Source organism: Solibacillus palustris (assembly GCF_022549215.1).
Taxonomy (GTDB): domain Bacteria; phylum Bacillota; class Bacilli; order Bacillales_A; family Planococcaceae; genus Solibacillus; species Solibacillus daqui.
This window is the reverse complement of record NZ_JAKZFC010000008.1, coordinates 115,343-166,875: the sequence shown is the minus strand read 5'-3', so window position 1 is coordinate 166,875 and position 51,533 is coordinate 115,343. Positions and strand designations below refer to the sequence as shown.

Here is a 51,533-nt window from a genome sequence, read left to right as displayed (position 1 = left end):
ATTTCGTTTGTCGCGTCATCTCTTGGCGACTCACTTATAGTAACATCGCATTGTTATAATCGTCAACACTTTTTCATAAGTTTTTTATAGAAATACGTTTCTAACACATAGAAAGAGGGTATTCCAACATGTTTAAAGTATTGGTATCACTAGCTTTATGTATGATTATTGTTTTCTTTTATTTCGATGAAAAAAATAGTATTTTACCTGTTTTTCAGTTAACAGAAGCACCAACAGTTATTACTAAAGGTCAATATGGAGCTAGCTTAATTGTTGAAGTAAGTTATTCTCACGAAGGATTTGAGGAATGGGTTGCTTCGTTATCAAAACCATATCCACTCTTTTTAGTAGATACAGATTGGATACTACGTAGTCCGGAAGCGGTAAAACTACTAATAGAACGAAATATCCCTTTAGGTTTGCTAGGTTCTACACAAAGTCAATATGAAGAAAATGATTCACTATTAGATAGTCAACTTACAATTTTCCAAAAAAACTTTCAGCAATTGCCTCTTTGGTTTGCTACACGAGATTATACGATAGGTGAACCAATGCAACAAAATTTACATGAACGCGGTATCAATTTAGTTGCCCCTACTTATTCCTTTGTTACTCCAAACACTACTATAGTAGATGGCGATTTTATTAGCATCCCTTTACACCGTGAACAAGAGGTTTCTTTCCAGGAAATACAACAATATCTAAAAACCCACCCATTTGTATCAATAGAACAAAATTTATTTGGTTATGATATTGCAACTAAACGCTTACCATAAAAAAGGAATGTCCTAGAATTACTTCTCGGACATTCCTTTTCTTATACTTTGGCCACGTTTGTTGTTTCTTTTCTTACTTTGCGGCGTTCTTCTAGTTTTTTTCGATCTGCTTCTGACTGCGAATTGTATTTTGGCAACATCAAAATTTGGAATGCATTAACCGCTACTAATGGGAATAATAATAGCGCTACATATACATCAATATTATCTTGGCGTCCCACTAATGCAATAATCCACTCTAATGATGTAACAACAATCATAAAGAACATTGTTGAAATGAATACATGTGGTTTTTGAGTCATCTTTACTTTTTTGATGGCTGTCAGTATTGCTGCTCCCACCAAAACAACAAGAAGAGTACCATAGATAATCCAGTCAACAGCTGTTTCTGCACCAGGAGCGAAACGGAATACAATAATATCTACTAATACTACGAGAATTAACACTACTTGTACCCAATTCCACAAAGTTAATGATCTAAAAATATTTACCCCAACTTGGTGTAATGTCAAATATGCGAAGAAACCAGCCTGTGCCATCACACTCATCGTAAATCCTAAAATAATATTCCAAATGACTGCCGCCAAAAATTCGGTAATCTCACCGTTCGTTAAATATGGTTGGTAAAAGTCCCAACGAATTATTAACGAGGCAACTGCATTAACTAAACCACCAATTAACAACGCCCAAAAAGCGAATTTAACCCAGTTTCGTATCGTCACGAACATACCTCCATTTTTTTAATACACTTGTATATTTTAACAACACCATAATAAAAAAGCGACCTTGCTTAAAGCTTATTACATAATTTTTATAAAATTGTGAACAATAAATGAAAGCACTTCAGGTCATTTTGCTTTGTTATTACAATGTGGAAAGGATGGATTTTGATGCGACATTTTTTCATTTTGCTGATACTTGCACTTTCACTCGCCGGCTGTAGTGATGCTAAATCAACAACACTTTCCTATGAAGAAGTGAAGAAAATTATGGTCGATGCCATACAAACGGAGGAAGGTAAAAAGGCCATTCGTCAGTTGTTCGAAGATAAAAGCTTTCGTGAGCTCCTCATTTTAAATACTGAAGAAATCAAAAAAGCCACTGAGGAAACATTACTCTCAAAAGAAGCAGCCGATTTTTGGAAGACAACCTTTGATGATCCAAAATTTCAAGAAACTTTTGCTAAAAGTATGCAAAAGCAACAAGAGGATTTAATGAAAAAATTATTAAATGATGCCTCCTACCAAGAAGACTTAACCTCCTTTTTTGGTCAACCCGATATGCAAAAACAGCTCGAGACAATTTTAAAGGGTGCTGTTATGCGGAAAGAACTTGAAAAAGTAGTTATGGAAACGATTGAAAACCCACTCTTACAATCGAAATGGCAGGAGCTTGTAAAGAAAAGCAGCGGCGCGCAAGAAGACAACTCAAAGAAAAAAGAAGGGGAGTCTAGTGCAAAAAAAGAAGAGGCGTCTTCGCAATGAAGAGCCTCTTTATAAAAGCTTTATTTCGCTAATGAATCTACAATGCCTTGAGCAATTTGTAAATAAATTTTTCCTATTGGGTGTTCCGCTGCATATATTGAAGGTGCAAAATCTTCCTCTGTCCAATCAGGCTGACCAAGTGGAATTTGTCCAAGTAATTTAGTACGTAATTCGTCAGCAAGCTTCGGACCGCCGCCTTGACCGAATACGAACTCTTTTTCACCAGCTTTATTTTCATACCAAGCCATGTTTTCGATAACACCTAAAATATCATGGTTTGTTTGTAATGCCATTGCCCCTGCACGTGCTGCTACGAATGCAGCTGTTGGGTGCGGCGTTGTTACGACAATCTCTTTTGAAGCCGGTAGCATTTGGTGAATATCAAGCGCTACGTCACCTGTACCTGGTGGTAAGTCTAATAGTAAGTAGTCTAAATCGCCCCAATCAACATCGCGGAAGAATTGATCTAACACTTTACCTAGCATTGGTCCGCGCCATACAATTGGTGCGTTGTTTTCTACGAAGAAGCCCATAGAAATGACTTTTACGCCTAAACGCTCTACTGGGTAAATACGGTCGTCTTTTACAACTGGCATTTCTGTAATACCCATCATATCAGGTACAGAGAAACCGTAAATATCCGCATCGATTAAGCCCACTTTTTTGCCTAAACGTGATAAAGCAACTGCCATGTTAACCGATACTGTTGATTTTCCTACGCCACCTTTACCCGAAGCAATCGAAATAAATTGCACGTTTGATAATGGTGATAAAATATCTTGTGCTTCCGCTTCTGTTGCTTGTCCGCGGAATTCTTGTAATACTTCTTGAGGTAACTCTTCAAAACGAATCCCCACAGAAGCCGCGCCATTCTCTTTTAGCACCTCAACAATTTTCATTTGAAGTTGCATTTGCTCAGGCGTATTTGTTTTTGCAATCGCAATACGAACGCTTACGTGCTCTTTTTCTGCTTTAATTGAAACGTTTGTTACACCTTTTGTTTCTGCTAATAATTTATGTAAAAACGGATCTTGTAATTCGCCTAATAGGTCTCGGACTTGTTGCTCGTTTAACACATCAAACACTCCCCTAGAATGAAATTTCTATAGTTAGTATATCATAATCGCTTCGTATTGTTATTACATGTTGCCTAGTCGAATGATGCATGCACGTAATTTTCGATGCCGCGTGCAATTGCAAATGCCATTTTGTCTTGGTAATTTTCACTAGCAAGTAAGTTACGTTCCTCTTCATTACTTAAAAAGCCTGTCTCCACTAATACAGCGGGTACTTCAGCCTTCTTCAGTAAATACACTTCCTTAATCGACAATGCCTCGCGTGTCGTGTTTTCCAATGTTTCACGAATTGTTTGCTGAATCGCCTTTGCTAAATCCTCGCTACTCGCATGACCAGATTTATGATAAAACACCTGTGCACCGCGCCACTTACTATTTGGGATAGCGTTGGCATGAATCGTAATAAATAAATCCGGCTCATGCTGCTTTACTAACGCCTCTCGTAAGAAAATATCTTGTTTTTTACGTTCACGATTCGTTGGGAAATCTTCATTTGGTGCATGTTCATTTAATACGTCTCCATCTGTCGTGCGCGTTAAAATCACTTCGGCACCCAAACGTGTCAGCTGCCGAGCTACCTTATTTGTTATTGCTAACGTAATTTCCTTTTCCACTACATCACCATTCGACGCACCACCATCTAAGCCACCGTGCCCTGCATCGAGCATAATTTTCATACCACCTAATGGCTCAGGCAAAAAAAATCGTTTATCCGATGCGCTCGTTTCATAAACAACGACCATCATCGAACAAAACATTACAAATATCAGTGCAAGCCAACGCCTCAAAAAAACACCGCCCTTTTTGCCTACTATACGCTAGAGGGTGGTCGTTTATTCAAATTGATTTAGTTTGCCATTAGTTGCTGCTGCAGTGATGCATAAAATCCACGTGCCTGCATTAATGAGTCATGATTGCCTTGTTCAAAAATTTCCCCATCTTGAATCACTAAAATTTGATCGGCATTTTCAATTGTCTTCAAGCGGTGTGCAATGACGAAACTTGTGCGTCCTTGCATTAAATTATTCAAGCCTTTTTGAATATGCACCTCTGTCATCGTATCTACACTCGAAGTCGCTTCATCTAAAATTAAAATATCTGGGTCTTCTAAAATCGCTCGTGCAATTGCGATTAACTGACGCTGCCCTTGACTTAAATTCAACCCACCACTCGTCAGAACGGTATCATACTGCTCTGGTAAATATTTTATGAAATTGTGTGCATAGGCAATTTTCGCCGCCTCTTTTACCTCAGCATCCGTTGCACTAAGCTTCCCAAATCGAATATTTTCACGCACAGTCCCTGAAAATAAATACGTATCTTGCAGTACAACGCCCACATGGTCGCGCACATTGTTCATTTTATAATTTGCAATCGGCTCGCCATCTAATAATATTCGTCCACCTGTTGCATCGTAAAAGCGTGTTAGTAGCTGAATAATAGTTGTTTTCCCAGAACCTGTTGGGCCGACAATGGCAATTGTTTCCCCTGCTTTTGCTGTAAAATCAATACCTTTTAGTACTAGCTTGTCCAGCTCATAGCCAAACTGGACTTGCTCGAACGTGACATCACCTTTTAATGTCACCTTTTCTTTCGCATTCGGGATATCTGCCACTTCCCGAGCCTCGTCTAAAACTTCAAACACACGCTCCGAACCAGCAATTGCTGACTGAAAAGTATTCAGTAAGTTCGATAATTGGTTAATCGGACGGAAAAATTGACGTGTATACGTTACAAATGATGCAATAATACCAATCGACAGACCGCTCGTTACCGCCATTACTGCCCCCGTACCAATGACTAGGCTTAAGCCTAAATTATTCATAAAGTTATTGATTGGCCCCATAAAACCCGAAATAATATCAGCACGCATCGCAGAGCCGCGCAACTTTTCATTTGCTACTTTGAATTCAGCTAATGTTGCTTTTTCTTTACCGAACAACGTAATAATATCAGCATTTGAAATCGTTTCCTCAATATAGCCGTTCAAATTCCCTAAATCACGCTGACGCTCCTTATAATTCACACTACTACGCTTAATAATTTGCTTCGTCGCCCATACGATTAACGGAATGATCGTTAACGTTACAAGTGCCAGTCGCCAATCTAAATAAAACAGCGCAAATGCCGTCCCGACGATCGTTAAAAAGCTAGATACAATTTGAATCACACTTTGAGACAATGCTGCGTTTAGGTTTTCAATATCATTTGTCATACGGCTCATTAAATCGCCTTGCTGCTTTTGATCGAAAAACGCCAATGGCAATGCCTGATACTGTTCAAATAACTGCTGACGCAAACGACGAATTGTTTTTTGAGACACACGTATCATCACAAATTGCTGCGCCCATGTTAAAAACGACGATGCTGTATAAACACCAGCCAAAATAAGCGCCATTCGAATTGCACCTAATACGTTGAATTTCACGATGTAGTCGTCAATCGTTTTCCCAATCATATAAGGACCAATTAAGCTCAGTAGCGTACTAATAATTACGAATACAACAACGGTCATCAATTCAACGCGTTGAATACGCAAGTAACCCCAAATACGCAGTAATGTTTGCTTTTGATTTTTCGGCTTTACAATCGGCCCTGTTAAACGCCCCTGCCTAGCCATTGGTGACGGAGGTCCACCTTGTTGTCTATTCACCTACAGTCACCCCTTTTTCCGCCTGCGTTCTCGCCATTTCTTGATACAATGGGCTCGTTTTAAGTAGCTCCTCATGCGTACCCTGTGCAACGATTTGCCCGTCATCCATAACGAAGATCTGATCTGCATGACGAATCGATGAAATTTTTGACGACACAATAAATTTCGTGGCTGCCGCAAATTTGGAAGTAATGGCATTTTGAATCGTTTTCTCAGAAATGCTATCAACCGCGCTTGTGACATCGTCTAAAATTAATAGTTGCGGTTGGCGAATGAATGCACGTGCCATAGCAAGACGCTGCTTTTGACCTCCAGATAAATTCGTTGCCCCTTGCGTTAACACATGCTCGTTACGGGCTGGTAATGTATCAACGAATTCTTGCGCATTGGCCGCTGCTAGCGCTTCTAAAATATCTTGCTCGGTTGCTTCTGCTTTACCGTAAAGTAAATTTTCAGCAATTGTTTTTGAAAACAGTGTTGCCTTTTGCGGTGCATAACCAACAGCCGCGCGTAAATACTGTAAATCGTAGTCTTTAATATTCCTACCATCAATTTTGACGACGCCCCGATCGACATCAAATAGTCTTGGTAGCATTTTCACTAATGTTGACTTCCCACTACCCGTCATGCCGATAATGCCAACAGTCTCGCCCGCATTCACATGGAAGCTTATATTTTTTAATACCGCTTCGGTTTCTTTTACATATGAAAAATGCACGTTTTCAAAAGTCACACTACCATTGATAAGATGCTTGTCCACATTTTTTGGACTCGTTAACTCTGTTTGCTCCTCCAGTACTTTGACAATACGCTCCGCGCTTGGAATCGCGCGTGCTAATTGAATAAGGACGTTTGATGAGCTAGTTAAGCCATGCATAACCATCATTAAATAGTTGATAAACGCTAATATCACACCGACTTGCAGTGTATTATTATCAACCTTAATTGCACCCATCCATAGTGCAGCAACAATTCCTAAGTTGACGATAAACATTGTAAGCGGCCCTAATACCCCAATAATTTGGTCGGCCATCATGCTACGCTTCATCAACTGTGTATTCACATTTGCAAACTGCTCGATTTGGTGGTCTTTGCGATTATATGCCTTAATAACACGAATACCGGCTAAATTTTCTTGTACCTTCGTATTTACAAGATCGACTACCTTTTGTACTTTATAAAACAACTTTCCAGAAAGCGCTGTAAAGTAATACATGAAAAACGCTAAAATCGGCACCACTACAAGTAAAATCGGAAATAGCTCACGCGCCGTAATAAAAACAATAACAATCGCCCCGATAAACATCATCGGACCGCGCACGAAAATTTTCAGCAGCATCGTTAACGCACGCTGAAGCATTTCAATATCGCTCGTTAAATTCGTAACCAGTTTACCAAGAGTAAATTTGTCCTTACTTTTGTTTGAGAAATAGGTAATCGTTTCATATAAGTCATGACGCAAATCCGTCGAAAAATTGACTGCTGTTCGAGAGGCATAGATTGAGCATCCCACACCTCCAATCAGACCAATCAATGACGTAGCTAGCATCAGACCGAACATTTTTACGATATATGACGTATCACCTTTTGCGATGCCATCGTCAATAATATGCTTTAAAATGGTTGGTTGTAATAAATCCATCCCAACCTCGATAAGCATCATGACCGGTGCAATAATGGCAAAAAGAATATATGGCTTTACATACTTCGATAATTTCCTAACTGCCTGCATAAATTCCGTTCACTTCCTTAATATCAATTACGCCGGCGTAATTGCGTCCAGGTTTTTTTCAAGCTCGCTTGAAAAACTCCCCTAAAAAATCTGTGACATCCGCCGGGGCTTGGGCCAACACGATGTTGGTCACTTAGGCGTTGCCGCACGATGCGGCGTTCTTAGCCTAAGTTCACCTGTTCAGTCGGGGTTTGCTTATGGAACAAAAGATTTTGCTGAATCAAGTTAAAAACCTCAGTCTTCCTGTTGAGCATTTTCTAAAAATTCATTGAGTTGGAATAGCGCAACAAAATCATTCATAATCGCTTCTGTAGCCTTTAACTCCCCTGCAATAACAGGATGAATCGACTGCAATTCTGGTACTGCTAACTGTTTCTTTAATGTATCGCGCTTTGTTTCTAACTGACGATAAAATTCTAACGCACGCCCACGCCGAAATGTTTGTGCCCCTTTATAGCGTGGCGAGCATTCCCCTTCACCACGTCGTCCTCTTCCTTCTGGTTGCATAAATATTCACCTCACACTTCCAATCATTATTGAATACAATTGTATACGAACGTATTCAACTTTGCTAGTAATATTATTACCTATTAGCTAATATTAGAGAAATTTGACCTCCCCCATTTCCACTTATAATAATTTGGTATATAGTAGAGGGGATTCAGGGATTGAACGAATTATTTGATAATAAGGTTATTCAAATAGAAGGAGTGAATAGGATGAATCCGAAATTAAAAGTCATTGTTGATTCAATTGATTTTTATCAAGCTACATATCCCGAAGATGCCTGTATATTGATTTTTGATACGGAAAAAGTCATTGGCTACAAACAAGGGAAAAAGGTCGATTTAAAAATTACGCTTAGCGAAACCGTAGAACAGCACCGTAATACAACAAGTGTACGTGCGATGAGAAGTGGCAAAATTTTGCGCGAAGAACGCAGTGCTGAAGGTTTTGGCTTCCCTTACATCGCTTCATCAGTACCCGTCGTTGATAACGGAAAAGTTGTTGGAGTTGTAACAGGGGTTATTTCAAACTTCCGTGTCAGCAATATGCGCATCGTTGCAGAAGAACTTTCCGCCGCTGTACAAGAAATGTCGGCCACTACCGAACAGCTTGCACATGCTAGTTCTGATGTTTCAAATCGTATCGAAGAGCTGTCACAATACGCAGAGCTGATGAATGGGAATATCCAACAAATTAACTCCATTGTAAATGCTGTGAAGGATATCGCAATGCATTCGAAAATTTTAGGCTTAAACGCTTCCATCGAGGCCGCTCGCTCTGGCGAACATGGTAGGGGCTTTGCCGTTGTCGCCAATGAAATCCAAAAAATGGCACAAAATAGTACCGATAGCGCCAACAATATTGCTAAGCAGCTTGTGGATATTACAGATTCAATTGAACATATTAATGCCTATACAAAACAAATTTCATCGTTCACTGAAGAATACACAGCGAGTATGCACGAAATGAGTGAAGGCTACACAAGCATCAATAAAATTGGACAAAAGCTACTCAATCTTGGAGAAGTTAACCATTAATTTTTTGCCCTTTTATGAAAGCACTTTCTCAAACGAGAGTGCTTTTTTTGCGCCTTTATCTCAAAAAGGCTACGATACATATAATGACTTTTATTAAGGAGTTTCCAATGAAAAAAGTTACGAGTGATATCCTACAATTTAAAGGTTCACATTATAATTTTGGTGTTTATCAAGGTGAGCTATTAAAACAGTCGCCTCTTTTAAAAAATCGGGAATCGATGTACAAACGCTTCACACAAAAGTTCACCGTAGATGCACCACATATCAAACACTTATTGAATACATTTGCACCGCACATCACGGATGAAATTGAGGGGCTTGCCTATGCGCTAGCCTTCACCGAAAAACAAGCACTATTGCACTTCGCCGGCTACTATGCCAACATCAAGAGTGGCTGCTCGATTACTACTAACCCTCGCTACATGATTCGTAATTACGATAATGCACCAAGCTCTTACGATGGACGCTTTGTGTTCTTTGCCCCAACGGATTCAGGTTTTGCATCCATGGGACCAACAATGCAAGTCACCGGGCGAATGGACGGTTTAAACGAAAAAGGGTTAGCAATTGGCTATAATTTCGTCAATACCAAAAACAACGGTGACGGCTTTGTTTGTAATATGATCGGTCGCATACTACTTGAGCGTTGTGAATCAGTAGACAGTGCTATTGGGCTACTACACGACATTCCACACAAACATTCATTTAACTATGTATTACTCGATGCAACTGGGAACTCAAAAATCGTCGAGGCATCCCCCCGTCATATTGCCGTCCGTGAAAATATTGCCTGTACAAATCATTTTAATATTCTGCTAGAAGAAAACCGTTACCGAATGGAAGACTCACTTGCGCGTGAACAATTCATTTCAGATGCACAACAGAACGAGCTAACAACACAAGAAGCCTTTAAATTAATGAACGGGATTGAACGAGGTGTGTTTGCAACAAAATATGGGGCTTGGGACGGTACACTCCATACTGCTGGTTATCTACCAAGTGAGCGTAAGGCTATTTTTGCGCTTGGTGGTAATGCATTGCCGGTACTCTTTGATTTGGATGCATGGCTTCAGGGAAAGCAGTTAATGATTACGAAGTTAAAAGGTGTGCTTGATGCCAATGAAGGCTTTGCAAATACGTAGAAGAATTCAGCAAAACACAACTCGCGCGAAAATAACGCGAGTTGTGTTTTTCCATATGTAGATTATACTAAAAAATTTATACTTTCCTAACCCTTCTCCAACTTTTTAGAATCCAAAAGAAAAAAACCCTCTCCCGAATAAACGAGAAAGGGTTTTGAAAAACGCTGATATAATCGTATGATTAACGTTTTGAGAACTGAGGTGCACGACGAGCGCCGCGTAAACCTGGTTTTTTACGTTCTTTCATGCGAGAGTCACGAGTTAATAGACCTGCAGCTTTTAAAGCTGAACGGAAGTCTGGGTCAACTTGTAATAATGCACGAGCGATACCGTGACGGATTGCTCCAGCTTGACCTGTGAATCCACCACCGTTTACGTTAACGTGAACGTCATAAGAACCTTTAGTTTCAGTTGCTTCTAATGGTTGGTTGATGATTAAGTGTAAAGTTTCGTATGGTAGGTAATCTGCAACATCACGGTTGTTGATTACTACTTTACCTTCGCCTGGTACTAAACGTACGCGAGCAGTTGAGCTTTTACGGCGACCTGTGCCGATGTATTGTACTTGTGCCAAAGTTATTTCCTCCTATTGTAATTTATTTATTAACCACGTAGCTCGTAAGCTTCTGGTTTTTGTGCAGCATGTGGATGCTCAGAACCAGTGTAAACGTTTAATTTACCAAACATTTGACGACCTAAAGAGTTCTTTGGAAGCATACCTTTGATTGCTAATTCTAGCATTTGAGTTGGGTACTTTTCTTTCATTTCTCCAGCTGTACGTTGTTTTAAACCACCAGAGAATTGAGTGTGACGGTAGTAAATTTTCTTTTGTAATTTGTTACCTGTTAACTCAATTTTGTCCGCGTTGATGATGATTACGTGATCACCTGTGTCAACGTTTGGTGTAAAAGTTGGTTTATGTTTACCGCGTAAGATAGAAGCTACTTCAGAAGCTAAACGACCTAATGTTTGGCCTTCTGCGTCAACTACTAACCATTTACGTTCTACTTCTTGACCTTTAGCCATGAAAGTTGTGCGCATGTTTGTATCCTCCTAATCGATATAAAATTACCGTTATTTTTCATTATATACACTTATAAGTTTTCGGGGCTTATTTTGTGGTGGTAATGAAAATACCATACATCATCATATAATAACCACATTCATAAGTCAAGATATTTAATTGAACACCTGGAGATGTTGTTAACACCTTTTGTAGTGCCTTTTTCGATCATTTTTATATATAAAAACACTATTTCTCGAAAAAAATTTTTCATTTATTCATAAAAAACTTGTTCTAAATATAAGCCATGTGCAGGCGCTGTTTTACCAGCAATTGCACGGTCCATTGAAACAATTGCCTGTGCAACAGAATCTACATCACGACGCCCCGTACCTACTTCCCACAACGTGCCGGCAATAATGCGTACCATATTGTACAAGAAGCCTGTACCTGAGATTGTCATATGAAGTTCTTGGCCGTGCCAAGCAAGCTCTAACCCGTGCACCGTACGCACCTTATCAACGACACTCGTATTCGCCGCGCAAAAGCAGCTAAAATCATGTGTACCGATAATGGCACCAGCCGCACGTTGCATCGCTTCTACATTAGGCTCAATACCATTTGCCTCAATTGTGTAATGACGACGAAACGGGCTTTGTACAGCGCTACAGTCCCAAATATAACGATAGCGCTTGCCTGACACATCGTAGCGCGCGTGAAAATCATCCGCAACTTGTTCCACCGTTAATACACGAATATCACGCGGTAGCTGCACATTTAATGCCTTCTGATACTTTTCAACAGGAATCTGAAGTGGCGTATCAAAATGAATAACCTGGCCAGTCGCATGTACACGTGCATCGGTACGACCACTTGCTGTAATTTTCACGATATCGCCCTTATGCATCTTCGCTAATACTTTTTCGATTTCAAGCTGAACGGTACGCTCGCCCGGCTGCACTTGATAGCCAGCAAACAGCGTACCATCATAGCTAATCGTTGCTCTTAGTCTCATCATGATTCTCCTAGCTACGTAGCATAAATAGCACAACGGCAACTGCCACAAGTAGCGCTAAACTGATTGTGTCTTTCGCCATCCATTTTAGCTGACGATATTTCGTACGCCCCTCACCACCACGATAGCCACGTACTTCCATCGCTGTTGCTAAATCTTCTGCACGCTTAAACGCACTGACAAATAGTGGTACTAAAAGTGGCACAACCGCCTTTAAACGATCTTTTATTGGCCCAGCACTTAAATCCGAGCCACGTGCCATCTGTGCCTTCATAATTTTATCTGTTTCATCCATCAATGTAGGAATAAAGCGCAATGAAATCGACATCATTAACGCTAGCTCATGCACCGGCAGTTTGAAACGTTTAAACGGATTCAATAATGTCTCTAGCCCGTCTGTTATCGAAATAGGTGAAGTCGTTAACGTTAATATCGACGTCATAAATACGAGCATTAAGAAGCGCATCGAAATGAACACCCCTTGACGCAAGCCCTCTTCATAAATTTTCATAAAGCCTAAATCTAAAATAACCGCTCCCTCTTTTGTCATTAGTAAATGCAAAATCAGGGTGAACATCATTAAAAAGATGACTGGCTTGAGCCCGTTAATTAAAAAGTACAAACGGATTTTAGATAGCATTATAACAAAAAGCGTTAAGGCCAATAAAATCGCATATGTCATGACATTGTTTGCTAAAAACACGACAATAATAAACGCAAAGACAAATAACAATTTTGAACGTGGATCCAGCTTATGTACAAATGACTCCCCTGGAATGTAACGACCAAAAATCATTTTTTCCATCATGCCTCATCACGCCCCTTTCGAACAGTATGGCCAATTTCAAGTGCCAACTCTTCTTCCGTTAAGCATGTTTTAACAAGTTGCTTCCCTATCATTTTCTCTACTTGGCGCTGGAATTTTACTACACGTGGTGGCTCTAAATGATATTTTGCAAGTAACTGTTCATCTCCAAAAATATCCCGTGGCTCACCAATTAATACACAGCTACCTTCATGCATGATGGCCACTTGATCAGCATAACGTGCCGCGTCTTCCATACTGTGCGTTACGAGAATTGTCGTTAAACTCTTTTTTTGATGTAATTCATAAAATAAGCCCATAATCTCTTTTTGACCACGAGGATCAAGCCCAGCAGTTGGTTCGTCTAAAACGATGACTTCTGGCTCCATTGCAAGTACTCCTGCAATCGCCACACGACGCATTTGCCCTCCTGATAAATCAAACGGCGACTTTTCTAAAATGCTTTCTGGTAAGCCTACAAGCGTAATTAGACTTCGTGCCCGTTTTTCGGCCTCTTGTTGTGAAACACCGAAATTCATAGGTCCAAACATAATATCCTTTAAAACCGTTTCTTCAAATAATTGATGCTCAGGGAACTGAAAAACAATACCTACCTTTTGACGAATTGATTTTAAGTCTTTCGCTTTTTTTTCGGCCTCAATTATGCGGTCGCCAATTCTCACTGTACCTTCTGATGGCTTTAATAACCCATTAAAATGCTGCAATATCGTCGACTTACCAGAACCCGTGTGTCCAATAATGGCTTGATATGTACCACTTTTAATCGATAAGTTCACATCATGCAATGCATACTTTTCAAACGGTGTGCCCTTCGAGTAGGCATAGCTTACTTGTTGAAGTTGGATGTCCATAAATCATTCACCAGCTCTTCTTCTGTCATATGTTTCCCCACAAGCTGTATACCATGTGCTTGTAAGAGGTTTGTCATTTTCATCGCAAACGGTAGATCGAGCCCAAACTTCACAAGCGCTTCTCCTAATGCAAAAATTTCTGACGGTGTGCCTTGCGCATACTTTTTGCCTTCATTCATAAAAATAATGCGATCTGCTAACATTGCCTCTTCTAAATCATGCGTAATCGCTAATACAGTTAAGCCAATTTCTTCACGAAGCGCTTGAACGATCGTTAGTACTTCTTCACGCCCTTGTGGGTCCAACATCGAAGTCGCCTCATCTAAAATTAATATTTGAGGCTTCATCGCTAATGCCCCTGCAATCGCGACACGCTGCTTTTGACCACCTGATAAATGATGCGGCTCGTGGTTGATATAGCCTTCCATTTTTACTTGCTGTAGGGCTTCCTTTACACGCTGTACCATTTCTTCATGGGGTACGCCATTATTTTCTAATGAAAACGCGACATCATCTTGCACCGTAGCACCGACGAATTGGTTATCTGGATTTTGAAACACCATACCCATTTGTGCACGGATGTCCCAAATATTTTCTTCCGTTAACACATCACGCTTAATACGTATCTCGCCTTGCTGAGGGAATAACAAACCACTCATTAGCTTAGCTATCGTCGATTTACCTGAACCATTGTGTCCGACAATCGCAATCCATTCCCCTTTATTGATTGAAAACGTCACATCTTCCACAGCGTTACGTACTTTCACGTCATCCGGTGTATAAGAAAATGTCACATTGTTAAATGATAAAATCTCATCCGTCATCGTCTTGTGAAGCTCCTTCCCGTTTATCATCTATTCAATTTGAGGCTTCTATTGCCCAGGAAATAACAAATACTATCGACATATATAAAAATAAAGCACGTTTTCAAACAAGTTTTGCCGCAAATGGCCACCTATTTAAACGTACTTTATGTTTGCATATGTATTGGAATTGAGGGGCTCAATCCTTCATTCCAAAAATAAAAAAGCGCGCACCTCATTCAGAGAAATGCGCTTGTCGTTACATTTACAAAACACCTGGGTGCTCAAGCCCTGATATTTGTTGAATGAGGTGCGGAGAGCTAAACGAGACACCTAAGTTACCTTATCGCTCATCATAACGCTCAGCTTAATTATTGTCGTATAAATCAATTACTTCTTTTCAGTAAACTGTAAGAAGTTAAAAAAGAGGGGTGCGGGTTCAACCGGTGAACCGGACACCCCTCTCACCCGTATGTTAAGAATTAAACTAATTCGATAACTACTACTGGTGCGCCGTCTCCACGACGAGGACCTACTTTAAGGATACGCGTGTAACCACCTTGACGCTCCGCATAACGAGGTGCGATATCATCAAATAGTTTTTGAAGTGCGAAAACAGTTTTCTCTTCTTCGCCTTCACCAACTGTTACTAGCTCACGACGGATGAATGCTGCCGCTTGACGACGAGCGTGTAAATCACCGCGTTTACCTAAAGTAATCATTTTCTCAACAGCTTTACGAGTTTCTTTAGCACGCGCTTCTGTTGTTTCGATGCGCTCGTTGATAATTAAATCAGTAGCTAAGTCACGTAATAATGCTTTACGTTGAGAACTTGTACGACCAAGTTTTCTGTAACCCATGGACGTTTACCTCCTTTTAAAATATATCTGATCTAGCTAAATTTTATAGTTCTTCGCTTAGTCTTCTTTACGTAATCCTAAACCAAGCTCTTCTAACTTATGCTTAACTTCTTCTAAAGACTTGCGACCAAGGTTACGAACCTTCATCATGTCATCTTCTGACTTATTAGCTAATTCTAATACCGTATTGATACCAGCACGCTTTAAGCAGTTATAAGAACGAACAGAAAGATCAAGCTCTTCGATAGTCATCTCTAATACTTTTTCTTTTTGATCTTCTTCTTTTTCGACCATGATTTCAGCAGTTTGTGCCTCATTAGTCATGCCTACAAAGATATTTAAGTGTTCAGTTAAAATTTTCGCTCCAAGCGAAATCGCCTCTTTAGGACCGATGCTTCCATCTGTCCATACATCAAGTGATAACTTGTCGTAGTCAGAATTTTGTCCAACACGAGTGTTCTCTACTTGGAAGTTGACGCGTGAAACTGGAGTGTAAATAGAGTCGATCGGGATCACGCCGATAGGAAGATCCTCACGTTTGTTTTGATCAGCAGGAGTATAACCACGGCCACGTTGAGCGTACATACGCATACGTAAATGTCCGTTTTTAGCGATCGTTGCGATATATAGGTCTGGGTTTAAAATTTCTACATCGCTGTCATGTGTAATGTCAGCAGCAGTAACCGTACCGTCACCCTTTACATCAATCTCAATAACTTTTTCTTCGTCAGAGTAGATTTTTAAAGCTAGCTTTTTCACGTTTAAGATGATTGAAGCAACATCTTCTACAACGCCTTCTACAGTTGAGAATTCGTGTAATACGCCATCAATTTGAATTGATGTTACAGCAGCTCCAGGTAAAGAAGACAGAAGGATACGACGTAAAGAATTCCCCAAAGTATTACCATATCCGCGTTCAAGCGGTTCTACAACAAATTTGCCGTATTTGGCATCTTCGCTAATCTCCACTGTTTCAATCTTTGGTTTTTCAATTTCGATCATTCCAATTTACCCTCCTTCAAAACATCTAATGTATAGGTTATACCATCATAGTTGTTAATCTAAGTTAGATTTTATAATGCACAAGACTTATTGTACAAGTAACATGATGTAACTAGAAGTAATTATACCCCTAATTTTCACCTATTACACACGACGACGTTTTGGCGGACGGCAACCGTTATGTGGAACTGGAGTAACGTCTTTAATAGCAGTTACTTCTAATCCAGCCGCTTGAAGTGCACGAATTGCAGCTTCACGACCTGAACCAGGACCTTTAACTGTAACTTCTAGAGACTTTAAACCGTGCTCCATAGAAGTTTTTGCAGCTGTTTCAGCAGCCATTTGAGCTGCGAATGGAGTAGATTTACGTGAACCACGGAAACCTAAAGCACCAGCTGAAGACCATGATAACGCGTTACCTTGCGCATCAGTGATCGTTACGATTGTATTGTTAAATGTAGAACGGATGTGTGCAATACCGTTTTCGATATTCTTTTTCACACGACGTTTACGAGTTTGTTGTTTACGAGCCATGTTAAGAAGGAACCTCCTTTACTTAATTATTTTTTCTTGTTCGCTACAGTCTTACGAGGACCTTTACGCGTACGAGCGTTGTTTTTCGTGTTTTGACCACGAACTGGTAAACCACGACGGTGACGGATACCACGGAATGAAGCGATTTCCATTAAACGTTTGATGTTTAAAGAAACTTCACGACGTAAGTCACCTTCAGTTTTGTATGAAGCTAATTGTTCACGGATTAGGTTTAATTGATCTTCTGTTAAGTCTTTTACGCGAGTACTTTCGTCAATACCTGCAGCAGCTAATACTTTTGAAGAAGTCGTTTTACCTACACCGTAGATGTAAGTTAATGAGATTACAACGCGTTTGTCGCGAGGAATGTCAACACCAGCAATACGTGCCATTCGTTAGTGCACCTCCTTGATTAATTATCCTTGTTTTTGTTTGTGTTTAGGATTTTCACAGATTACCATTACTTTACCGCGTCGGCGAATTACTTTACATTTTTCGCAGATCGGTTTCACAGATGGTCTCACTTTCATCTAACCTAACCTCCTTAATAGTCCGGAGTGCAAAAGATTATTTAAAACGGTATGTGATACGACCGCGAGTTAAATCATAAGGAGATAACTCAATAGTAACCTTATCTCCAGGTAGGATACGGATAAAGTGCATACGAATCTTTCCAGAAACGTGTGCAAGCACAGTGTGCCCATTTTCTAATTCTACCTTAAACATCGCGTTTGGCAAAGTCTCAACAACTGTCCCTTCGACTTCAATTACATCGTCTTTCGCCATCTTCCAAGTCTCCCTTCTATATGTTAGTGTCAAAAAACTCATGCGAGCTCTTCCAACTGTTTTTCTTCTAAATAAAGTAAGAAACAACTCGTTTCAACATATGTTTTGGATTGCATGAGAGATGTACAATAAGACGCTCGTCTGGTTTCGCTTCACACAATCCATGGAAAAACAGATTCTTTTAAGAACCGCATCCCTTTATGTTAACACGATAGCCGGAATGTCTTGATGAGAGATTCATACCCGTTACACAGATGCTTCCACGAAACCCATTATACGTTACCAAGATGTCATCACACTATAAAAATGCTCAACCTTAGTAGTATATACCGGGCATAATATGCTTTTGCAACTCTCAAAAAATTATGTTTCGTTGTTGCCTCCGCATGACTACCGCGGAAGCTGTCTAGCGCCCGGACGGATATCAGCTGCGGCTGCCCTGCAATAGAGCATCAAGATCAGCAAATACTTTTGAAATTTCTTGCTGTCCATTAATATTTGTAAGTACATCCTTTGCTTTATAGAAATCAAGTAAAGGTTGCGCTTGGTTCATATTTACTTCCAGACGGTTAGCTACAGTTTCAGGATTGTCATCCGCACGAGTGTATAGCTCGCCACCATCTTTGTCACATTTCCCTTCCTCTTGTGGAGGATTGAAAACTAAGTGATAAGATGTACCGCAAGTTTTACAAATGCGACGACCACTTAGACGTGCGATTAACTCATCTTTTTCAACTTGAACATTAATCGTATGCTCAACTGGACGACCTAATTCTTCAAGGATGCTATCTAAAGCTTCAGCTTGAGGAACTGTACGAGGAAATCCATCTAATAAGAATCCTTTTTCGCAATCAGCTTGTGAAAGACGCTCGCGAACGATGCCAATCGTTACTTCATCAGGAACTAAAGCCCCTTGATCCATAAACGATTTAGCTTGTAAACCAAGTTCTGTGCCTTCTTTAATGGCAGCACGGAACATATCGCCAGTAGAAATATGAGGGATTGCGTACTTCTCAACAATTTTGTCAGCCTGAGTACCTTTACCGGCACCTGGTAGACCCATTAAAACGATATTCATACGAATGCTCCCCTTCAAAACTATGCTGGCAAGGAAACGAAGTTGTTTCCTAAACCTGCATTATTTCATAAAGCCTTTATAATGACGTTTCACTAGTTGAGACTCTAATTGTTTCATCGTTTCTAACGCTACACCAACTACGATAATCATACTTGTTCCCCCGATTTGAGCCGAAGCTGGCAGGTTCATAAAGTTAATGAATAAAATTGGCATAACCGAAATAACTACTAAGAAAATAGAACCAACGAATGTTAATCGATAAAGTACTTTTGTTAAATAAGCTTGAGTGTCATTACCTGGGCGAATACCCGGGATATACGCACCTTGCTTTTTCAAGTTGTCCGCTACATTTTCTGGGTTCACTTGAATGAACGCATAGAAATATGTAAACGCAACGATTAATGTAACATAGATTAACATCCCAACAGGTTTTGTATAATCAAATGTGTTCGTAATAAACGCTGTTACATTATTATCGCCAAAGAACGTCGCTAAAGTTCGTGGTGTTACCATAAACGCTACCGAGAAGATTACCGGAATAACCCCTGCAGCATTTACTTTTAACGGTAAGTGCGTTTGCTGAGCACCAATTTTAGGTGAGTTCCCTGCAACTCGTTTTGCATATTGAATTGGAATTTTACGCAACGCTTGTTGGATGTAAATAACCCCTACAATAACTGCAAGTAGCACTAAAACTAATAAAGCCAAGATTGCGATGTTAATGAATAACTGCTCTCCTGCTCCTTCAATTTGTTGTGCATAAATTTGGTTTACTACATTAGGCATCGCAGCAACGATACCAGCGAAGATAATGATTGAAATACCATTACCAACACCATGTGCAGTAATTTGTTCAGATAACCAAAGTAAGAAAGCTGTACCTGCTGTTAACACAACAGCAATCGTTAAGTACGATTGGGTACTAGTATCTGTAATCAATGATCCACCATAGAACTGGTTGAAACCAAAGCTCATTGCAAAAGATTGAATAAAGGCTAATACGATCGTGAAGTAACGTGTGAATTGAGCAAGTTTACGTCGCCCAACATCACCTTGTTTCGCCCATTCTGAAAACTTAGGCACGACATCCATTTGTAATAACTGAACAATGATTGAGGCTGTGATATAAGGCATAATCCCCATCGCAAAGATCGAGAAGTTTGCTAATGCACCACCGCCAAACGTATTAAGGAAACCAACTAAGTTAAACTCATCAGTTGCCTTTAATACATTAGCGTCAACGTTTGGTACCGGGATAAATGTCCCGATACGATAAACGATTAACATTAATAGTGTAAAGATGATTTTATTTCGTATATCTCGAACGCGCATAAAGTTAGAGATCGTCTGAAACATTAGATCACCTCAGTAGTTCCGCCAGCGTTCTCAATTGCTTCTTTAGCAGAAGCTGAGAATTTGTGAGCTTTAACTGTAAGCTTAACGTTTACAGTACCATGACCTAGAATTTTGATTCCAGCTTTTTCATTGCTCACGATACCAGTTTCTAATAATAATGCAGGTGTTACTTCTGCACCATCTTCAAAACGGTTTAATGCATCAAGGTTAACGATAGCGTATTCTTTACGGTTAATGTTCGTAAAGCCACGTTTAGGTAAACGACGGAATAGTGGGTTTTGACCCCCCTCAAATCCTGGGCGAACGCCGCCGCCAGAACGAGCGTTTTGACCTTTATGACCTTTACCAGAAGTTTTACCGTTACCAGAACCGATACCACGACCAACGCGGTTACGTACTTTACGTGAACCTTCTGCTGGTTTTAACTCATGAAGTTTCATATGGGTGGCACCTCCTTGTTCGTATATATTGAAATTAAATTTCTTTTACAGTAACTAAGTGAGCTACTTTTGTAATCATACCGCGGATTGCAGCGTTATCAGCTTGTTCCACAGTTTGGTTTAATTTACGTAATCCTAATGCCTCAACAACTTTACGTTGGTTTGGTTTAGTACCGATCACAGATTTAGTAAGGGTGATTTGTAATTTAGCCATTATAATTCCCCCCTTATCCTAATAACTCTTCCACTGATTTACCGCGTAGTTTTGCTACATCCTCTGCGCGTTTTAATTCAGTTAAACCTGCTACAGTTGCACGCACCATGTTGATTGGTGTGTTTGAACCAAGAGATTTTGAAAGAATATCAGTAATACCAGCTAGTTCTAGTACCGCACGTACTGGACCACCAGCGATAACCCCTGTACCAGGAGCAGCAGGTTTGATTAAGATTGAACCTGCACCGAAGCGACCTTGCACTAAGTGTGGAGTAGTTCCACCCACGCGTGGTACTTCGATTAAGTTTTTCTTCGCGTCTTCAACAGCTTTGCGGATTGCGTCTGGAACCTCTTGAGCTTTACCAGTACCGAAACCTACATGACCATTTTTATCTCCTACTACTACTAGAGCAGTGAAGCGGAAGCGACGACCACCTTTAACAACTTTAGCAACACGGTTGATTGTTACAACGCGTTCTTCAAGTTCTAATTTGTTTGCGTCAATGCGACTCATGAAGTATGTCCCTCCTTCTTATTAAAATTCTAAGCCGTTTTCACGTGCAGCTTCTGCTAAAGCTTTCACACGTCCATGATATAAGTAACCGCTACGGTCAAATACTACAGTTGTAATATTTTTTTCAGCAGCGCGTTTAGCGATTGTTTCACCGATTTTAGCTGCAGCTTCTACGTTTGAGCCCATACCTTCGAAAACTTTTTCTTGAGTATTAGCAGAAACTAATGTTACGCCAGCTACGTCATCGATTAATTGTGCATAGATGTTCTTGTTAGAACGGAATACGTTTAAACGTGGACGTTGTGCAGTACCCGAAATTTTAGAACGAACACGCCCATGACGTTTTTTACGAACTTGATTTTTATCTTGTTTCGTAATCACAGTGGTCACTCCTTTCATATATTAATGCGATTTAAGCCGCATTATTTACCAGTTTTACCTTCTTTACGGCGAACGATTTCACCTTCGTAACGAATACCTTTACCTTTGTATGGCTCTGGTGGACGTACGTCGCGGATGTTAGATGCTAAAGCACCAACACGCTCTTTAGAAATACCTTTAACGATGATTTTTGTGTTTGAAGGAACTTCAACCTCTAAACCTTGTTCAGGTGTAAACTCAACTGGGTGAGAGTAACCAACGTTTAATACAAGCTTGTTACCTTGTAATTGTGCACGGTAACCTACACCGATAAGTTCTAGAGTACGAGAGAAACCTTCAGAAACACCAGTTACCATGTTAGCTAATAACGCACGAGTTGTACCGTGGTTAGTACGGTGTTCTTTCGATTCAGAAGGGCGAACAACTGTAAGGATGTTGCCTTCTTGCTCGATTTTCATATCTTGATGGAATTGACGAGTTAATTCGCCTTTTGGACCTTTAACAGTAACAGTGTTTTCAGCTTTCACTTCAACTGTTACGCCAGCAGGAACCTCGATAATCTTTTTACCTACGCGAGACATTTATGTTGCACCTCCGTTCTTTTCTTACTAATTACCAAATGTATGCTAAGATTTCTCCGCCAACTTGTTTAGCGCGAGCTTCTTTGTCAGTTAATAAACCAGTTGAAGTTGATACTAAAGCGATACCAAGACCGTTTAATACTTTAGGTACTTCGTTAGTTTTAGCGTATACACGTAATCCTGGTTTAGAAATACGTTTTAAGCCAGTAATAACACGCTCGTTATCTTTACCGTATTTTAAGAAGATACGGATGATACCTTGCTTGTTGTCTTCTACGTACTCAACGTCACGTACGAAACCTTCACGCTTTAAGATTTCAGCGATCTCTTTCTTTAAGTTAGAAGCAGGAACCTCTAACTTCTCGTGACGTACCATGTTTGCATTACGAATGCGTGTAAGCATATCTGCAATCGGATCTGTCATTGTCATGAAATTTACCTCCTTCCCAAATTAGGGGATTACCAGCTGGCTTTCTTAACGCCAGGAATTTGTCCCTTATATGCAAGTTCACGGAAACAAATACGGCAAAGTTTAAATTTGCGGTATACAGAGTGTGGACGACCACAGCGTTCACAACGTGTATATTCTTGTACTTTGAACTTTTGCGTGCGTTGTTGTTTAACAACCATTGATTTTTTAGCCACGTTTTCGCCCTCCTTATTTATATTACTTTTGGAACGGCATACCGAACTGTGTTAATAACTCGCGAGCTTCTTCGTCAGAATTCGCAGTAGTTACGATAACGATGTCCATACCGCGTACTTTTGAAACTTTATCGTAATCGATTTCTGGGAAAATTAATTGCTCTTTAACACCTAATGTGTAGTTACCACGACCGTCGAATGCTTTTTTAGAAACACCGCGGAAGTCACGTACACGTGGTAAAGAGATTGAGATTAATTTGTCCAGGAATTCATACATACGCTCACCGCGTAATGTAACTTTAGCACCGATTGCTTGGCCTTCACGTAAACGGAAACCTGCGATAGATTTTTTCGCTTTAGTTACAACTGGTTTTTGACCAGTGATGATTGTTAATTCTTCCACAGCTACATCTAGAGCTTTAGAGTTTTGAACAGCGTCACCAACACCCATGTTGATTACGATCTTCTCCACTTTTGGAAGTTGCATAACTGATTTATATTCAAACTTGCTCATAAGAGCAGGTGATACTTCATTTAAATATTTGTCTTTTAGGCGGCTCATGTTTGTACCTCCCTTCTTATTTTTACTATTAGTCGATTACTACACCTGATTTTTTTGCAACACGAACTTTTTTGCCATCTTTGATCTCAAAACCTACACGAGTCGGCTCGCCAGATTTTGGATCGATAAGCATTACGTTCGAAACGTGGATTGCAGCTTCTTGAGATACAATACCACCTTGTGGGTTAAGTTGATTAGGTTTAACGTGTTTCTTAACGATGTTTACACCTTCAACAAGAACGCGGTCTTGTTTTGGGAAAGCTGCTAAGATAACGCCTTCTTTACCTTTATCTTTACCAGTAATTACTTTTACTTTATCGCCCTTTTTAACATGCATAATGTGTCGCACCTCCTTGATTGGTACTGTCATGAAATTAAAGAACTTCTGGAGCTAGAGAAACGATCTTCATGAAGTTGCCATCACGTAATTCACGTGCGACTGGTCCGAAAATACGAGTTCCGCGTGGTGATTTATCGTCTTTGATGATTACGCAAGCGTTCTCGTCAAATTTGATGTAAGTACCGTCTTTACGACGTGCACCTGATTTAGTGCGAACGATAACAGCCTTAACAACGTCACCTTTTTTGACAACGCCACCTGGTGTTGCTTTCTTAACTGTACAAACGACGATATCGCCGATGTTAGCAGTTTTACGTCCAGAACCACCAAGTACTTTAATAGTTAAAACTTCACGTGCACCTGAGTTGTCAGCAACTTTCATACGACTTTCTTGTTGAATCACTTAGGTTACCTCCCTTCGGAAATATATTTTATTCCGAAATGTGTTATTAAATAATAACCGCTTTTTCTACAACTTCAACTAAACGGAAGCGCTTAGTAGCTGATAGCGGGCGAGTTTCCATGATACGTACGATATCACCGATTTTCGCAGTGTTTTGCTCATCATGAGCTTTATACTTTTTAGAGTATTTTACACGTTTACCGTAAAGCTTATGCTTTTTGTGAGTTTCAACTAAAACAGTGATAGTTTTATCCATTTTGTCAGAAACAACACGGCCTGTGTAAACTTTGCGTTGGTTACGCTCAGTCATACTTAAAACCCTCCTTTATCAGTTATTTGCACTGATTTCTCTTTCACGAATCACAGTTCTCATACGTGCGATCGCTTTGCGAACTTCACGAATGCGAGCTGTGTTTTCTAATTGACCAGTCGCCAATTGGAAGCGAAGGTTGAAAAGCTCTTCTTTCAGTGATTTCACTTTTAACTCAATTTCAGAAGTGGCAAGGTCACGGATTTCATTAGCTTTCATTAGATTCACCACCAGTTTCTTGACGTTTTACAATCTTACATTTAACAGGAAGTTTGTGTGATGCTAAACGAAGTGCCTCACGTGCGATCTCTTCAGATACACCGGCAATTTCAAACATTACTTTTCCTGGTTTTACTACTGCAACCCAACCTTCAGGAGAACCTTTACCAGAACCCATGCGGACTTCTAGAGGCTTTTTCGTGTAAGGCTTATGTGGGAAGATTTTGATCCAAACTTTACCGCCACGTTTCATGTAACGAGTCATTGCGATACGAGCAGATTCGATTTGACGGTTAGTGATCCATGATGCTGTTACAGCTTGTAAGCCGAATTCACCAAATGATACTTCTTTACCGCCTTTCGCTTCTCCACGCATGTTACCACGGTGTTCACGACGATATTTTACGCGTTTAGGTAATAACATATTATTTGCCTCCTTCCACAGAGTTCTTTTTAGTAGGAAGGACTTCTCCACGGTAGATCCAAACTTTAACACCTAGTTTACCGTAAGTTGTATCAGCTTCAGCATGTGCATAATCAATGTCAGCACGTAATGTATGAAGTGGTACAGTTCCTTCGCTATAGTGTTCAGCACGCGCGATATCAGCGCCACCTAAACGACCAGATACTTGTGTTTTAATACCTTTTGCTCCAGCGCGCATTGTGCGTTGGATCGATTGTTTTTGAGCACGACGGAATGATACGCGGTTCTCAAGTTGACGAGCAATATTTTCAGCTACTAATTTAGCATCAAGATCTGCACGTTTGATTTCAATGATATTGATGTGAACGCGTTTACCAGTTACATCAGATAAGTGTTTACGTAAGTTTTCAACTTCCGTACCACCTTTACCGATTACCATACCTGGTTTCGCAGTGTGAATTGTAACATTCACGCGACTTGCAGCGCGTTCGATTTCTACTTTAGATACAGATGCATCTTTAAGTTGAGTTTCGATATATTTACGAATTTTGATATCTTCATGTAAAAGATTAGCATAATCTTTTTCAGCGAACCACTTTGATTCCCAGTCACGAATAATACCAACACGAAGTCCTATTGGATGTACTTTTTGACCCACGGATTAAACCCCCTTCTTCTCAGATACCACGATTGTAATGTGGCTAGTACGTTTGTTAATTGCCGATGCACGACCTTGGGCACGTGGACGGAAACGTTTTAATGTTGGACCTTCATCTACAAAGATTTCAGATACAACTAAGTTATTAATATCTAACTCGTAGTTGTGTTCAGCGTTAGCGACTGCAGATTTTAATACTTTCTCAACGACTGGAGACGCCGCTTTTGGAGTATGACGTAAAATTGCAACTGCTTCACCGATTTGCTTTCCTCGGATTAAGTCTACTACTAGACGTACTTTACGAGGAGCGATACGAACTGTGCGAGCGATAGCTTTAGCTTGTGTCATTAGGATTTACCTCCTCTCAAAATTAGCGTCTTGTTTTCTTGTCATCTGCACCGTGACCTTTATAAGTACGTGTTGGTGCGAATTCACCTAGTTTATGGCCAACCATATCTTCAGTTACGTATACAGGAACATGTTTACGTCCATCATATACAGCGATTGTTAAACCGATGAAGTTAGGGAAAATAGTAGAACGGCGAGACCAAGTTTTAATAACTTGTTTCTTCTCAGAAGCCTCTTGAGCTACCACCTTTTTCATAAGGTGATCGTCTGCAAAAGGGCCTTTTTTCATGCTGCGACCCATTTAGGAACCTCCCTTCGTGATACGACCACGGCTCTCAAGCAGAACCGTAGTGTTACCACATTATTTTTTACGTCCGCGAATAATAAATTTAGATGATTTATTTTTCTTGTTACGAGTTTTGTAACCAAGAGTTGGTTTACCCCATGGTGTCATTGGAGATTTACGTCCAATTGGAGAACGTCCTTCACCACCACCGTGTGGGTGATCGTTAGGGTTCATTACAGAACCACGTACTGTTGGGCGTTTACCTAACCAACGAGAACGACCTGCTTTACCGATGTTAATAAGTTCGTGTTGTTCGTTACCAACTTGTCCGATTGTTGCGCGGCAGTCAGCAAGGATTAAACGTACTTCACCAGATTGTAGACGTACGATAACGTATTTGCCTTCACGACCTAATACTTGAGCTGATGTACCAGCAGAACGTACTAATTGTCCACCTTTACCAGGTTTCATTTCGATGTTATGGATAGTTGTACCCATTGGAATATTCGCTAATGGTAAAGCGTTACCTACTTTAATATCCGCTTCTGGACCAGATACGATCGTTTGACCTACTTCTAATCCTTTTGGAGCTAAGATGTAACGTTTTTCACCGTCAGCATAGTTGATTAAAGCGATGTTCGCAGAACGGTTTGGATCATACTCAATTGTAGCAACGCGTCCTGGAATGCCGTCTTTAAGACGTTTAAAATCGATAACACGGTATTGTTTCTTGTGACCACCACCGTGATGTCGAACAGTAATTTTACCTTGGTTATTACGACCAGCTTTGCGTTTGATTGGTTTTAATAAAGACTTTTCAGGTTTATTAGTAGTAATCTCAGCAAAGTCAGATGATGTCATGTTACGACGACCATTTGAGGTTGGCTTATACTTTTTAATCGCCATTTGTTTTCCCTCCTTCTTAAATGTTGCTATATATTAAAAATTAGATTTCGAATAATTCGATTTCTTTTGAATCAGCAGTTAATTTAACAATTGCTTTACGACGTTTGTTAGTGTACCCACCGAATTTACCAACGCGTTTGAACTTACCTTTGTAGTTCATTACGTTTACTTTCTCAACTTTAACACCGAAGATTTCTTCAACAGCGTCTTTAACTTGAGTTTTGTTAGCGCGAGTGTCTACTTCGAAAGTATACTTTTTCTCTGCCATAATTTCTGAAGAACGCTCAGTAATGACTGGACGTTTTAAAATATCACGTGCTTCCATTATCCAAGCACCTCCTCAACTTTTTTCACAGCATCTTGTGTGAATACAATTTTATCGTGACCTAAAAGATCAAGAACATTGATTCCAGTAGCTGTTAACACTGTAACACCAGGGATGTTACGAGCAGATAAAATAGCGTTTTCGTTAACTTCAGCAGTTACGAATAATGCTTTTTTGTTGATTTCTAATGCAGCTAATACTGCTTTGAAATCTTTCGTTTTTGGTGCATCGAAAGTTAATGCATCTAAAACTACAAAGTTTTGTTCTAACACTTTAGCTGATAAAGCTGATTTAAGAGCTAAGCGACGAACTTTCTTTGGTAACTTGTAAGCGTAGCTACGTGGAGTAGGACCGAATACAGTACCACCACCACGCCATTGTGGAGAGCGGATCGAACCTTGACGAGCACGACCAGTTCCTTTTTGACGCCATGGTTTACGACCACCACCAGCAACCTCAGAACGTGTTTTAACTTTGTGATTACCTTGACGTAGAGAAGCACGTTGAGCAACTACTGCGTCGAATAATACTGCTTCATTTGGCTCGATTCCGAAGATCGCATCGTTTAATTCGATTTCGCCTACTGAAGCACCCGTTTGACTAAGTACAGATACTTTTGTCATTCCTGTTTCCTCCTTTCTTCAGAGAATTATTTAGATTTAATAGCAGTTTTAACTGTTACTAATGCTTTTTTAGAACCAGGAACATTACCTTTAACTAATAATAGGTTACGCTCAACATCAACCTTAACGATTTCAAGGTTTTGGATTGTTTTAACGACAGCACCCATTTGACCAGGTAATTTCTTTTGTTTGAATACGCGGTTCGGAGCAACTGGACCCATTGAACCAGGACGACGGTGATAACGAGAACCGTGAGACATAGGTCCGCGAGATTGACCATGGCGTTTAATTACACCTTGGAAACCTTTACCTTTAGTAACACCAGTTACATCAATTACATCGCCTTCTGCGAAAATTTCTACGTTGACTTCTTGACCAACTTCGTAAGCCGTAGTATCTAAATTACGGAACTCACGGATGAAGCGCTTAGGAGCCGTGTTTGCTTTTGCTACGTGCCCTTGTTCTGGTTTGTTAGAAAGCTTAACGCGCTTGTCTTCAAAACCAATTTGGATTGCTTCGTAGCCATCAGTTTCAACAGTTTTCTTTTGTAAAACTACGTTTGGAGTAGCTTCGATTACTGTTACTGGGATAAGATCTCCGTTTTCAGCGAAAACTTGAGTCATACCAATTTTTCTACCTAAGATTCCTTTAGTCATTATGTCACACCTCCTGTAAATTTTTAAAAAGTTTATATTGTGTTTTTACCATTAAAGTTTGATTTCGATATCAACGCCAGATGGTAAATCAAGCTTCATTAACGCGTCAACAGTTTGTGGTGTTGGGTTAACGATGTCGATAAGACGTTTATGTGTGCGCATTTCAAATTGCTCACGAGAATCTTTGTACTTATGAACCGCACGTAAGATCGTGTATACAGATCTTTCAGTTGGTAGTGGAATCGGACCTGATACTCCAGCACCTGAACGTTTCGCAGTTTCAACGATTTTCTCAGCAGATTGACCAAGGATTCGGTGATCATACGCTTTTAAACGAATACGAATTTTTTGTTTTGCCATTACTTTCCCTCCTTCTCGCCTATTTTCTAGACATTCTCCACGAAAATTTCTCCGTCACAGCGCCATGGCAAAGCGGCCGGGTGTGTCGGCAACCTCTCGCTTCTTCGCAGTCAAAGACCAACATTCAACATTATATACAATAAAAAAGAAGTTCGCAAGTGTTTTAGCAAAATTCTTTTTAAATAATGTTGTATTCTTTATTTTATACTCATTCGCTCTTTTTGAGCCGTTTCCTAGTATATAAGAGTATTCGACTGAAAGCAACTAAAAAGGTGTTGAAGCTCTTAAAATAAAATATTCTGAAAATATATTAATCGTTAATTTTCAAACCAACAAAAAATCGCCACTTTCTTTTTCTAGAAAGTGACGACATTATTATAGGAAGAAAACCACTGCAATCCAGCCGAAAATGATTTGTGGAATGTTATAGAAAATAAAAGTTGGTACACATGTATCCCATATATGATTGTGCTGTCCATCAACGTTTAATCCTGCTGTTGGACCAAGTGTAGAATCAGATGCTGGTGAACCCGCATCACCAAGTACACCTGCTGTACCAATTAGACAAATGATCGCTAATTCGCTTAAACCAAGTTCCATAGCAATTGGAACAAAGATTGCCGCGATAATCGGTATCGTTGCAAATGAAGAACCAATTCCCATTGTTACGATTAACCCGACGATTAACATTACGAGTACTGCAACGCTAATGCTCCCACCAAATAATCCCATCGCTTCAGCAACTAGTGGTTTTACGTCTCCTGTCGCATTTATAACAGCCGAGAATCCATTTGCTGAAATCATAACAAATCCAACAAACGCCATCATTCGCATCCCATCAGAAAGTACTTCATCGGCTTCCTTCATTTTTAAAGCACCCGTTACATATAAGATGCTAATCCCAACAAGCGAACCGATAATCATTGAATCTGTTGGAATTTGAACGGCTAATGATGCCACTAGCGCAATTGCTGCAAATACTAAATTTCGTGTTTTTACTTCTTTATTTAAGTCATTTGACGTTTTTATTTCTACATTTTTATATTGGCGTGGTTTACGATATGCAATAAAGGCTCCTACAAGCCCTACAACCATCCCTAACGCAACGATTGCCATTGCCTTTGGAACATCCTCCATTGTTACATCAAGCCCTGCTAGGCCCATTTGTGTCACAATAATGTCTTGATAAATTAAACCGAAGCCTGCAGGAATAAACATATACGTCATAACTAAACCAAATGTTAAAATACATGCGATTAAACGACGATCAATTTGTAGCATATTCATTAATTTAATCATTGGCGGTACGATTAATGGAATAAATGCAATATGCACTGGAATTAAGTTCTGCGACATAATTGCCATTGCTAACAACACAAAGAAAATTAATCCCTTTGCAGCGCCTTTCTTTTGGGTGTCGCCTTCTTTTTGCACTAATTTTAAAATGGCCTTTACCAATACTTCTGGTACACCCGTTCGCGAAATTGCTAATGCAAATCCACCAAGTAGCGCATAGCTAAGGGCAATCGTTGCACCACCACCAAGACCGCCAACAAAGGAATCAATGGTCTCCATAATATTTAAACCGCCAGCTAGCCCACCAACAATGGCCCCAACTGTTAAGGATAAAACGACATTTATACGCAATAAGCTCAAAATAAGCATGACTCCTACCGCTACTAAAACAGCATTCATGTTGTACACTTCGCTTTCGTATGCTAAATTACTAATGTGTTAAAGTTACAAGAAAAATGCACGTACGTCAATGTAAACACATCTATAAAAACCGCCAATCGAGGAAAAATTGACGGTTTTGGAGGTTTATAAAGCTTGTTTAATAATTTTTTTGTAATAATTGATCGTAAGAGCCGCAAAAAGAATATACATACTAATATAAAGCGCCATTGTAATAAGAAGAGGTGTTGTCATTTCTGTACCGAATAAGAACCAACCTGACTTAACTGCAAAATAGCTATGCAATAACCCAATTACTAACGGTACACCAAAGTTAAAGACTTGCTTCATCATAATGCCTCGTAGTAACTCATCCTGTGTAAAGCCAATTTTACGTAAGATTTTATAAGATTCTGCCTCTTCATCTGCTTCAGACATTTGTTTAAAGTATAAAATGCTGCCTGTCGCTAGTAAGAATGCTAAACCTAAAAAGGCTGTTGTGAAAATCGTTGTACCAAACATATTTAAATTTTCTTTAACCTCCGTTTGTTGCGAGCTTAATTTCCTGATTTGACCATCTTCTTGAGATTCCCGGAAAATATTAGCGCCTGTTGTTTTATACAACTTTTCTACTTGCTCATATGTTTCCTCGTTTGCATCAACTAAATCTACCGTTGTTTGCGATTTTGTTACATAGCCAAAGGATTCGCCTTCATTTAATTGTTGAAGTTCTTTAAATACCGCATCCTCTGCTACAATAACAAAGCCACCAGATGTAATACGCCACGCTAAAATCGATTCTTCGTCTATTCGTTTAATATGAATAGGGAATTGATGTTCCCCGTGTAGCAATGTTAGCTCTAACGGCGCAACAATCGGAATTAAATTAGACATAAAACCGTTGTACGATGTTAAAATAGCCTCTCCTGCTGCTAAATGAAGTGTTGGATCGATTTGCTGATAATCCGATAATGAAATAACAAGTGTGTTACCCAGCGTATTATCCCCAAACAGTTCTATTGACTTTTTATCAAATATTTCAGCCAAATCCACTTGAGCACTTGTTAAATTCATCGTTTTAGTTGTATAAGCAATCTCCTGCGCATCTAACGCTGTTAAAAATGCTGCTTCACGCCCATCTACTGTTACATAATCAGCTGGCACTCGCTCTTCAGCTGATGAGCTTGCTGAATAATAGCTAATATAAGACAGTGTAGTAATCGCTAAAGACACCGCCGTTAACACTGTAATAAGCGTCAGTGATTTTGCATTACTTTTCATGCGATGCATAATCGGTGTTAATGCGAGTACGTCAGTTAAATTTAAATGTCCTTTTTTACTTAGTCGGAATAAATTTAATACAAATGCTACCGAGTAGCGGAACACAAAATACGTGCCCCCAATTGTCGTTGCTAAAATAAGCAACATGCTTAAAAATAAATTCTTTGTTTCTGCTGATAATAACACCGTACTTTCGTAATAACCATACACAATTAACCCTATACCAACTGCACCCATAAGCATTGGAAATACACTAAAACGCTTTACACGCTCATCTGCTTGCTTTGAGGCATTAAATAGTGATAATAATGTTGTTTTACGCACCATAAATGCCATTTGTAATAAAATGATTACAAGTAAAATACCAAATACTATGAGCGTATTGATAACTGCTACTTTACTAAAGGACATTGTTACTACTGCGTCAAATTGTAAAAGCTTCAATAAAATCATCGTAAATAAACGCGAGCTTAGTAGACCTAGCATCATACCGATACTAACTGCCCCAGCAAATAATAAAATATTTTCAAAGGCAATTAAGCGCGTCACTAGTCCCTTTGTCATTCCAATTAATTGATAAAGCCCAATTTCCTTACTGCGACGTTTAATAAATAAATGATTCGCATACAAAACAAAAAATAACACAATGAAATACAGCATATACGAAGCCGCTTCAAAGCCGGCCGATGCAGTTCCACTGGCCTTTGTTGCTTCAATAATTGATTCATTGTACTGCAATGTGACAAACGAGAAAAACAGCGTCACACTAAAAATTAGTGCGAAAAAATATAAATAATAGTGACGCATGTTTTTTTGCATGCTTTTTAACACAAGTTGACTAAGCTTCATCTTGCTCACCGCCTAGAACACTTTGCGTACTTAAAATTTGTTGGAAAAACTCTGTGCGAGATTTGTCACCTTTGTACAATTCCGTATAAATATTACCATCCTTTAAAAATAGCACACGTGAACAAAAGCTCGCTGCCACTGCATCATGCGTTACCATCATAATCGTTGCCTGCTTTGTCTCATTAATTTTCGAAAGATTACCTAACATTGCAGTAGCCGACTTTGAATCAAGGGCTCCTGTTGGCTCATCTGCAAAAACAAGCGATGGATTCGAAATTAATGCACGTGCCGCTGACGTACGTTGCTTTTGTCCGCCTGAAATTTCATTTGGGTATTTCGCTAAAATTTCCTCAATCCCTAAAATTTTCACCAGCTCCAGTAAGCGATGCTCCGCTGCTGCCTTTGGGATCGAGCTTAATGATAATGGTAATAGAATATTTTCCTTCACCGTTAATGTATCTAACAAATTATAATCCTGAAAAATAAAGCCTAGTTCATCACGACGAAACTTCGCTAGCGCACGTTCTTTCATGCCCTGCAATTTTTGGCCATTAATTTCAACAAGTCCATCTGTCACTTGATCAATCGAGCATAAAACGTTAAGCAAAGTCGTTTTCCCCGAACCAGAAGGCCCCATAATGCCAACAAATTCACCTTTTTCTACTTCTAAATCAATGCCCTTTAACACCTCTTGTGCTAAAGTTCGTTTTCCATATGTTTTTCGAACTTTACGTGCGATTAAAATACTCATTTTTCATCAGCCTCTTTTCTTATTTTCTATTGTACCCGCATCTCATCATGAAATCGTTTGATTTACATGACAAAAACACCTCCTAAGTGACGAAGTTGTCACGTAAGAAGCGTTTCGTTATACATATTGTCTTTTGGAAATAGAATTTTTACTGTTGTTCCGATAGATTCAGTGGATTCAATGACTATCTTAAGCCGAAGCGAATCGGCTGCCTGTTTAGCTAAATACAAGCCCATGCCCGTTGCTGCACTTGTTTCACGACCAATTGTTCCTGTATACGATTTACGAAACACGCGTGGCAAATCTTCTTGCTTAATACCTACACCATTATCTTGAATCAATAAGGCAAGCTGTCCATTATTAGAAACGGTTGATAATTGAACTTCACCGCCTATATGACTATACTTCACAGCATTCGAAAACATTTGGCGTACAATAAAGGCGAGCCATTTACGGTCTGTTAGCACCTCAAGTTCCACATCCTCTAACTCAATCGCAATTTGCTTCTCAAAGCACCAGCTACGAAGCTCCTTTATTTCCTCCACAAGTACAGCTTTTAATGCCACTCGTTCAATTCGATTATCCTGCTCAATTGTTAACAGACGTGTTGCATGGAGCTGCTGATCTAATAATAAATAGAGTCGTAGCCACTCTGTTTCAAAGCGCTCTTTTACCTCCATATCCTCCATGCGTTCAACAAGTAGCTGCATCGCAGTCATTGGTGATTTCATTTCATGTACCCATGCCAATAGCTCATCCTGACGCTCTAATAGCAGCAGTCTTTGCTCCTGCAGCTCTACCTTGTTACGTGTAAGCCGTTCCTCATAATCTAGCTTAACTGCTTCAGCATAGCTTTCCCCTTCTACTGCATAGCCTCTCATCGTTCGCACCTCTATTAAATAACGCCACAATAAAAACATTGCTATTAGCACCAGCCAAACAAGGTTTATATAAAAAAAGGATACCCCTTGAAAGCCCTTATCTACATATAAAATTAAATTGATTACAGTTTGTAGCATCACTAAAAATACAAGCCACAAAAGGTGCTGCTTAAAAAATAAGCGAATCATTCACTCACCGCCATATAACCAAGCCCCTTTTTTGTAACAATAACATCGAATAAGCCAATTTCCTCTAAGCGTTGGCGCAAGCGATTAACATTGACGGTTAGCGTATTGTCATTTACAAAACGCTCATCGTCCCATAGCTTACGCATTAAGTCATCCCGCGAGACAATTTGCCCTTTTGCCTTCACTAAAACCTTTAAAATAAACAACTCATTTTTCGTTAGCTCGACTTGCTTATTTTGAAATTGGACAAGTGCTCGGTCATAATTAATTTCTGTCCCGCACCAATGCTCACTCTCACTTTGCGATGTCTCTTGATAATCGTATGTACGACGCAATAATGCCTGTACCTTTGCAATCAGCACCTCCATATGAAATGGCTTTTGCACAAAATCATCGGCCCCCATTTGCATTGCCATCACCATGTCCATCGGATGATCACGTGACGATAAAAATAAAATGGGTACATTCGAGTTTGTTCGAATTTCTCGACACCAGTGAAATCCGTCAAATGCTGGTAATTGAATATCAATTAACACTAGCTGTGGTTTTTCTTCTACAAACGTTGCCATCACTTGATGAAAATTATCCGGTCCGACAACATCAATATTCCATTGACGAAAACGCTCGGCAATTAGTGAAAAAATCGACATATCATCTTCAATTAATAATACTTTCATTTACAATCACACTCCTTACTTCCTATTATACAAAATACACTATATTCCAAGTTGTATAAACTTTGCTATAATCGAGTCAATTACTGCAACCCGAGGTGAAAAAAATGGATATTCGCCAAATTGAATATTTTGTAGAGGTCGCCAAACAGCTAAGCTTCACAAAAGCGGCTACCACTTTACATGTTTCGCAGCCATCCATCAGTAAAGCCATTCAAAACTTTGAAGCCGAGCTTGGCGTACCATTATTTTATCGCTCATCGAGGCAACTCGAGCTAACTGACGCCGGGCAAGCTGTGCTCATCAATTCGATGCAAGTGCTCGAATCATTTCAAAATCTGCGCTCTGAATTAACGGATCTCATGCAGTTAAAAAAGGGACAAATTCGGATTGGCATTCCTCCGATTGTCGGAGCGGAATTTTTCTCACGGCTTATTAGTGTTTATAAAGAACAAAATCCCTATATCGTAATATTATTGACCGAAGTTGGTACAAAGCGGATTCGTGAGGAAATCGAAACAGGGGAACTTGATATTGGTCTGGTTTGCAGTGTCACATCCACAAACGAAAACTTAGAAACAATTCGCTTTTTAAAAGATCCGTTGCAGCTTATCGTTCATGAAAGCCACCCACTCGCGCAACAGCAAGCAATTACAATGAGCGATTTAACAAACGAAGCATTTATTATTTATCGTAAAGATTTTATTCTATTTGATCGTATTATTGAAGAATGCTCAAAATATGGGTTTTACCCGAACATTGCCTGTGAAACAACGCAAAAGGATTTATTCATTGAAATGGTACAAGCACGTCTCGGCATTGCGCTCTTACCACAAAAAATTGCTGAAAAGATTTCCTATAAATCGATTAAGCGCATTCCATTTCAAGAAGATGCCATTCATTTGGAACTGGGTATTACATGGAAGAAAAATAAATACTTACCTTACTCGGTGCGCGAATTCATTCAGCTTGCTCATGAGTTTGTTTTACAATAGAAAAACGCCTAGTCCACTTTCACAAAGACTAGGCATATATTTTAAGCGTTTACTTTTTGTTGTGCTTTCGCTTCAATACGTTTTTTGTGTAAAATCGGCTCTGTATAACCACTTGGCTGATCATATCCTTTAAACACTAAATCGCTCGCAGCTTGGAACGCTACTGACTCCTCGTAGTTAGCCGACATTGGTGAATATGCCGCATCATCTGCATTTTGTTCATCTACTACTTTTGCCATACGCTTTAGCGTTTCTTCCACTTGCGCTGTTGTGCAAATACCGTGATGTAACCAGTTCGCCACATGCTGACTAGAAATACGCAGTGTTGCACGGTCTTCCATTAAGCCGATATTATTAATATCTGGCACTTTCGAACAACCAACCCCATGCTCAACCCAGCGCACTACATAACCTAAAATCCCTTGTGCGTTGTTATCCAACTCTTGTTGAATTTCCTCTGGCGACCAATCTGTAGATGGCGCAACTGGAATTTGTAAAATAGCATCCTGTAAATCTTCAGACGTTGCAATCCCCTTTTGCACATCTTTTACATTTACTTCATGGTAATGCGTTGCGTGTAAAGTCGCTGCCGTTGGTGATGGAACCCATGCTGTATTCGCACCTGCTTGCGGATGACCAATCTTTTGCTTAATCATTTCAGCCATTAAATCCGGCATTGCCCACATTCCTTTACCAATTTGCGCGCGACCTTGTAACCCTGCATTTAGGCCAACAATTACATTTGATTTTTCATATGAAGTTAACCAAGGCGATACTTTCATTTCCCCTTTACGAATCATTGCGCCAGCTTCCATTGATGTATGAATTTCGTCACCCGTACGATCTAAGAAGCCTGTGTTAATGAAAACAACACGATTTTTCACTTCTTTAATACATGCTTTCAAGTTTAATGATGTACGACGCTCTTCATCCATAACCCCAATTTTTAATGTAAAGCGCTCTAAGCCAATTAAATCTTCCACTTTTGCAAATAACTTATTGGCAAACGCTACTTCTGTAGGACCATGCATTTTTGGTTTTACAATGTACACTGAACCTTTTTGAGAATTTTTGTGCTGACCACTACCTAACACTTCATGCTTCGCAATTAAACTCGTAATAACTCCGTCCATAATGCCTTCAGGAACTTCATTACCGTCGTTATCTAAAATAGCTGGGTTTGTCATTAAATGCCCCACATTACGAACAAACATTAACGAACGACCATTTAATGTTACAGCCTCTCCGTTAACCCCTGTGTATACACGGTTTGGATTCAATGTACGTGTCATTGTTTTCGAACCTTTTTCAAACGTTGCTGAAAGGTCGCCCTTCATCAGACCTAACCAATTAGAATACACCTCAACCTTGTCTTCTGCATCTACTGCCGCCACAGAATCCTCGCAGTCCATAATTGTCGTCACTGCTGATTCTAAATAAACATCCTTCACGCCTGCCGTATCTTCTTTACCAATTGGATGCGTACGGTCGATTTGGATTTCAATGTGTAGATCATTATTTACTAGTAAAACCGCTGTTGGTGCACTAGCATTCCCTTGATAACCAACTAACTTTTCACCTTGAGCTAAAGTAGTTTTTGTCCCATCTGCTAATGTCACTTCAAGCGCACCATCGACAATTACGTAACTTGTTACATCTGCATGCGAACCTTGCTGTAACGCAGCCGCCTTATTTAAAAAATCCTTTGCATAGGCAATTACTTTATTTCCACGCGTCGGATTGTAGCCTTTACCTGCTGCAGCTCCGTCTTCGTCACTAATAACATCTGTACCATATAGCGCATCATACAAACTACCCCAGCGTGCATTTGCTGCATTAATTGCATAGCGTGCATTATTTACAGGTACTACTAGCTGAGGGCCTGCTTGTAGCGCAATCTCATCATCTACATTTTCTGTTTCAACTTTATAATCCTCTACTTTTGGTTCTAAGTAGCCGATTTCTTGTAAAAAAGCTTTATACTGATCAAAGTTTAAGTTTTCTTTATGCCACTCATTAATTTGCGTTTGTAACTCCTCACGACGAGCTAATAGCGCTTTATTTTCTGGTGCTAATTCATGAATTAATTGATCAAAGCCTGCCCAAAAGCTTTCCTGTTCTACACCGCTTTCAGGTAATACACGATTATTAATAAAATCTGCTAATTGCTCAGCAACTTGTAAATTTCCTACCTGTACATAATTCGTCATAAAAAATCCCCCTTTAAGTAATTGAATCCCCTGTTCTTAAGGAAAATTATACTTGAAGGAGATACTATAAATAAAATACATATTTTGAATAAACATTATGCACTTTAACTATATTGTATACAAAAAAACACCTCGCAAGCGTCCCTACGAGGTGTTTTAGAAAATTAGCTATAAGCTAAAATTATTTTTGGATAGAAGCAACTACGCCAGCGCCTACAGTACGGCCACCCTCACGGATAGAGAACTTAGTACCTTCTTCAAGAGCGATTGGAGCGATTAATTCTACAGTCATTTCGATGTTATCGCCAGGCATAACCATTTCTACGCCTTCTGGTAACATACAAATACCAGTTACATCAGTTGTACGGAAGTAGAACTGAGGACGGTAGTTAGAGAAGAATGGAGTGTGACGTCCACCCTCTTCTTTTGATAATACATAAACTTCAGCTTTGAAGTTTGTGTGTGGAGTGATTGAACCTGGTTTAGCTAATACTTGACCACGTTGGATATCTTCACGAGCGATACCACGTAATAAAGCACCGATGTTGTCACCAGCTTCAGCGTAATCTAATAATTTACGGAACATTTCTACACCAGTTACAGTTGTAGTTTTAGCTTCTTCTTCGATACCGATAACTTCTACAACGTCACCAACTTTAACTTGACCACGTTCAACACGGCCAGTTGCTACTGTACCACGACCAGTGATAGAGAATACGTCCTCTACTGGCATCATGAATGGTTTGTCAGTTTGACGTTCTGGAGTTGGGATGTAAGAATCAACAGCGTCCATTAATTCGATGATTTTAGCTTCCCATTCTGGTTCGCCTTCTAATGCTTTAAGAGCTGAACCTTTGATTACTGGTAGGTCGTCGCCTGGGAAGTCATATTCAGATAGTAAGTCACGGATTTCCATTTCTACTAATTCTAATAATTCTTCGTCATCAACCATATCACATTTGTTCATGAATACTACTAAGTAAGGAACACCTACTTGTTTAGAAAGTAAGATGTGCTCACGAGTTTGTGGCATTGGGCCGTCAGCAGCAGATACTACTAAGATACCGCCGTCCATTTGTGCAGCACCAGTGATCATGTTTTTAACATAGTCAGCGTGTCCTGGGCAGTCTACGTGTGCGTAGTGACGAGTTGCAGTTTCATATTCAACGTGAGAAGTGTTGATTGTGATACCACGCTCTTTTTCTTCTGGTGCATTGTCGATGTCAGCGTAAGATTTAGCTTCTCCACCCATTGCTTTTGATAATACTGTTGCGATAGCAGCAGTTAAAGTAGTTTTACCATGGTCAACGTGTCCGATAGTACCAACGTTAGCATGTGTTTTTGAACGGTCAAATTTTTCTTTAGCCATTTGAAATTGCCTCCTCAGAGATATGTTTTATTTTTAAATTTATTCTAAGATTGCTGATTATAAATGGGCCCATCTATAATCAGTCAATCATAGTTTACAAATTAGTTATACTTTAAACAAGATGAAATTTCAATTATTCACCTTTATTTTTTTTGATGATGTCTTCTGCAATTGATTTTGGTACTTCTTCATAATGATCAAATGTCATTGAGAATACACCGCGACCTTGAGTTGCAGAACGTAAAGTTGTAGCATATCCGAACATTTCAGATAGTGGAACCATAGAACGTACTACTTGAGAGTTACCGCGAGCTTCCATACCCTCAACGCGTCCGCGACGAGCAGTAATGTTACCCATGATATCACCAAGGTACTCTTCTGGAATTACAACTTCTACTTTCATCATTGGCTCTAAAATTACTGCGTCACAACGTTTCGCAGCTTCTTTTAATGCCATAGATGCAGCAATTTTGAACGCCATCTCATTCGAGTCAACGTCATGGTAAGAACCGAATACTAATTTCGCTTTAATGTCGATTAGTGGGTAACCAGCTACTACACCGCGGTCAAGAGAGTCACGAAGACCCGCTTCTACTGCAGGGATGTATTCACGAGGTACTACACCACCAACGATAGCGTTTTCGAATTCAAAGCCTTTACCCTCTTCGTTTGGAGAGAACTCGATCGTTACGTCACCGTATTGACCGCGACCACCAGATTGACGAGTGAATTTACCTTGAACTTTTGCAGAGCCACGGAATGTCTCACGGTAAGATACCATTGGAGCACCAACGTTAGCTTCAACTTTAAATTCACGTTTCATACGGTCAACTAGGATGTCTAAGTGTAACTCACCCATACCAGAGATGATTGTTTGTCCAGTTTCTGTGTCAGTATGAGCACGGAAAGTTGGATCTTCTTCTTGTAGTTTAGCTAATGCTTGACCCATTTTATCTTGGTCAGCTTTAGATTTTGGTTCTACAGAAAGAGAAATTACTGGCTCAGGGAATTCCATTGACTCTAAGATAACAAGGTTTTTCTCGTCACATAAAGTGTCACCAGTAGTAGTATCTTTAAGACCTACTGCTGCTGCGATATCCCCAGCGAATACTTTAGAAATCTCTTCACGAGAGTTAGCGTGCATTTGTAGGATACGACCTACGCGCTCACGTTTACCTTTAGAAGAGTTTTGTACGTATGAACCAGATTCTAATGTACCTGAATACACACGGAAGAATGTTAATTTACCTACGAATGGGTCAGTCATTACTTTGAATGCAAGAGCTGAGAATGGCTCGTCATCAGAAGAGTGACGGATGATTTCTTCGTCGCCATCAACGTCTGTACCTTTAATGTCAGGAACATCAGTTGGAGCTGGAAGGTAATCAACAGCTGCGTCTAGCATTTTACGAACACCTTTGTGTTTGAATGCTGTACCACAAAGTACTGGGTAGAATTCTACCGCGATAGTAGCTTTACGGATAGCCGCTTTTAATTCTTCTTTAGTAATTTCTTCGCCTTCTAAGTATTTCTCCATAAGATCTTCGTCAACACTTGCAACAGCGTCGATTAATTTCTCACGGTACTCTTCAGCTTGTGCTTTATGAGATTCTGGAATCTCACCAACAGTTACAGCAGTACCATCTTCGTTACCGTAGAACGTAGCGTTCATTTCGATTAAGTCGATGATAGCTGAGAACTCGTCTTCAGCACCGATTGGTAATTGGATTGGGTGTGCGTTCGCTTGTAAACGATCGTGTAAAGTTCCTACAGAATATAAGAAATCTGCACCCATTTTATCCATTTTGTTGATGAATACGATACGAGGAACCCCGTACGTAGTAGCTTGACGCCATACTGTTTCAGTTTGAGGCTCAACACCTGATTGAGCATCTAATACTGTTACAGCACCATCAAGAACACGTAAAGAACGTTCTACTTCTACAGTGAAGTCTACGTGTCCAGGAGTATCGATGATGTTAATACGGTGACCATCCCATTGAGCTGTTGTTGCAGCAGAAGTGATCGTGATACCACGCTCTTGTTCTTGCTCCATCCAGTCCATTTGAGAACCGCCATCGTGAGTTTCACCGATTTTATGAATCTTACCAGTGTAATAAAGGATACGCTCAGTTGTTGTTGTTTTACCAGCATCAATGTGAGCCATGATCCCAATATTACGTGTATTCTCTAAAGAGAATTCGCGTTTCATAGGAAATTTCTCCTTCCATATTGGGGTAACTATATAAAGTAAGTAAAAAACCTAAGCTCTAGCAAGCTAGAGCATAGATTAAATTACCAACGGTAGTGAGCGAATGCTTTGTTCGCTTCTGCCATTTTGTGCATATCTTCACGTTTCTTAACTGAAGCACCAGTGTTGTTTGATGCATCTAAGATTTCGTTAGCTAAACGCTCTTCCATAGTTTTTTCACCACGAAGACGAGAATAGTTAACTAGGTAACGTAAACCTAAAGTTGTACGACGTTCTGGACGAACTTCAACTGGTACTTGGTAGTTAGAACCACCAACACGGCGAGCACGTACTTCTAATACTGGCATTACGTTGTTTAATGCGGCTTCAAATACTTCTAAAGCATTTTGACCTGAACGCTCTTGAACTAATTCGAACGCTCCGTATAAAATCTTTTGAGAAGTACCTCTTTTACCATCAATCATCATTTTGTTGATTAAACGAGTTACTAGTTTTGAATTATAAATTGGATCTGGTAACACGTCACGTTTGGAAACAGGACCTTTACGAGGCATGTGTTTTCCTCCTTTCAAATAGTGGTCTATTTAAATTTAAATTATTTTTTTTCTTTAGGGCGTTTTGTTCCGTATTTAGAACGTGATTGTAAACGACCGTTTACACCAGCTGTATCAAGAGCACCACGTACGATATGGTAACGAACACCCGCTAAGTCTTTTACGCGTCCGCCACGGATAAGAACTACACTGTGTTCTTGTAAGTTGTGGCCTTCACCTGGGATATACGCAGTAACCTCAAGTTGGTTAGTTAAGCGTACACGAGCGTATTTACGTAAAGCTGAGTTTGGTTTACGTGGTGTCATTGTACCTACACGAGTACAAACTCCGCGTTTTTGTGGAGATTTAACGTCAGTTAAAGATTTTTTAAATGAGTTATATCCTTTGTTTAATGCTGGAGATTTTGATTTCGTGCTTTTAGATTGACGAGGCTTACGTAATAATTGGTTAATTGTAGGCATCGATTTGTCCTCCCTTCATTTTTTCCTTGTTTCAATACCACACATCCAGGTGGTTCATTTTTTGGGTAAAAACAAAGTTTTTGTGTATTCTTACACAAAAACTACATCGCAGTAATCGCAACAACCGCAGCTCCAACATGAATGCCGCAAGCTTTTCCAAGTTCTTTCTTTGAATCGACGTGGTAAACTGGTACACCGATTTCTTTCGCGAGAAGAATGGCCGGATCGGTTACCCAATTGTCCGCATCAATTGCGACGAAAAGAGCTGTTACTTGTCCAGCACGCATTGCTTTCACTGCTTGCTTTATACCTATGATTGTTTCACTGGCGTGTTTTACTTGATCATAAGATATTTTCATATCCTCCTAAGTAAGTACAGACAGTTAACTATCAACCTTCAATATATTATCATTCCAAACTTACACTGTCAACCAATATCTTATGAAAAGATTTCTGATTCATTTTAACTCAATAAATTTTATTAGAAAAACTCCGGTAGAGATTGACCCCTACCGGAATTGTATTCATTGAAAGACTTATTCAGCTGTAGTTACTTCTTTCTCATCTTGCTCCATACGGATTTGACGATAACGTTGCATACCTGTACCAGCCGGAACTAGTTTACCGATAATTACGTTTTCCTTCAGACCTAGAAGCTCATCACGTTTACCTTTAATTGCAGCATCCGTTAACACTCGAGTTGTTTCTTGGAATGATGCAGCAGATAAGAATGATTCTGTTTCAAGAGAAGCTTTTGTAATACCTAAGATAACAGGACGACAAGTTGCTGGTGTTTTACCGTTTAATACAACATCAACATTTGCCTCAGAGAATTGGTGAATGTCAAGTAATGAACCTGGTAATAAATCCGTGTCACCAGCTTCGATTACACGTACTTTACGAAGCATTTGGCGGACCATTACCTCGATGTGTTTGTCACCGATTTCTACCCCTTGCATACGGTATACTTTTTGTACTTCTTTTAGTAAATATTCTTGAACTGTTGATACGTCTTTTACTTTTAATAATTGTTTTGGATCGATTGAACCTTCAGATAAAGTTTGACCTGCAACAATCATGTCACCTTCAACTACTTTTAAACGAGCATTGTAAGGTGCTTGGTACTTACGTGTTTCAACGTCACCTTGAATTGTTACTTCTTTTAGACCTTCACGGATTTCATCGATTTCGATTACTTTACCAGTAATTTCAGAGATAACCGCTTGCCCTTTTGGATTACGCGCCTCAAAGATTTCTTGGATACGTGGAAGACCTTGTGTAATATCGTTACCTGCTACCCCACCTGTATGGAATGTACGCATTGTTAACTGGGTACCTGGCTCACCGATAGATTGTGCTGCGATAATACCTACCGCTTCACCAACTTCTACCTCTTCACCAGTAGCTAAGTTCATGCCATAACATTTTTTACATACGCCATGTTTTGTATTACATGTGAATGCAGAACGAATTGTAATTTCTTCGATACCCGCTTCTTCAATTGCACGAGCAACATCTTGTGTAATTAAGCCATCACGCTCTACGATAACCGCTCCCGTTTCTGGGTGGCGAACTGTTTTCTTCACATAACGACCGACAATACGCTCATCTAATGCTTCGATAAGTTCATTGCCTTCCATTAACGAACCGATTAATAAACCGCGATCAGTACCACAGTCGTCTTCACGAACGATAACATCTTGTGCAACGTCTACTAAACGACGAGTTAAGTAACCTGAATCGGCAGTTTTAAGTGCTGTATCGGCAAGACCTTTACGCGCACCGTGAGTAGAGATGAAGTACTCTAATACTGTTAAACCTTCACGGAATGAAGACTTGATTGGTAACTCGATGATTCGACCAGCCGGGTTGGCCATCAGACCACGCATACCAGCAAGCTGAGTGAAGTTCGATGCGTTACCACGGGCACCAGAGTCAGACATCATGAAGATTGGGTTTGTTTTTTGTAATGATTTCATCAGCTTGCCTTGGATTTCGTCCTTCGCAGCTGTCCAAATGTTAATTACACGGTTGTAACGCTCTTCTTCCGTAATTAAACCACGACGGAATTGAACCATTACTTTATCTACTTTACCTTGTGCTTCTTCAAGGATTACACCTTTGTCTGGTAATACCACGATGTCAGATACACCTACAGTAATACCTGCACGAGTAGAATATTTGAAACCTAAGTTTTTCATACGGTCAAGCATTTTAGAAGTTTCCGTAATATGGAACTTTTTAAATACTTCAGCGATGACATTTCCTAAGAACTTTTTACGGAAAGGATCAACTACAGGAACGTTTATGAAGTGTTTTGCTAACACAGCACGACGTTGTGCTTCGATTTTTTCTGATTCAGATAAATCTGCATAGCCTTCTGTAGCTTCGATTTCATTTAGTAATTCTTCGTTAATTGTTAAGTTTACGAAGTATTTCTCAGGTGTTTTTTGCTCTAAGTTTGTATCAGTTGGCTCGTTCACATAAGGGAATGACTTCGGTAAAATTTCGTTGAAGATTACCTTACCAACCGTAGTTAATAAGAACTGTTTATTTTGCTCTTCTGTAAACGTTGGGTTGTTTAATGAGCTTGCTTTAATCGCAATACGAGAGTGTAAATGTACATGACCATTTTGGTATGCAATTAGCACTTCATTTGAGTTGTTAAAGATTGAACCTTCACCACGAGAATTTTCACGCTCTAGCGTTAAGTAATAGTTACCTAATACCATATCTTGAGATGGTGTTACTACTGGTTTACCATCTTTCGGGTTAAGGATGTTTTGTGCTGCTAACATTAATAAACGAGCTTCTGCTTGCGCTTCTGCTGATAATGGAACGTGAACCGCCATTTGGTCACCATCGAAGTCAGCGTTGTAAGCTGTACATACTAACGGGTGAAGACGAATTGCACGGCCTTCTACTAATGTAGGCTCGAATGCTTGGATACCAAGGCGGTGAAGCGTCGGTGCACGGTTAAGTAATACCGGATGCTCACGAATTACGTCTTCTAAAACGTCCCATACTTCATTATGCATGCGCTCAATTTTACGCTTTGCACTCTTAATGTTATGAGCAAGGCCACGTTCCACTAATTCTTTCATTACGAAAGGCTTGAATAGTTCGATTGCCATTTCTTTAGGAAGACCACATTGGTACATTTTTAAGTTTGGACCTACTACGATAACCGAACGACCAGAATAGTCTACACGTTTACCAAGTAAGTTTTGACGGAAACGACCTTGTTTCCCTTTCAACATATGTGAAAGAGATTTTAAAGGACGGTTACCAGGACCTGTTACAGGACGACCACGACGACCGTTATCGATTAATGCATCAACCGCTTCTTGTAACATACGTTTTTCGTTCTGTACGATGATGCTTGGTGCACCAAGATCCAGTAAACGTTTTAAACGGTTGTTACGGTTGATTACACGACGGTAAAGGTCATTTAAGTCAGAAGTTGCAAAACGGCCACCATCTAATTGCACCATTGGACGAAGCTCTGGTGGAATTACTGGTAGTACGTCTAAAATCATCCACTCTGGTTTGTTACCTGAGTTACGGAATGCTTCTACTACTTCTAAACGTTTAATTGCACGTGTACGGCGTTGGCCTTGTGCAGATTTTAATTCTTCTTTTAATACAGCTGTTTCGTCTTCTAAATCGATTTTTTCTAAAAGGCGTTTGATTGCTTCAGCACCCATTGCCGCTTCGAATTCGTTGCCGTATTTTTCACGGTATGCACGGTATTCTTTTTCAGAAAGTAAATCTTTGAAGCCTAAAGCTGTTTGACCTGGCTCAATTACAACATAAGAAGCAAAGTAAATTACTTCTTCTAGTGCACGTGGAGACATGTCTAAAATAAGACCCATACGACTTGGAATACCTTTGAAGTACCAAATGTGCGATACAGGTGCTGCAAGTTCGATGTGCCCTTGACGTTCACGACGAACTTTTGCACGTGTTACTTCTACGCCACAACGGTCACAAACGACACCTTTATAACGTACACGCTTATATTTACCACAGTGACATTCCCAGTCTTTCGTTGGTCCGAAAATACGTTCACAGAATAGACCATCTTTTTCCGGTTTTAATGTACGGTAGTTGATTGTTTCTGGTTTTTTAACTTCACCATATGACCAAGAACGAATCTTGTCCGGAGAAGCTAAACCAATTTTCATATATTCAAATTCATTAACATCGATCAAGGAGCCTACCTCCCTTTAGTTATAAGTCTTAAATGACTTTTCATTGTAGCTCTGCAATTGCAAAAATTTCATTCTAGGCCATTATGAAATTTGCTTTTTTCAATCGTTATACAAGAAAAATCGGGCAGGGCATATACCTGCCCGATTCAATTTGAAATTATTCAAATGACTCTACTGGGTCCTCTTTATCACCATTAGCTTTGTTTTCCATTTCTGGAGCTGGTGCAACAGCTACTTCATCTTCATCGTCAAGGTCGCGTAATTCCACTTCCTCGTCGTTGATTGTAAGCATCTTCACATCCATACCTAATGATTGAAGTTCTTTAATTAATACTTTAAATGATTCTGGTACACCTGGTTCTGGAACGCTTTCACCTTTAACGATTGCTTCGTATGTTTTCACACGACCTACAACGTCATCTGATTTTACAGTTAAAATCTCTTGTAACGTGTAAGCAGCACCGTATGCTTCAAGTGCCCAAACTTCCATCTCACCGAAACGTTGACCACCGAATTGTGCTTTACCACCAAGCGGTTGTTGCGTTACTAATGAGTAAGGACCAGTTGAACGTGCGTGAAGTTTATCATCAACCATGTGCGCTAACTTGATCATGTACATGATCCCAACAGAAACGCGGCTGTCGAATGGTTCACCTGAACGTCCATCATAAAGAATTGTTTTACCGTCACGATTCATACCAGCTTCTTCCATCGTTTCCCAAACATCTTCTTCGTTAGCGCCGTCAAATACTGGTGTAGCCATGTGTACGCCTAAGTAGCGTGCAGCCATACCTAAGTGAAGCTCTAATACTTGTCCGATGTTCATACGAGAAGGTACCCCAAGTGGGTTAAGCATGATATCCACAGGTGTGCCGTCTGGCATGAATGGCATATCTTCTTCTGGTAAGATTCGTGAGATTACCCCTTTGTTACCGTGACGTCCGGCCATTTTGTCTCCAACGCGGATTTTACGTTTTTGAACAATATAAGCACGAACTAATTGGTTAACACCTGGTGGTAATTCGTCTCCATCTTCACGGTTGAAGACTTTAACATCTAGGATGATACCGCCAGCGCCGTGTGGTACACGTAGTGACGTGTCACGTACTTCACGTGCTTTTTCACCGAAGATAGCATGTAATAAACGTTCTTCAGCAGTTAGCTCTGTAACCCCTTTAGGCGTAACTTTACCTACTAAAATGTCACCGTCACGTACTTCCGCACCGATACGGATAATTCCGCGGTCATCTAGGTTACGAAGTGCATCTTCACCTACGTTTGGAATGTCACGTGTGATTTCTTCAGGTCCAAGCTTCGTATCACGTGATTCTGATTCATATTCTTCAATATGAACAGAAGTATATACATCATCTTTTACAAGGCGCTCACTCATAATAACAGCATCCTCGTAGTTGAAGCCGTCCCATGTCATGAACGCAACAAGTACGTTTTGACCAAGTGCTAATTCGCCACGTTCCATTGAAGGACCATCAGCTAAAATATCACGAGGTTTTACACGGTCGCCAACTTTTACGATTGGACGTTGGTTATATGAAGTACCTTGGTTTGAACGGATGAACTTTTGTAATTTGTACTTAATTAAGTCGCCTTTCACTTCTTTGCCGTCAACCTCTTCGATTGTACGAACGTGGATAGAGCGAGCTTCTACGTGCTCAACAATCCCGTGTTTTTTAGCAACTACAGCAGCACCAGAGTCACGAGCGTCAACGTGCTCCATACCAGTACCAACGAACGGAGCGTTTGGATATAGTAAAGGAACAGCTTGACGTTGCATGTTCGCACCCATTAACGCACGGTTTGAGTCGTCGTTTTCTAAGAACGGAATACATGCAGTGGCAGCAGATACTACTTGTTTTGGAGATACATCCATGTAGTCGATACGATCGCGATTGAATACTGTGTTATCCCCACGGAAACGACCTACTACTTCTTCTTTTGCAAAAGTACGCTCTGCAGTTAATTCAGAGTTTGCTTGTGCTACTACATAGTTATCTTCTTCGTCAGCGGTTAAGTAATGGATTGCTTCAGTTACAGCACCTGTTTCCGGATTAACTCGGCGATAAGGTGTTTCGATAAAGCCAAACTTGTTAACTTTTGCGAATGAAGATAAAGAGTTGATAAGACCGATGTTTGGTCCCTCAGGTGTCTCGATTGGACACATACGACCATAGTGAGAGTAGTGAACGTCACGTACTTCCATACCTGCGCGCTCACGTGTTAAACCACCTGGCCCTAATGCAGATAAACGACGTTTGTGCGTTAACTCTGCTAATGGGTTTGTTTGGTCCATGAATTGAGATAACTGAGAAGATCCGAAGAACTCTTTAATTGATGCGATAACTGGACGGATATTGATTAATTGTTGTGGTACGATAGCTGCTGTATCATTGATAGACATACGTTCACGTACTACACGTTCCATACGAGATAAACCAATACGGAATTGGTTTTGTAATAATTCACCAACTGAACGTAAACGACGGTTCCCTAAATGGTCGATATCGTCTGTGTTACCTACGTTATATAATAAGTTGAAGAAGTACGATACAGAAGCAAGGATATCTGCCGGAGTAAGGTTTTTCACTTCTTCCTCAATATAAGCGTTTGAAATAACGTTGATTTCTTTTTGCGCTTCATCGTTTGGTGCAAAAATTTTAATTGATTGGATTGTTACAGTGTCTTCTAACACGCCACCGTTTTGGTTTAATGTTTTGAAGCCAGCGCCGTCTTCTAAAGCTGGAATTAGCTTATCTAACGTACGGCGATCTAATAACGTACCTGCTTCTACAAGAATTTCACCAGTTTCTGGATTCACAATTGTTTCAGCTACCGTTTGGTTGAATAAACGGTTTTTGATATGAAGCTTTTTGTTCATTTTGTAACGACCAACATTCGCTAAATCATAACGTTTAGCATCGAAGAAACGAGAATATAATAAATTCTTCGCTGATTCAACTGTTGGTGGCTCACCTGGACGTAAACGCTCATAGATTTCAAGAAGAGCCTTTTCAGTACCTTCTGTGTTATCTTTTTCTAACGTATTACGTAAATATTCATTGTCGCCAATGATATCAATAATTTCTTGGTCAGTGCCAAAACCTAACGCACGTAAAAGTACTGTTACTGGTAATTTACGTGTGCGGTCGATACGAACGTAAACGACATCTTTTGCATCAGTTTCGTATTCTAGCCATGCACCACGGTTTGGAATAACTGTTGCGCCGAAGCCTTTTTTACCGTTCTTATCTGTTTTTTCGTTGAAGTATACACTTGGAGAACGAACTAACTGAGATACGATAACACGTTCAGCACCGTTAATAATAAACGTTCCCGTTTCTGTCATTAATGGGAAGTCACCCATGAAGACATCTTGCTCTTTTACTTCGTTTGTTTCTTTGTTGTGTAAACGAACTTTCACACGTAATGGTGCAGCGTATGTTACGTCACGTTCTTTACACTCATCAACATCATACTTAGGGTCT

General features: G+C 39.9%; 59 protein-coding genes (1 of these 59 cut by a window edge). 5 read left to right on the top strand and 54 right to left on the bottom strand.

Annotated features, from left to right (window positions below; all coding sequences use genetic code 11):
• The first annotated feature begins 128 nt into the window (after positions 1-128).
• Positions 129-776 carry a hypothetical protein gene (locus tag LZ480_RS17235; protein ID WP_241370775.1) on the top strand — a complete coding sequence of 216 codons (648 nt, stop codon included), beginning with the start codon at positions 129-131 and terminating at the stop codon, positions 774-776.
• Between the two features lie 41 nt (positions 777-817).
• On the opposite strand, the gene LZ480_RS17230 is transcribed toward LZ480_RS17235, so the two are convergent.
• Positions 818-1,498 carry a KinB-signaling pathway activation protein gene (locus LZ480_RS17230; RefSeq protein WP_241370774.1) on the bottom strand — a complete coding sequence of 227 codons (681 nt, stop codon included), beginning with the start codon at positions 1,496-1,498 and terminating at the stop codon, positions 818-820.
• A gap of 168 nt (positions 1,499-1,666) precedes the next feature.
• Between LZ480_RS17230 and gerD the strand changes: the two genes are divergently transcribed.
• Positions 1,667-2,260, top strand: a complete 594-nt coding sequence (gene gerD, locus LZ480_RS17225) for a spore germination lipoprotein GerD (RefSeq protein ID WP_241370773.1) — start codon at positions 1,667-1,669, stop codon at positions 2,258-2,260.
• Positions 2,261-2,280: 20 nt separating this feature from the next.
• Here the strand turns inward: gerD and LZ480_RS17220 are convergent, their stop codons facing one another.
• From LZ480_RS17220 to LZ480_RS17200, 5 genes are all read right to left on the bottom strand, one after another.
• The gene (locus tag LZ480_RS17220) at positions 2,281-3,336 is read right to left on the bottom strand and encodes a P-loop NTPase (RefSeq protein ID WP_241370772.1); all 1,056 of its coding nucleotides are present in this window, start codon (positions 3,334-3,336) and stop codon (positions 2,281-2,283) included.
• Between the two features lie 74 nt (positions 3,337-3,410).
• Positions 3,411-4,124, bottom strand: a complete 714-nt coding sequence (locus tag LZ480_RS17215) for an N-acetylmuramoyl-L-alanine amidase (protein WP_241370771.1) — start codon at positions 4,122-4,124, stop codon at positions 3,411-3,413.
• A 59-nt stretch (positions 4,125-4,183) separates the two neighbouring features.
• On the bottom strand, positions 4,184-5,956 hold the full coding sequence (locus tag LZ480_RS17210) for an ABC transporter ATP-binding protein (protein ID WP_241370786.1): 1,773 nt from the start codon (positions 5,954-5,956) through the stop codon (positions 4,184-4,186).
• A gap of 25 nt (positions 5,957-5,981) precedes the next feature.
• Positions 5,982-7,721 (bottom strand): ABC transporter ATP-binding protein, encoded by a 1,740-nt coding sequence (locus LZ480_RS17205; protein WP_241370770.1) that lies wholly within the window; start codon positions 7,719-7,721, stop codon positions 5,982-5,984.
• Positions 7,722-7,955: 234 nt separating this feature from the next.
• Positions 7,956-8,228 (bottom strand): 2-keto-3-deoxygluconate kinase, encoded by a 273-nt coding sequence (locus LZ480_RS17200; RefSeq protein ID WP_241370769.1) that lies wholly within the window; start codon positions 8,226-8,228, stop codon positions 7,956-7,958.
• A gap of 212 nt (positions 8,229-8,440) precedes the next feature.
• On the opposite strand from LZ480_RS17200, the gene LZ480_RS17195 reads away from it, so the two are divergent.
• Positions 8,441-9,265 carry a methyl-accepting chemotaxis protein gene (locus LZ480_RS17195; RefSeq protein ID WP_241370768.1) on the top strand — a complete coding sequence of 275 codons (825 nt, stop codon included), beginning with the start codon at positions 8,441-8,443 and terminating at the stop codon, positions 9,263-9,265.
• A gap of 107 nt (positions 9,266-9,372) precedes the next feature.
• The gene (locus LZ480_RS17190; protein WP_241370767.1) at positions 9,373-10,407 is read left to right on the top strand and encodes a C45 family autoproteolytic acyltransferase/hydolase; all 1,035 of its coding nucleotides are present in this window, start codon (positions 9,373-9,375) and stop codon (positions 10,405-10,407) included.
• Positions 10,408-10,588: 181 nt separating this feature from the next.
• Here the strand turns inward: LZ480_RS17190 and rpsI are convergent, their stop codons facing one another.
• From rpsI to LZ480_RS16990, 40 genes are all read right to left on the bottom strand, one after another.
• Positions 10,589-10,981 (bottom strand): 30S ribosomal protein S9, encoded by a 393-nt coding sequence (gene rpsI, locus LZ480_RS17185; protein ID WP_241370766.1) that lies wholly within the window; start codon positions 10,979-10,981, stop codon positions 10,589-10,591.
• A gap of 29 nt (positions 10,982-11,010) precedes the next feature.
• Positions 11,011-11,448 (bottom strand): 50S ribosomal protein L13, encoded by a 438-nt coding sequence (gene rplM / locus LZ480_RS17180; RefSeq protein WP_241370765.1) that lies wholly within the window; start codon positions 11,446-11,448, stop codon positions 11,011-11,013.
• A gap of 236 nt (positions 11,449-11,684) precedes the next feature.
• The gene (truA, locus tag LZ480_RS17175; RefSeq protein WP_241370764.1) at positions 11,685-12,428 is read right to left on the bottom strand and encodes a tRNA pseudouridine(38-40) synthase TruA; all 744 of its coding nucleotides are present in this window, start codon (positions 12,426-12,428) and stop codon (positions 11,685-11,687) included.
• A 7-nt stretch (positions 12,429-12,435) separates the two neighbouring features.
• Complete coding sequence (locus LZ480_RS17170; RefSeq protein ID WP_241370763.1) at positions 12,436-13,233, bottom strand: energy-coupling factor transporter transmembrane component T family protein; 798 nt, start codon at positions 13,231-13,233, stop codon at positions 12,436-12,438.
• Positions 13,230-14,102, bottom strand: a complete 873-nt coding sequence (locus tag LZ480_RS17165; RefSeq protein ID WP_241370762.1) for an energy-coupling factor ABC transporter ATP-binding protein — start codon at positions 14,100-14,102, stop codon at positions 13,230-13,232. Before LZ480_RS17165 ends, LZ480_RS17170 begins: the two co-directional genes overlap by 4 nt.
• Positions 14,078-14,926, bottom strand: a complete 849-nt coding sequence (locus LZ480_RS17160) for an energy-coupling factor ABC transporter ATP-binding protein (protein WP_241370761.1) — start codon at positions 14,924-14,926, stop codon at positions 14,078-14,080. The genes LZ480_RS17165 and LZ480_RS17160 overlap by 25 nt, the downstream gene beginning before the upstream one ends.
• A 461-nt stretch (positions 14,927-15,387) precedes the next feature.
• On the bottom strand, positions 15,388-15,765 hold the full coding sequence (gene rplQ / locus LZ480_RS17155; RefSeq protein ID WP_008406715.1) for a 50S ribosomal protein L17: 378 nt from the start codon (positions 15,763-15,765) through the stop codon (positions 15,388-15,390).
• A gap of 57 nt (positions 15,766-15,822) precedes the next feature.
• Positions 15,823-16,767: a DNA-directed RNA polymerase subunit alpha gene (locus LZ480_RS17150; RefSeq protein ID WP_008406717.1), complete on the bottom strand. Its 945-nt coding sequence runs from the start codon at positions 16,765-16,767 to the stop codon at positions 15,823-15,825.
• Positions 16,768-16,911: 144 nt separating this feature from the next.
• Positions 16,912-17,301, bottom strand: coding sequence for a 30S ribosomal protein S11 (rpsK, locus tag LZ480_RS17145; RefSeq protein WP_241370760.1), 390 nt, complete (start codon positions 17,299-17,301; stop codon positions 16,912-16,914).
• Between the two features lie 26 nt (positions 17,302-17,327).
• Positions 17,328-17,693: a 30S ribosomal protein S13 gene (gene rpsM, locus LZ480_RS17140; RefSeq protein ID WP_241370759.1), complete on the bottom strand. Its 366-nt coding sequence runs from the start codon at positions 17,691-17,693 to the stop codon at positions 17,328-17,330.
• A gap of 24 nt (positions 17,694-17,717) precedes the next feature.
• Positions 17,718-17,831: a 50S ribosomal protein L36 gene (rpmJ, locus tag LZ480_RS17135; protein ID WP_000868344.1), complete on the bottom strand. Its 114-nt coding sequence runs from the start codon at positions 17,829-17,831 to the stop codon at positions 17,718-17,720.
• 37 nt (positions 17,832-17,868) lie between these two features.
• A complete protein-coding gene (gene infA, locus LZ480_RS17130; protein ID WP_016839390.1) occupies positions 17,869-18,087 on the bottom strand; it encodes a translation initiation factor IF-1 in 219 nt (72 codons plus the stop codon).
• Between the two features lie 424 nt (positions 18,088-18,511).
• Positions 18,512-19,165 carry an adenylate kinase gene (locus LZ480_RS17125; RefSeq protein ID WP_241370758.1) on the bottom strand — a complete coding sequence of 218 codons (654 nt, stop codon included), beginning with the start codon at positions 19,163-19,165 and terminating at the stop codon, positions 18,512-18,514.
• A 60-nt stretch (positions 19,166-19,225) separates the two neighbouring features.
• On the bottom strand, positions 19,226-20,521 hold the full coding sequence (gene secY / locus LZ480_RS17120; protein WP_241370757.1) for a preprotein translocase subunit SecY: 1,296 nt from the start codon (positions 20,519-20,521) through the stop codon (positions 19,226-19,228).
• The gene (gene rplO / locus LZ480_RS17115; protein WP_241370756.1) at positions 20,521-20,961 is read right to left on the bottom strand and encodes a 50S ribosomal protein L15; all 441 of its coding nucleotides are present in this window, start codon (positions 20,959-20,961) and stop codon (positions 20,521-20,523) included. The genes secY and rplO overlap by 1 nt, the downstream gene beginning before the upstream one ends.
• Positions 20,962-20,995: 34 nt before the next feature.
• A complete protein-coding gene (gene rpmD / locus LZ480_RS17110) occupies positions 20,996-21,178 on the bottom strand; it encodes a 50S ribosomal protein L30 (protein WP_241370785.1) in 183 nt (60 codons plus the stop codon).
• Positions 21,179-21,188: 10 nt separating this feature from the next.
• A complete protein-coding gene (rpsE, locus tag LZ480_RS17105) occupies positions 21,189-21,689 on the bottom strand; it encodes a 30S ribosomal protein S5 (protein ID WP_099425582.1) in 501 nt (166 codons plus the stop codon).
• A 21-nt stretch (positions 21,690-21,710) separates the two neighbouring features.
• Entirely contained in the window at positions 21,711-22,070 is a 360-nt protein-coding gene (gene rplR / locus LZ480_RS17100) for a 50S ribosomal protein L18 (protein ID WP_241370755.1), read from the bottom strand.
• A 41-nt stretch (positions 22,071-22,111) separates the two neighbouring features.
• Positions 22,112-22,651 carry a 50S ribosomal protein L6 gene (gene rplF / locus LZ480_RS17095; protein WP_241370754.1) on the bottom strand — a complete coding sequence of 180 codons (540 nt, stop codon included), beginning with the start codon at positions 22,649-22,651 and terminating at the stop codon, positions 22,112-22,114.
• 31 nt (positions 22,652-22,682) lie between these two features.
• Positions 22,683-23,081 (bottom strand): 30S ribosomal protein S8, encoded by a 399-nt coding sequence (gene rpsH, locus LZ480_RS17090; protein WP_241370753.1) that lies wholly within the window; start codon positions 23,079-23,081, stop codon positions 22,683-22,685.
• Positions 23,082-23,110: 29 nt separating this feature from the next.
• Positions 23,111-23,296 carry a type Z 30S ribosomal protein S14 gene (locus LZ480_RS17085; protein WP_108714275.1) on the bottom strand — a complete coding sequence of 62 codons (186 nt, stop codon included), beginning with the start codon at positions 23,294-23,296 and terminating at the stop codon, positions 23,111-23,113.
• Positions 23,297-23,318: 22 nt separating this feature from the next.
• Entirely contained in the window at positions 23,319-23,858 is a 540-nt protein-coding gene (gene rplE / locus LZ480_RS17080) for a 50S ribosomal protein L5 (RefSeq protein WP_241370752.1), read from the bottom strand.
• A gap of 28 nt (positions 23,859-23,886) precedes the next feature.
• Positions 23,887-24,195, bottom strand: coding sequence for a 50S ribosomal protein L24 (gene rplX, locus LZ480_RS17075; RefSeq protein WP_241370751.1), 309 nt, complete (start codon positions 24,193-24,195; stop codon positions 23,887-23,889).
• A gap of 37 nt (positions 24,196-24,232) precedes the next feature.
• Complete coding sequence (gene rplN / locus LZ480_RS17070) at positions 24,233-24,601, bottom strand: 50S ribosomal protein L14 (protein ID WP_008406955.1); 369 nt, start codon at positions 24,599-24,601, stop codon at positions 24,233-24,235.
• Between the two features lie 46 nt (positions 24,602-24,647).
• Positions 24,648-24,911, bottom strand: coding sequence for a 30S ribosomal protein S17 (rpsQ, locus tag LZ480_RS17065; protein WP_241370750.1), 264 nt, complete (start codon positions 24,909-24,911; stop codon positions 24,648-24,650).
• Positions 24,912-24,929: 18 nt separating this feature from the next.
• Positions 24,930-25,130: a 50S ribosomal protein L29 gene (rpmC, locus tag LZ480_RS17060; protein ID WP_241370749.1), complete on the bottom strand. Its 201-nt coding sequence runs from the start codon at positions 25,128-25,130 to the stop codon at positions 24,930-24,932.
• A complete protein-coding gene (rplP, locus tag LZ480_RS17055; protein WP_241370748.1) occupies positions 25,120-25,554 on the bottom strand; it encodes a 50S ribosomal protein L16 in 435 nt (144 codons plus the stop codon). The genes rpmC and rplP overlap by 11 nt, the downstream gene beginning before the upstream one ends.
• A 1-nt stretch (position 25,555) precedes the next feature.
• Positions 25,556-26,212 carry a 30S ribosomal protein S3 gene (gene rpsC / locus LZ480_RS17050; protein WP_241370747.1) on the bottom strand — a complete coding sequence of 219 codons (657 nt, stop codon included), beginning with the start codon at positions 26,210-26,212 and terminating at the stop codon, positions 25,556-25,558.
• Positions 26,213-26,215: 3 nt separating this feature from the next.
• Positions 26,216-26,560: a 50S ribosomal protein L22 gene (rplV, locus tag LZ480_RS17045; RefSeq protein ID WP_191701159.1), complete on the bottom strand. Its 345-nt coding sequence runs from the start codon at positions 26,558-26,560 to the stop codon at positions 26,216-26,218.
• Between the two features lie 22 nt (positions 26,561-26,582).
• A complete protein-coding gene (gene rpsS / locus LZ480_RS17040) occupies positions 26,583-26,861 on the bottom strand; it encodes a 30S ribosomal protein S19 (protein WP_241370746.1) in 279 nt (92 codons plus the stop codon).
• Between the two features lie 60 nt (positions 26,862-26,921).
• Positions 26,922-27,752 carry a 50S ribosomal protein L2 gene (gene rplB / locus LZ480_RS17035; RefSeq protein ID WP_241370745.1) on the bottom strand — a complete coding sequence of 277 codons (831 nt, stop codon included), beginning with the start codon at positions 27,750-27,752 and terminating at the stop codon, positions 26,922-26,924.
• A 40-nt stretch (positions 27,753-27,792) separates the two neighbouring features.
• Complete coding sequence (gene rplW / locus LZ480_RS17030; protein ID WP_008406966.1) at positions 27,793-28,077, bottom strand: 50S ribosomal protein L23; 285 nt, start codon at positions 28,075-28,077, stop codon at positions 27,793-27,795.
• Complete coding sequence (rplD, locus tag LZ480_RS17025; protein WP_241370744.1) at positions 28,077-28,700, bottom strand: 50S ribosomal protein L4; 624 nt, start codon at positions 28,698-28,700, stop codon at positions 28,077-28,079. Before rplD ends, rplW begins: the two co-directional genes overlap by 1 nt.
• A 26-nt stretch (positions 28,701-28,726) precedes the next feature.
• Entirely contained in the window at positions 28,727-29,356 is a 630-nt protein-coding gene (rplC, locus tag LZ480_RS17020; protein ID WP_241370743.1) for a 50S ribosomal protein L3, read from the bottom strand.
• Between the two features lie 51 nt (positions 29,357-29,407).
• Positions 29,408-29,716 carry a 30S ribosomal protein S10 gene (gene rpsJ, locus LZ480_RS17015; RefSeq protein WP_241370742.1) on the bottom strand — a complete coding sequence of 103 codons (309 nt, stop codon included), beginning with the start codon at positions 29,714-29,716 and terminating at the stop codon, positions 29,408-29,410.
• Positions 29,717-30,091: 375 nt separating this feature from the next.
• A complete protein-coding gene (locus LZ480_RS17010) occupies positions 30,092-31,411 on the bottom strand; it encodes a Na+/H+ antiporter family protein (protein WP_241370741.1) in 1,320 nt (439 codons plus the stop codon).
• Positions 31,412-31,537: 126 nt separating this feature from the next.
• Complete coding sequence (locus LZ480_RS17005) at positions 31,538-33,520, bottom strand: ABC transporter permease (RefSeq protein WP_241370740.1); 1,983 nt, start codon at positions 33,518-33,520, stop codon at positions 31,538-31,540.
• On the bottom strand, positions 33,510-34,271 hold the full coding sequence (locus LZ480_RS17000) for an ABC transporter ATP-binding protein (RefSeq protein ID WP_241370739.1): 762 nt from the start codon (positions 34,269-34,271) through the stop codon (positions 33,510-33,512). Before LZ480_RS17000 ends, LZ480_RS17005 begins: the two co-directional genes overlap by 11 nt.
• Positions 34,272-34,369: 98 nt before the next feature.
• Positions 34,370-35,341, bottom strand: coding sequence for a sensor histidine kinase (locus tag LZ480_RS16995; RefSeq protein ID WP_241370738.1), 972 nt, complete (start codon positions 35,339-35,341; stop codon positions 34,370-34,372).
• Positions 35,338-36,018 (bottom strand): response regulator transcription factor, encoded by a 681-nt coding sequence (locus LZ480_RS16990; RefSeq protein WP_241370737.1) that lies wholly within the window; start codon positions 36,016-36,018, stop codon positions 35,338-35,340. Before LZ480_RS16990 ends, LZ480_RS16995 begins: the two co-directional genes overlap by 4 nt.
• A 104-nt stretch (positions 36,019-36,122) precedes the next feature.
• Here LZ480_RS16990 and LZ480_RS16985 point away from each other — a divergent pair, with 104 nt between their 5' ends.
• Positions 36,123-37,010: a LysR family transcriptional regulator gene (locus tag LZ480_RS16985; RefSeq protein WP_241370736.1), complete on the top strand. Its 888-nt coding sequence runs from the start codon at positions 36,123-36,125 to the stop codon at positions 37,008-37,010.
• 41 nt (positions 37,011-37,051) lie between these two features.
• Here the strand turns inward: LZ480_RS16985 and LZ480_RS16980 are convergent, their stop codons facing one another.
• The 8 genes from LZ480_RS16980 to rpoB all read right to left on the bottom strand — a co-directional run.
• Positions 37,052-39,220 carry a malate synthase G gene (locus tag LZ480_RS16980; protein ID WP_241370735.1) on the bottom strand — a complete coding sequence of 723 codons (2,169 nt, stop codon included), beginning with the start codon at positions 39,218-39,220 and terminating at the stop codon, positions 37,052-37,054.
• 181 nt (positions 39,221-39,401) lie between these two features.
• Complete coding sequence (tuf, locus tag LZ480_RS16975) at positions 39,402-40,589, bottom strand: elongation factor Tu (RefSeq protein WP_241370734.1); 1,188 nt, start codon at positions 40,587-40,589, stop codon at positions 39,402-39,404.
• Positions 40,590-40,722: 133 nt separating this feature from the next.
• On the bottom strand, positions 40,723-42,801 hold the full coding sequence (gene fusA / locus LZ480_RS16970) for an elongation factor G (protein ID WP_241370733.1): 2,079 nt from the start codon (positions 42,799-42,801) through the stop codon (positions 40,723-40,725).
• A gap of 83 nt (positions 42,802-42,884) precedes the next feature.
• Positions 42,885-43,355 (bottom strand): 30S ribosomal protein S7, encoded by a 471-nt coding sequence (gene rpsG / locus LZ480_RS16965; protein ID WP_241370732.1) that lies wholly within the window; start codon positions 43,353-43,355, stop codon positions 42,885-42,887.
• A gap of 41 nt (positions 43,356-43,396) precedes the next feature.
• Positions 43,397-43,816 carry a 30S ribosomal protein S12 gene (gene rpsL / locus LZ480_RS16960; protein ID WP_241370731.1) on the bottom strand — a complete coding sequence of 140 codons (420 nt, stop codon included), beginning with the start codon at positions 43,814-43,816 and terminating at the stop codon, positions 43,397-43,399.
• A 101-nt stretch (positions 43,817-43,917) separates the two neighbouring features.
• Complete coding sequence (locus tag LZ480_RS16955; RefSeq protein WP_241370784.1) at positions 43,918-44,169, bottom strand: ribosomal L7Ae/L30e/S12e/Gadd45 family protein; 252 nt, start codon at positions 44,167-44,169, stop codon at positions 43,918-43,920.
• Between the two features lie 183 nt (positions 44,170-44,352).
• On the bottom strand, positions 44,353-48,030 hold the full coding sequence (rpoC, locus tag LZ480_RS16950) for a DNA-directed RNA polymerase subunit beta' (RefSeq protein WP_305037334.1): 3,678 nt from the start codon (positions 48,028-48,030) through the stop codon (positions 44,353-44,355).
• Positions 48,031-48,187: 157 nt separating this feature from the next.
• Positions 48,188-51,533: the 3' portion of a DNA-directed RNA polymerase subunit beta gene (gene rpoB, locus LZ480_RS16945; RefSeq protein ID WP_241370730.1), read on the bottom strand. The gene runs 215 nt beyond the window's last position; 3,346 of the gene's 3,561 nt are visible here — the last part of the coding sequence; its start codon lies beyond the right edge, outside the window; the stop codon is at positions 48,188-48,190.

What these genes read in the sequence shown, in the direction of transcription:
- LZ480_RS17235 (WP_241370775.1), top strand. Translation starts at nt 129, where the DNA reads ATGTTTAAAGTATTGGTATCACTAGCTTTATGTATGATTATTGTTTTC.
- gerD (WP_241370773.1), top strand. Translation starts at nt 1,667, where the DNA reads ATGCGACATTTTTTCATTTTGCTGATACTTGCACTTTCACTCGCCGGC.
- LZ480_RS17210 (WP_241370786.1), bottom strand. Translation starts at nt 5,956, where the DNA reads ATGGCTAGGCAGGGGCGTTTAACAGGGCCGATTGTAAAGCCGAAAAAT.
- LZ480_RS17205 (WP_241370770.1), bottom strand. Translation starts at nt 7,721, where the DNA reads ATGCAGGCAGTTAGGAAATTATCGAAGTATGTAAAGCCATATATTCTT.
- LZ480_RS17200 (WP_241370769.1), bottom strand. Translation starts at nt 8,228, where the DNA reads ATGCAACCAGAAGGAAGAGGACGACGTGGTGAAGGGGAATGCTCGCCA.
- LZ480_RS17195 (WP_241370768.1), top strand. Translation starts at nt 8,441, where the DNA reads ATGAATCCGAAATTAAAAGTCATTGTTGATTCAATTGATTTTTATCAA.
- LZ480_RS17190 (WP_241370767.1), top strand. Translation starts at nt 9,373, where the DNA reads ATGAAAAAAGTTACGAGTGATATCCTACAATTTAAAGGTTCACATTAT.
- rplM (WP_241370765.1), bottom strand. Translation starts at nt 11,448, where the DNA reads ATGCGCACAACTTTCATGGCTAAAGGTCAAGAAGTAGAACGTAAATGG.
- truA (WP_241370764.1), bottom strand. Translation starts at nt 12,428, where the DNA reads ATGATGAGACTAAGAGCAACGATTAGCTATGATGGTACGCTGTTTGCT.
- LZ480_RS17170 (WP_241370763.1), bottom strand. Translation starts at nt 13,233, where the DNA reads ATGATGGAAAAAATGATTTTTGGTCGTTACATTCCAGGGGAGTCATTT.
- LZ480_RS17165 (WP_241370762.1), bottom strand. Translation starts at nt 14,102, where the DNA reads ATGGACATCCAACTTCAACAAGTAAGCTATGCCTACTCGAAGGGCACA.
- LZ480_RS17160 (WP_241370761.1), bottom strand. Translation starts at nt 14,926, where the DNA reads ATGACGGATGAGATTTTATCATTTAACAATGTGACATTTTCTTATACA.
- rplQ (WP_008406715.1), bottom strand. Translation starts at nt 15,765, where the DNA reads ATGGGTTACAGAAAACTTGGTCGTACAAGTTCTCAACGTAAAGCATTA.
- LZ480_RS17150 (WP_008406717.1), bottom strand. Translation starts at nt 16,767, where the DNA reads ATGATCGAAATTGAAAAACCAAAGATTGAAACAGTGGAGATTAGCGAA.
- rpsK (WP_241370760.1), bottom strand. Translation starts at nt 17,301, where the DNA reads ATGGCTCGTAAACAACAAACTCGTAAACGTCGTGTGAAAAAGAATATC.
- rpsM (WP_241370759.1), bottom strand. Translation starts at nt 17,693, where the DNA reads ATGGCACGTATTGCTGGTGTTGACATTCCTCGCGACAAACGCGTTGTA.
- rpmJ (WP_000868344.1), bottom strand. Translation starts at nt 17,831, where the DNA reads ATGAAAGTGAGACCATCTGTGAAACCGATCTGCGAAAAATGTAAAGTA.
- infA (WP_016839390.1), bottom strand. Translation starts at nt 18,087, where the DNA reads ATGGCGAAAGACGATGTAATTGAAGTCGAAGGGACAGTTGTTGAGACT.
- LZ480_RS17125 (WP_241370758.1), bottom strand. Translation starts at nt 19,165, where the DNA reads ATGAATATCGTTTTAATGGGTCTACCAGGTGCCGGTAAAGGTACTCAG.
- secY (WP_241370757.1), bottom strand. Translation starts at nt 20,521, where the DNA reads ATGTTTCAGACGATCTCTAACTTTATGCGCGTTCGAGATATACGAAAT.
- rplO (WP_241370756.1), bottom strand. Translation starts at nt 20,961, where the DNA reads ATGAAACTTCATGAGTTAAAACCAGCAGAAGGTTCACGTAAAGTACGT.
- rpsE (WP_099425582.1), bottom strand. Translation starts at nt 21,689, where the DNA reads ATGAGTCGCATTGACGCAAACAAATTAGAACTTGAAGAACGCGTTGTA.
- rplF (WP_241370754.1), bottom strand. Translation starts at nt 22,651, where the DNA reads ATGTCTCGCGTAGGTAAAAAGATTATCGAGGTTCCTGCTGGCGTAACA.
- rpsH (WP_241370753.1), bottom strand. Translation starts at nt 23,081, where the DNA reads ATGACAATGACAGATCCGATTGCAGATATGCTTACACGCATTCGTAAT.
- rplE (WP_241370752.1), bottom strand. Translation starts at nt 23,858, where the DNA reads ATGAGCCGCCTAAAAGACAAATATTTAAATGAAGTATCACCTGCTCTT.
- rplX (WP_241370751.1), bottom strand. Translation starts at nt 24,195, where the DNA reads ATGCATGTTAAAAAGGGCGATAAAGTAAAAGTAATTACTGGTAAAGAT.
- rpsQ (WP_241370750.1), bottom strand. Translation starts at nt 24,911, where the DNA reads ATGACTGAGCGTAACCAACGCAAAGTTTACACAGGCCGTGTTGTTTCT.
- rpmC (WP_241370749.1), bottom strand. Translation starts at nt 25,130, where the DNA reads ATGAAAGCTAATGAAATCCGTGACCTTGCCACTTCTGAAATTGAGTTA.
- rplP (WP_241370748.1), bottom strand. Translation starts at nt 25,554, where the DNA reads ATGTTATTACCTAAACGCGTAAAATATCGTCGTGAACACCGTGGTAAC.
- rplV (WP_191701159.1), bottom strand. Translation starts at nt 26,560, where the DNA reads ATGACACAAGCTAAAGCTATCGCTCGCACAGTTCGTATCGCTCCTCGT.
- rpsS (WP_241370746.1), bottom strand. Translation starts at nt 26,861, where the DNA reads ATGGGTCGCAGCATGAAAAAAGGCCCTTTTGCAGACGATCACCTTATG.
- rplB (WP_241370745.1), bottom strand. Translation starts at nt 27,752, where the DNA reads ATGGCGATTAAAAAGTATAAGCCAACCTCAAATGGTCGTCGTAACATG.
- rplW (WP_008406966.1), bottom strand. Translation starts at nt 28,077, where the DNA reads ATGGAAGCACGTGATATTTTAAAACGTCCAGTCATTACTGAGCGTTCT.
- rplD (WP_241370744.1), bottom strand. Translation starts at nt 28,700, where the DNA reads ATGACAAAAGTATCTGTACTTAGTCAAACGGGTGCTTCAGTAGGCGAA.
- rplC (WP_241370743.1), bottom strand. Translation starts at nt 29,356, where the DNA reads ATGACTAAAGGAATCTTAGGTAGAAAAATTGGTATGACTCAAGTTTTC.
- rpsJ (WP_241370742.1), bottom strand. Translation starts at nt 29,716, where the DNA reads ATGGCAAAACAAAAAATTCGTATTCGTTTAAAAGCGTATGATCACCGA.
- LZ480_RS17010 (WP_241370741.1), bottom strand. Translation starts at nt 31,411, where the DNA reads ATGAATGCTGTTTTAGTAGCGGTAGGAGTCATGCTTATTTTGAGCTTA.
- LZ480_RS17005 (WP_241370740.1), bottom strand. Translation starts at nt 33,520, where the DNA reads ATGAAGCTTAGTCAACTTGTGTTAAAAAGCATGCAAAAAAACATGCGT.
- LZ480_RS17000 (WP_241370739.1), bottom strand. Translation starts at nt 34,271, where the DNA reads ATGAGTATTTTAATCGCACGTAAAGTTCGAAAAACATATGGAAAACGA.
- LZ480_RS16995 (WP_241370738.1), bottom strand. Translation starts at nt 35,341, where the DNA reads ATGATTCGCTTATTTTTTAAGCAGCACCTTTTGTGGCTTGTATTTTTA.
- LZ480_RS16990 (WP_241370737.1), bottom strand. Translation starts at nt 36,018, where the DNA reads ATGAAAGTATTATTAATTGAAGATGATATGTCGATTTTTTCACTAATT.
- LZ480_RS16985 (WP_241370736.1), top strand. Translation starts at nt 36,123, where the DNA reads ATGGATATTCGCCAAATTGAATATTTTGTAGAGGTCGCCAAACAGCTA.
- LZ480_RS16980 (WP_241370735.1), bottom strand. Translation starts at nt 39,220, where the DNA reads ATGACGAATTATGTACAGGTAGGAAATTTACAAGTTGCTGAGCAATTA.
- tuf (WP_241370734.1), bottom strand. Translation starts at nt 40,589, where the DNA reads ATGGCTAAAGAAAAATTTGACCGTTCAAAAACACATGCTAACGTTGGT.
- fusA (WP_241370733.1), bottom strand. Translation starts at nt 42,801, where the DNA reads ATGAAACGCGAATTCTCTTTAGAGAATACACGTAATATTGGGATCATG.
- rpsG (WP_241370732.1), bottom strand. Translation starts at nt 43,355, where the DNA reads ATGCCTCGTAAAGGTCCTGTTTCCAAACGTGACGTGTTACCAGATCCA.
- rpsL (WP_241370731.1), bottom strand. Translation starts at nt 43,816, where the DNA reads ATGCCTACAATTAACCAATTATTACGTAAGCCTCGTCAATCTAAAAGC.